Genomic DNA, 57,671 nt, shown 5'->3' on the forward strand with positions numbered 1-57,671 from the left:
ATTTCACAATAATTCATCAATCTTAATTAGATCACATTTTTACTTTAATTGGTATTAGTGCAGCCTTGCTGTATTTAATGACTTAGTTCAAAGCTAAAGCTTTCTGTTTACCACTCATCTAGCTCCGTAGTCCTGTGAATAACTAACGCTATTCTAGAGAGACATTGATTCCCGTTCTTTGTATTTCCAGGTGAAATGTGAATGAAGCTAATATAACTTGAGAGTGGGTTATTAGAGAGGATAGTGAGTGCGCAGAGGAACGAGTTCTCCGTATGACTTAAGCTCCTTAAAGAGTTCTGTCCAACCACATTAAGGCTTTCGATTACTCAAATATTAGCGGTATCAAATATCGATATGAGCTTTATGTTCCACGCATACCTTTCAGCGATAGCTTCAGTGAGGGAATTGGTGAATTTGACTTTCATTAGGTATAAAAAAGGCCACCTAAATTAGGCAGCCTAGTTTTATATTTTGATATGTTATTTTAACTCTTTCTCAGCTTGTTTTGCTTTCTCTATCATAGGAGTGATTGTTGAGCCTTGAACCAGAATAGAGAACACAACAACAGCGTAAGTCATGACAAGGATTATCTCTTTAACATCTATTGCTTTGTCTTCAATTACCCAGATACCTGAAGGGATTGAAAGTGCCATGGCTAGTGCTAAGCCACCGCGTAAACCACCCCAAGTTAGAATCTTAATAGACCACGGGTTGTAAGTTCTAAAGCGTTTAAATCCGATGTAAGACAAGAAAACACTCAAGTAGCGTGCACTCAATACTAGAGGGACTGCGAACGCCATTAAGATCCAGTCTTCTTGGTGGAATTTGAATAATAGCATCGACATACCAATTAATAGGAATAATACGCCGTTTAAGAATTCATCTATCAATTCCCAGAAATGATCTAGGTGATCTTCACTCTCTTTCGAGAATCCGATAAAGCGAGTCCAGTTACCAATCATGATACCTGATACCACCATCGCTAATGGGCCTGATACATGTAGAACTTCAGCAAACGCATAACCAGCAGTTGGGATACCGATAGTTAATAGCAACTCCATCGAGTGGTCATCGGTATTGCTGATTAGGTAATGGAATACAAGACCTAAAACAAAGCCATAGACAATGCCGCCAATCGCCTCTTGGACGAATAGCATGGTCACACTGCCGACGGTTGGAGCCTCTGTACCAAATGCGATAGTAAATAGGGTTACGAAGATCACTAAGCCAAAACCATCGTTAAATAGAGACTCTCCTTCGATTTGAGTAGAGATTCTTCTGGGCGCATCGAGCTTCTTTACGATTGCTAATACGGCGATTGGGTCGGTTGGAGATATTAGCGAGCCAAAGAGTAGGCAGTAAATCAGATCAAATTGAATACCGATGAACTGACAGAACCCGTAAAGCACAAAACCGATAAAGAAGGTTGAAAACAGCGTAGCACCTAACGCGAGTACTGTTATTTCCCATTTCTGGTCTTTTAGGTTTGGTAATTTAATCCCCAAACCGCCGGCAAAGAGTAAGAAGCCCAATATTCCCTTTAGTAGGAAATCCTCAAAGTTGATGCTGGCAACGGTTTCTGAGGCGATGTCAGCCAGTTGGAACCAATTGTTTTGTCCCGCAATGATAATCAATAGAGATAACATCATTGAGCCAGCTGTGATGGCGATGGTTGTCTGCATTTTACCAATTTTGGTATTAACGAAAGCAATAAGCATGGCTGCAGCGGACAAGAAGCATAAGGTGTAATAGACCGACATTGGGATTCCAACATGTAACAAAGTATGAATATGAATTTTCGTTGTCTCATGCTCAAATAGCAAACATTTTTTGTCATGACTCAGTAATCAATTTCCTTTTTTAGACGTCTAGACTCCTTTTTAATGTGTGATAGGATGGAGGGATAATTAAAGGAATGAGGTTGTACCGTGGGAAGTAATGTAAGGCAAAAGATTGACGCTCTGTTGAAGCAACGAATTTTACTGATTGATGGTGGCATGGGCACCATGATTCAGGATTATAAATTGGAAGAGCAAGACTATCGTGGTGAACGCTTTGCTGATTGGCACAGTGACTTGAAGGGCAACAATGACCTTTTAGTTCTTACACAGCCTAAGCTTATCAAAGATATCCATTCAGAATACTTGGAAGCTGGGGCAGACATCCTCGAAACCAATACCTTTAACGCTACAACCATCGCTATGGCCGACTATGATATGGAAAGCCTTAGTGAAGAGATTAACTTTGCTGCTGCCAAGCTTGCTCGTGAAGCAGCTGATGAATGGACCGCAAAGACCCCAGATAAGCCTCGTTTCGTAGCGGGTGTATTAGGTCCAACCAACCGAACTTGTTCTATATCCCCTGATGTAAACGATCCTGGTTACCGTAATGTTAGCTTTGACGAACTGGTTGAAGCTTATTCTGAATCGACTCGCGCGCTCATTAAGGGCGGTTCAGATTTAATTCTTATTGAAACTATCTTCGATACGTTAAACGCAAAAGCGTGTGCTTTTGCGGTTGAATCTGTTTTCGAAGAAGTAGGTACCAGTCTGCCAGTGATGATTTCCGGTACCATCACTGATGCATCAGGTCGTACCCTTTCAGGACAGACGACAGAAGCATTCTACAACGCCCTTCGTCATGTAAAACCTATCTCATTCGGATTGAACTGTGCATTGGGCCCTGATGAACTGCGTGAGTATGTCGGTGAGATGTCTCGTATCTCAGAGTGCAATGTTTCTGCTCACCCTAATGCGGGTTTGCCTAATGCATTTGGTGAGTATGACCTTTCTCCTGAGGATATGGCTGAACATGTTAAAGAGTGGGCTGAAAGTGGCTTCTTGAACCTAATTGGTGGGTGTTGTGGTACTACTCCAGAGCATATCCGTCAAATGGCTGAGGCCGTTGAAGGTGTAACGCCGCGTCAATTGCCAGACTTACCTGTTTCTTGTCGTCTTTCGGGACTAGAGCCACTGACGATAGCTAAAGAATCTTTGTTTGTGAATGTAGGTGAACGGACCAATGTTACCGGCTCTGCACGCTTTAAGCGCCTAATCAAAGAAGAGCTCTACGACGAAGCGTTGAGTGTAGCTCGAGAGCAAGTCGAGAATGGTGCTCAAATTATCGATATCAACATGGATGAAGGGATGCTAGACGCCGAGGCGTGTATGGTTAAATTCCTGAATCTATGTGCTTCAGAACCTGAAATCTCGAAAGTACCTGTTATGGTCGATTCTTCTAAGTGGGAAGTTATCGAAGCTGGCCTAAAGTGTATTCAAGGCAAAGGCATCGTCAACTCCATCTCTCTAAAAGAAGGCAAAGAGAAGTTTGTTGAGCAAGCCAAATTAGTTCGTCGTTATGGTGCTGCTGTCATCGTGATGGCGTTTGATGAAGTCGGGCAGGCTGATACTCGAGAGCGTAAAGTCGAGATCTGTACTAATGCCTACAACATTCTTGTTGATGAAGTCGGTTTCCCGCCAGAAGATATTATTTTTGACCCGAACATTTTCGCAGTGGCGACGGGTATCGATGAACATAACAACTATGCGGTTGATTTCATTGAGGCAGTTGGGGACATCAAACGCGATCTCCCGCATGCGATGATCTCTGGTGGCGTGTCGAATGTTTCATTCTCATTCCGCGGTAATAACTACGTCCGTGAGGCTATTCACGCGGTATTCCTGTATCACTGTTTTAAAAACGGTATGGATATGGGCATTGTAAACGCTGGTCAGTTGGAAATTTACGATAATGTTCCAGAAGATCTGCGTGATGCTGTTGAAGATGTCGTACTAAACCGTCGTGATGATTCGACTGAACGATTGCTGGATATGGCGACCGAATATCTAGAGCGTGCTGTCGGTAAGGTTGAAGATAAATCTGCATTAGAGTGGCGCACTTGGCCTGTAGAGAAGCGTTTGGAGCACTCTTTGGTAAAAGGTATCACCGACTTTATTGTTGAAGATACCGAAGAAGCTCGCGTTAATGCCTCTCGTCCTATTGAAGTGATTGAAGGTCCTCTAATGGACGGCATGAACGTTGTTGGTGACCTATTTGGTGAAGGTAAGATGTTCTTACCACAGGTTGTAAAGTCTGCGCGTGTGATGAAGCAGGCGGTTGCCCACTTAGAACCATTCATTAATGCATCCAAAGAAGTGGGCGCAACTAACGGTAAGATATTGTTAGCGACCGTTAAAGGTGACGTTCACGATATCGGTAAAAATATCGTTGGCGTGGTTTTACAATGTAATAACTACGAGATTATCGATCTGGGTGTGATGGTTTCTTGTGAGAAGATTCTTAAGGTAGCCAAAGAAGAGAATGTCGACATTATTGGCCTGTCTGGACTGATTACACCGTCTCTTGATGAAATGGTACATGTTGCTAAAGAGATGGAGAGACAGGGCTTCAAGCTGCCTCTTCTGATTGGCGGCGCAACCACATCTAAAGCTCACACAGCAGTTAAGATTGAGCAGAATTATTCAGAACCTGTTGTATACGTAAATAATGCCTCGCGTGCAGTGGGTGTTTGTACTTCACTACTTTCTGATGAATTGAAACCCGCTTTCGTTGAGAAGCTAGATATCGATTATGATCGCGTTCGAGATCAGCACAATCGTAAGAAGCCTCGTACCAAGCCTGTCACGCTTGAAAGAGCTCGTGCCAATAAAGTTGCTATCGATTGGGATGCGTATACGCCACCGGCACCCGCTAAGCCGGGAGTTCACATCTTCAATGATTTTGATGTGGCGACTTTGCGTCAGTATATCGACTGGACTCCATTCTTTATGACATGGTCATTGGTTGGTAAGTACCCAGCTATTTTGGACCATGAAGAAGTGGGTGAAGAGGCAAAACGTTTATTCAAAGATGCTAATGATTTACTGGATCGCGTAGAGAAAGAGAAGTTGCTTGAAGCGCGTGGCATGTGTGCCATGTTCCCAGCGAACAGTGTTGGTGATGATATTGAGGTTTATACCGATGAGTCTCGTACCGAAGTTCTAAAAGTTCTACACAATCTTCGTCAACAAACAGAGAAACCAAAAGGCTTTAACTATTGCCTGTCAGATTACATTGCGCCAAAAGAAAGCGGTAAAGCGGACTGGATTGGTGGCTTTGCGGTGACGGGTGGTATTGGTGAGCGAGAGCTGGCTGATGAATACAAAGCGAAAGGCGATGACTACAACGCAATCATGATTCAGGCGGTTGCAGACCGATTGGCTGAAGCGTTCGCTGAATACTTGCATAAAGAAGTGAGAAAGGACATTTGGGGCTACTCACCAGATGAGGATTTGTCTAACGACGATTTGATTCGAGAGAAATACCAAGGTATTCGCCCAGCTCCAGGTTACCCTGCTTGCCCTGAGCATACAGAGAAAGGCACGTTGTGGGAGTTGATGGATGTTGAAAAGGCAATCGACATGTCATTAACGACAAGCTACGCGATGTGGCCTGGTGCTTCGGTATCTGGTATGTACTTCTCACATCCTGATGCTAGATACTTTGCTATTGCACAGATTCAACAGGATCAAGTGGACAGCTATGCTGACCGCAAAGGTTGGGATATGTTAGAAGCCGAGAAGTGGTTAGGTCCAAACATTAACTAGTTTGAATCTACGACGAGCTTTGATTCGTATAGTAAAAAAGAGAAAGGGTTGCTTAGTAGCAACCCTTTTTGTATCTATGATTTAGTTAGTTATTTATCTGTTGGTGATAAACGCATTTTTATTCAAACAATTCTTGGTGCAGTTTTTGAATCGCCAACTTAGAAACAGATTCATCTAGCAAGAAACACAGGTTGTGTGGGCTTGCTCCGTAACAAATCATGCGTAGGTTGAAATCTTCAAGAGTGCCGAATACCTGCTTCGCATAGCCTTTGCTTTCACTCATGTTGTTACCAATGAGTGCAACAAGGCATAGGTCGTGTTCAATATCGACAGAACACAGCTCTTCAAGTTCAAGGCGAGCGGCTTCAGGTAACTCCGGAGCACCACCTGATGTGTCTGTTTGATCCAGAGTAAGTGACACACTGATCTCTGAGGTAGTGATAAGATCGACAGAGATCTTATGTTTAGCAAGGATCTCGAATACCTTTGCCAAAAAGCCATAGGCATGGAACATGTTAGCACTGCGTAGCGTAACCATAGTTTGGTTGCAGCGTAGGGCAAGCGCTCTAAATAGAGGAGAGCTCTCAACTTCTTGACGAATCCAAGTTCCACCGAGCTCTGGCGCTTTAGAAGAGCCGACAAATACCGGTATTTGGTGGCGTAGTGCAGGTACTAGAGTTGATGGGTGCAAGATCTTCGCACCAAAGTTTGCCATTTCCGATGCTTCACTAAAGCTGATCTCTGGGATAGGAGAGGCTTTAGGTGCAATACGAGGGTCAGTGGTGTAGATACCCGGAACATCCGTCCAGATTTCTAAGCCAATCGCCTGTACAGATTCTGCAATCAGTGCTGCTGAGTAATCACTGCCACCTCGGCCTAAAGTCGTGGTGTTGCCTTCACTATCAGCACCAATAAAACCTTGGGTAACGACAACTTGTTGTTGGCAAAGTGGAATAAGTTTCTCTTGCGCTAGAGCGGCAATATCTTCTAGTTGAGGTTCGGCTTTACCAAAATCATCATTAGTACGCATCACATCTCTGATATCAAAGCGAACAGCAGGAGTGCCTCGTTCACGAATGATCTGAGCCAAGATGTGTGTCGACATCAACTCGCCACATGCGACAAGGTGATCCGTCAGTTTAGTGCTTGTTTGGAATGATGCAGCCTCTGCAGCGCTCGCAATGTCATCAAGAATGCTGTGAACTTCTTTTTCGATGCTGATTGGGTCTGCGAGTTGGTCAAGAATTGCGTTATGAATGTCCGCTAATTGCGCCATTAGTTCCTGACGACGAGCTTTGTCTTGAACACCATTTGCCAGTTCAACCAGCAAATTAGTGACACCAGAGCATGCACTACTCACGACCAGTTTCGTGTTTGAGTTGTTTTCAATAATGGCAGCACAACGGCTCATTGCTTCAAAGTTGGCAACACTTGTTCCACCAAACTTAGCGACATTAAAAGAACCAGCTACATTAGATGCACTCACGATATATCTCCCACGACTTCCTAAAATAAAATTACGGTTGGGTAATCCAACGTCCGATGTTTTTCGAAGAGAGTTTTAGAGCAAAAAGAGAGGAATTATTAGAATAGTAACCTCAGAAGCTCTTCACCATATAGAAATGGCGACAGTTGACGGGATTCAGCCCGCTCAACCGATAATAAAGGTCCTGCATCCTTTTATTATCTCGGCACTGCTCCCCATAAATGTTTTGTATTGGAAATGCGGTTCCACAAAACATCTGCCTGGGCAGTGCTCCTCTTCTGCTAGATAGCCGTTTCATTGAACGTTTTTGTGGTAACAATGTCAATCCGTAACTTGAGATAATTGAAAAATAATTTTAACAATTATGTGACAGTGGTTTGACCTCAATACTTATGGCTAATTGCTGAGGTAATCAATTTGCTTTAGGGTGGATTGTTCACAACATTAACGTAAGGGATGTACATGTCTAATTTAACACTCACTACTGCTATCAATAGCTTTTATCCACCACACCGAACGTTAATGGGGCCTGGTCCTTCTGATATCTCACCTCAAGTGCTGCAGGCTTTGAGCCGTCCAACCATAGGTCACCTAGATCCGCTGTTTATTGAGATGATGGATGAGCTTAAACAGCTTCTTAAATACGCTTTTCAGACTGAAAACGAATTTACGATTGCCGTTTCTGCACCGGGCAGTGCGGGTATGGAGACCTGTTTTGTTAACTTGATTGAGCCTGGTGAAAAGGTGATTGTTTGTCGTAATGGTGTCTTCGGTGAGCGTATGCGAGAAAACGTGGTGCGTTGTGGTGGCGAAGCCATTCTTGTTGATGACGAGTGGGGCAAGCCCGTTTCAGTTGAAAAGGTAGAACAAGCATTGGCAGAAAATCCCGATGCTGTTGCTGTTGCATTTGTGCATGCAGAGACGTCTACTGGAGCATTATCTGATGCTCAAGCTATCTCTGCTGTCGCTCGTCAGTTTGATGCGTTAACGATTGTTGATGCGGTGACATCGTTAGGTGGTGTGCCATTGCTGGTTGATGAGTGGCAGCTCGATGCGGTTTATTCTGGCAGTCAAAAGTGTCTGTCTTGTGTGCCAGGGCTATCTCCAGTGACTTTCTCTCAGCGTGCGGTTGATAAAATGAAAGCCCGCCAAGCGCCAGTACAAAGCTGGTTCTTGGATCAAAGTTTAGTACTAGGTTATTGGAGTGGAGAAGGTAAGCGTAGCTACCACCATACTGCACCTGTGAACAGCCTTTATGCTCTACATGAGTCGCTGGTTTTGTTGAAAAATGAAGGCCTAGATAATGCGTGGTCTCGTCACCATGCGATGCACCAAGAGCTTAAAGAAGGCGTAGAAGCTCTAGGGTTAAAGTTTGTGGTTGATGAAGAGAGCCGCCTGCCGCAGCTTAACGCACTTTATTTCCCAGAAGGAATTGATGAGGCTAAGATCAGAACGCAGCTTTTAGAAGAATATAATCTTGAAATCGGTGCTGGGCTGGGCTCTTTGGCTGGTAAGGCATGGCGTATTGGCCTGATGGGCTACGGCGCTCGTAAAGAGAACGTCGCGTTGTGCCTAAAAGCGCTAAAAGATGTTTTGAAATAGCTGTAATAAACTAAAATTAGAAAGAAAAGCGCACGAGAGATCGTGCGCTTTTTTGTATCTAGCCAAGCTCCTATTTAAATGGTGCTTGCGTTGCGAATTCTTAACATTATTCTGCAGACGAAACGTTATCTTCTGCCTGTGACACTTTCTTATACTGAACCTTTGAAAAGTCTCTGTTAGGGAATAAAAAGTTCGCTTCGCTACGAATTTGCTCTGCCTTACTCTCTTCACCTAGGCCTTGATACGCCAGAATCAGATTGCTGTAGAAAGCCGGTCTTGGTTTACTCTTTATGATCTCCAGTGACCAATCGATGTAAGGCTGTATAAGGCTCGGGTCGGCTTTGTAGAGACCAATATTAAGGTAAGTGCTGTATATGTCCCAGTCGTAGCGATCTTTCCACACCACTGGGTTCGTTACCTGCTTTAGAATGTCCGGGTTTTTAGGCTTAGAAAGTTCAAACTTAGTCAGTACATAGTTGGTGTGCAGGGCGCTCAACATATAAAAACTGACTAAGATAGGTATCACTAAGCTCGAGACTCTAAACAGGGTTTTACTGATGATACTGAACGGCTGTTGATAATGTCGGGAAGAGCGTTGATCGACCCAGTAAATCAAAATAATGAATGTTATCCAGTGAATGGCCGAGTGGTAAAAAGGATACTCAAGTTGAGAGTGCAAAAGGATCGGGATGAATAACGCGAGCAGGGCTAGACGCGTTCCCTTTGCTGAACTTGCGATGCGTGACATCACCAATATTGCAGCAATCAAGATCCCGATGATTGGTACAATCCCCCCTTCAACTCCCCAAAACAGGAACTCATTGTGCGGGTGATCCATTGAAGGAAGACCTGGGTGATAGTCCGAGTTGAGTTGATGTTGGCGAGCCGTATATAGCGTGTATTCAGACTCAAATTTCCCGTAACCATAACCTGTAAATGGCTTTTCGATCATCATATCTAAAGCTTGCGGAAAGGTATAAGCGCGCGGGCTTTCTAAGTTAGCTCTTTTACTTGCGAGGCTATCTGTCGCACTGAGGTTGATCACCGTAAACGCGACGACGATACCGACGAGCACTGATGCGCACCATCCGTAGAAGCGTTTCTTGGTCGAGAACTTGTATAGATAGGGCAGAATGCAGATAAACCCAATGATAGCGGCCAACCATCCGGTACGTGATGCGATGATGATCAGCAAAGGCACAGTTAAGGTTGGAGTTAAATACAGTAGGAATGATTCGCTAATTTTGTGATTATATTTGGCTGGCTGCCTTGCTAAAAGGTAAGCGGACAGCACAAAACCAGTAGCAAGAAAGCTTGCCATTACATTCGGTTGTTGAAATATCCCATATGGTCGGTTTGCCGCTGTGTTGTAGCCAAATAGGTTACCAGGCTCTAATAAGAAATATTGCACATAGCCAAACAGTGCTTGTATAACAACAGCAAGCACAATGAACCACAACATACGTTGCTTGTGTTTATTGCTGAACTTAAATTGCTGCAACACGACGAATAATGCAAAGCCAGCCCATAATCCAAGCAAGCGTCCTGACGCTCCTTGAGGAGCTGCATTACTGTATAAAATAGGTAGCGTGAGTATGATGCAGCTAATCAACAAACCAATCGTTAATTTGGAATACTTGAGTACTCGATTGGTTGCGAGTTGGTAAAAGCCAATTGCTAGCGTGAAGCTTAGCGCTAGCCAAGTGGTAGGGTTAAAGGATAGAGCAAGCCCCGAGCCTCCAGGATTCGGCATGAAAAAATGCATGGCTAACAAGAATACAACAGCTAAAGAAGCCAGAAATGCTTTGTTGAGCGGTAGCTGAGTGACCTGATTTTCTAGCTGGGTACCGCTAGTGTGTATTGTTGCCATAAATCCCTAACCTTATAAAAACAGAGCTTGTTCCTTTTGAAACAAGCTCTGTTACTTTAACATTTTTCTGTCTGCTCGCAGGGCGCTATTTTACACCTACTTCAAATTTAACATAGGCTTAAGGAAGCGAGCAGTGTGTGAACCTTCGACTAACGCCACATCTTCAGGTGTACCTTCTGCAACAATCTCGCCACCACCTTGCCCACCTTCAGGGCCGAGATCTAGGATCCAGTCTGCTGTTTTAACGACATCTAGGTTGTGCTCAATCACGACCACTGTATTACCGTGATCACGCAATCTATGTAATACCGTCAGTAGCTGCTGGATATCGTGGAAATGAAGGCCTGTTGTTGGCTCATCGAGAATGTATAAGGTTTTTCCCGTGTCTCGTTTCGATAGCTCACGCGCCAACTTAACACGTTGTGCTTCACCACCAGATAAGGTTGTTGCTGCTTGCCCAAGGCGAATGTAGGAAAGGCCAACGTCCATGAGTGTTTGCAGTTTACGTGCAATCACTGGAACTGGATTGAAGAACTCTCGTGCATCTTCCACAGTCATCTCTAGAACTTCGTCAATGGTTTTACCCTTGTAGCGGACCTCTAGTGTCTCACGGTTATAGCGCTTGCCTTTACACACATCACAAGGCACATACACATCGGGTAAGAAGTGCATCTCTACCTTGATTACGCCATCGCCCTGACAAGCCTCACAACGACCACCTCGAACGTTAAAGCTGAATCGACCAGGCTTGTAACCACGAGAGCGTGACTCTTGTGTGCCTGCGAATAGTTCACGAATAGGGGTAAAAATCCCTGTATAAGTTGCAGGGTTTGATCTTGGTGTACGACCTATAGGGCTTTGATCTATGTCGATTACCTTATCAAAATGTTCTAACCCTTTAATCTTTTTGTGCTGTGCTGGAACTGCAGTCGTGGCACCGTTTAATTGAGTGTGGGCGACTTTAAAGAAGGTATCGTTGATAAGTGTTGATTTACCCGAACCTGATACACCCGTAATACAGCTGAACAAGCCAACAGGAATCGTCGCAGTCACATTCTTTAGGTTGTTCCCTGTTGCGCCAACGATCTCTACGACCTTTTTCTTGTCGATAGGTGTTCTCTTTTCAGGTACTGCAATTTCTTTAGCACCGCTCAGGTACTGACCTGTCAAAGAGTTCGGGTTTTCGATGATGTCTTGCATGGTACCTTCTGCCACCACGTGACCACCGTGAACACCTGCCCCCGGGCCGATATCGATAACATGGTCAGCACAACGAATTGCATCTTCGTCATGTTCCACAACAAGCACGGTATTACCTAAGTCTCTGAGGTGTATCAAGGTCTGCAGTAGACGTTCATTATCGCGCTGGTGGAGTCCAATTGATGGCTCATCCAGTACATACATAACGCCAACTAAACCGGCACCGATTTGACTCGCCAAGCGAATACGTTGCGCCTCACCACCAGACAGCGTTTCAGCACTGCGTGATAGGTTAAGGTAGTTCAAACCAACGTTGACTAAGAAATGCAGACGATCATTGATCTCTTTCATCACTTTATCTGCGATCTGCCCACGCTGACCGTCTAGCTTCAATTCTTGGAAAAATTGTAGTGCGTCAGCAATGCTAAGTTCAACGATTTCTGGCAGTGTTGTATCACCAATGAAAACATTACGAGCTTCTAATCTCAGGCGGGTGCCATCACAGCTAGAGCACGATTTGGTTGAGATGTATTTGGCAAGGTCTTCACGCACCGCGCTAGATTCAGTATCACGGTAACGACGCTCTAAGGTATTTAAAATGCCCTCGAATGGATGACGCTTAACTCGAATATCACCTCGGTCATTGATGTACTTGAATTCCACTTCAGTACGACCTGATCCTTTTAGAATAATCTCTTGAGTCTTTTTCGGTAGAGAATTAAATGGTGCATACAGGTCAAAACCATAATGTTCTGACAGCGATGTTAGCATCTGGAAATAGTAGTAGTTCTTTTGATCCCAACCTTTGATCGCTCCTTCTGCAATGCTTAGATTCTCATCTAAAATCACTCGGCTTGGATCAAAATACTGTTGAACACCAAGGCCATCACACGTACCACAAGCACCTGCCGGGTTATTAAATGAGAACAGGCGAGGCTCAAGTTCCTGCATGCTGTAACCACATTTTGGACAAGCGAAGTTAGCAGAGAATACGATTTCTTCTTGATCGGTTTCATCCATCCAACCAACAACCGCAATACCGCCAGATAGCTCCAGTGTTGTTTCAAACGATTCAGCCAAGCGTTGTTGTAGATCTGGGCGTACCTTAAATCGGTCAACCACAACTTCAATGGTGTGCTTCTTATGAAGTTCAAGTGCTGGTGGATCGGATAGATCACAGGTTTCACCATCAATTCGGGCACGGATAAAGCCTTGCGCAGCTAAGTTTTCCAGTGTTTTAACATGCTCACCTTTGCGCTCTTTGACAATCGGTGCCATCAACATCATCTTTGAGCCTTCAGGCAGTTCTAAGACCTTATCGACCATTTGACTGATGGTTTGTGCTGCTAGAGGGATGTTGTGATCTGGACAGCGAGGTTCGCCTACTCGAGCGTAAAGTAGTCTCAGGTAATCATAGACTTCGGTAATGGTACCGACGGTTGAGCGAGGGTTATGTGAAGTCGATTTTTGTTCTATTGAGATAGCTGGAGACAGGCCTTCAATATGGTCGACATCAGGCTTTTCCATAAGAGATAGAAATTGACGAGCGTAAGCAGACAGAGATTCAACATAACGACGCTGACCTTCTGCGTAGAGTGTGTCAAACGCAAGTGACGACTTACCTGAACCTGATAATCCGGTGATGACAGTCAGTTTGTCACGTGGAATGGTTAGGTTGACGTCTTTGAGGTTATGCGTACGAGCGCCTCTAATTTCTATTTTATCCATCTCAATAGACCATGTAATTTTAAGTGGCTAAAGTATTACATAGAGTGAGATTTGTGCAAAGTTTTACTGGATAAAAAAACAGTAAACAAAAAGGGCAACTCAAAGAGTCGCCCTTCCTAAAATCAGTAACGTTAGTGATAAACCAGTCGTTATGCTTCTTTCTTTGTCGAGTGTTTACCTAGCTCGATTTGCTGCTGGTCTTTCTTGTATAGGTTCTCGAAGCAGTAGTTTGTTGCTTCGATATAGCCTTCAACACTACCACAGTCAAAACGCTGGCCTTTAAATTTGTAAGCCAATACACAGCCTGCTTTTGCCTGTTTTAATAGAGCATCAGTGATCTGTATTTCGCCGCCTTTACCTGGTTCAGTCTGCTCGATTAATTCAAAGATATCTGGAGTCAGAATATAACGACCAATGATCGCGAGGTTGCTTGGCGCAGTACCTTGCTCTGGCTTCTCTACCATGTCATCAACTCGGAAAAGGTCATCTTTGATCATTTCGCCTGAGATAACACCATACTTGTGAGTTTCTTCTTCAGGAACTTCTTGTACAGCCACAATAGAACAGCGGAACTGTTTGTATAGCGCAACCATCTGAGCCAATACACCTTGTTGCTCGTTAACACAAAGGTCATCGGCAAGTACAACAGCGAACGGTTCATCACCTACGAGTTCGCGACCCGTCAAGATAGCGTGGCCAAGGCCTTTCATCTCACGCTGGCGAATGTAGGTGAAGTTTGCTGCTTCAATCGTTTCACGGATATTAACCAATAGGTCTTCTTTGTTGGTGCCGCTAATCTGGTGTTCAAGCTCGTAGTTTTTATCAAAGTGATCCATGATCGAGTGCTTACCACGTCCAGTAACGATGCACATTCCATCCATACCAGCTTCGATAGCTTCCTCTACACCGTATTCAATCAGAGGTTTGTTTACGACAGGCATCATTTCTTTAGGCATTGACTTGGTTGCAGGTAAAAAACGTGTACCGTAGCCAGCCGCCGGGAAAAGGCACTTTTTGATCATGATAAGACCCTTTATCTATAATAATTATTGATTCAACTGAGTTGTTGATATTTCTGAGGGCAACTCTAGCACAAGTTATGTCGAAAATTCAGCAACAATACCTATGGTTTACTAGAGCTACCCTCAAAATTATCGTCAGATTAAGAGGCCGATCGATTATGCAAGTAGGTTCTGGTTTGCCCAAGCAATGGCTTGAACCCTATTTTTGACCGCCAACTTACGGAATATCTGATAAAGGTGAGATTTAACCGTGAACTCACTAATAAACAAGTCATCGGCGATTTGTGTGTTTGATGACCCTGATTGAAGGCAGCGGATTACCTGGATCTCGCGAATGGTTAAATCGACATTGGTTGGTGTGGTGTTGGTATTGACCATATTACGATAATAAAACAGCAGTTGATTGGTTACCTTCCTTGGCAGCCAGTTCTCACCATCGATGACTTCTTGAAGACCACGAGCAATCTTGTCTTTTTGCTCGGTGTTGTAAAAGAGCCCTTTTAGTACACCATAAGTAAGAAGCTCAGATGTCGGAAGTTGCTGAGGGACATTGAACAAGATGATCTCATGGTTTTTCCACATAACAGTCAGGTTAGGACAAATAATCAGTAGTTGTGGTACTTCTCTGTAATCGACGAGTAAGATCCGGTTACTCTGCTTTCTATCAACTAGCATTAATTCGTCGGGCGTCATTTTGTAGAGAATAATAGATAAGTGCTTTTCTATCTCTTTTACATGTAGATAGGTGTCGTTTGGGTCGATGCACAGAAAATGCAAAGTGCGAGCGTATCGTGATTTTCTCATTGAAACGTCCTGTTTAATTGGAATTAGATTCCACGTTGTCATGCAGGCTTTCGCTTCTCTAGCGCATTAATAGTGACTTGCGTTGAATATCAATTATCAAAGTAAATGAGTGGTTTGTAAGTGGAGAAAAAAGCAACATCGCTCTGAATATCATGATTTGTTACGTTTTTATTCTTTGTAGTGAGGAGAGAATAGGAATGCGATTTATCACTGCAGAAAAGCATGCTATTCTTGTGCGCTAAAATTTTCTGAGACTATGAATTTAGACGGAGCAAATCATGGCTAGCCGTGGAGTTAACAAAGTTATATTAGTGGGTAACCTAGGTAATGACCCTGAAATTCGTTACATGCCAAATGGCGGCGCAGTAGCGAACATTACCATTGCAACGTCAGAGTCATGGCGTGATAAAGCAACTGGCGAGCAGCGTGAAAAAACAGAATGGCACCGTGTTGCTCTGTTTGGCAAGCTAGCGGAAGTTGCTGGTGAGTACCTACGTAAAGGTTCTCAAGTTTACATTGAAGGTCAACTTCAAACTCGTAAATGGCAAGATCAAAGCGGTCAAGATCGCTACACAACAGAAGTGGTTGTTCAAGGCTTCAATGGTGTAATGCAAATGCTTGGCGGCCGTGCTCAAGGTGGTGCTCCTGCTCAAGGTGGCATGGGTAACAACCAACAGCAAGGTGGTTGGGGTCAGCCACAGCAGCCACAACAACAGCAGCAACAATACAGTGCTCCAGCTCAACAGCAGCCAAAAGCACCTCAACAAGCTCCTCAGCAGGCTCAACCTCAATATAATGAGCCGCCAATGGATTTTGATGATGACATCCCATTTTAAGCCCTGTTTTTAATATATTATAAAAACAGTATTAAATTGGAAAAAGCCGCGTTCATCGCGGCTTTTTGTTACCTACAATTCTTAACGCTTTATTTACAACGTCAATTTATAGTATAAGTAGCAATACGGTATAATGTGAGTTGAAAAGGATTTCGTTATTCATGAGATATACCCCGACACTAAAATTGAGCACTCGATTGGTCGCATTTGTCACCGTGATCGTGATCAGCGCGATGTTCATTCTTTTTATTGGTGGCACACTTTCCTTTAAGCGTATTGGACAGGAATATTTAGACCATTATTTGGTTGGCATTGTCGACGTTGTAGATAAAGAGATGGAAGACCCCGACGCCGCGTATTCAATGCAGCGTTGGATGCCTAAGATGTTGCAGGCGAGCAATATTGTTGAGATGAAACTCTCGAACAAGACTGGCATCGTTTATCGTTTCAAAGATACTTCCCCACAAATTGATCCCAATCGTCTTTATGAGAAAAGCTTCATTTTAGAGCGTAATGAAGGCTACCGAATCGAATTTAAAGCGCTTCCTCCTTATATTGGCTACAACTACTCAATGGAAGCGATGTGGTCAATTACTTTGGCTGTCGCATTGGTCCTTTTCTGTCTTGCTCGTGGTGTTCGTTGGTTGAAAGAGCAGCTCATGGGTTCTGAGATTTTGGAAGAGCGAGGAAGAATGATCTTGGCCGGTCAGGTTGAAGCTCATGCAAAGGGAGATGAGCGAGAGTGGCCTTACACCGCAAGTGAAGCCTTAGATGTCTTGATCGAAGAGCTGCAAGATGCTCGTCAAGAGCGAAGTCGCTTTGATACCTTTATTCGTACTCACACCTTCCTAGATAAACTCACAGGAACGGCAAACCGAGTTTTATTCGATAATAAGCTGGAATCGGCACTGCATGAAAGTGGCGCACGAGGCGGTGTGTTACTGATACGTATCGACGAATGGGAGCAAGTTAGTGATGCAAACGACAAGCAAACCACTGACGGCTTTATTATCGAAGTCGGTGAAGTACTGTCGAATATCGTTCAGCGCTATCCCGATGTCATTTTTTCGCGCTATTACGAAGCGGACTTTGCTGTATTTATCCCTCATCAGGGCGCAAAAGATATTGCGACCTTGGCTGCTCAGTGTTTAAGGCAGTTAGATAAGCTAACTCCGCCAAAGCCTTTAGAGTCGGATAACTGGTGTCATATTGGTGTGACCATGTATACCGAAGGTGAGCGTCATAGCCAGATCATGGATGAAACGGAAACGGCACTAAAGAGTGCTCAGTTAGAGCGTATTAATAACTGGAGCCGTTACCCGAAAGAGAATAAGAATGAGCTTGATAGAGGCAGTGTTCGTTGGAGAACATTACTTGATAAAGCGCTGCTTCCTGAAAATTTAGTAATCTTTGCTCAGCGGTGTTATCTTATGCCGGAATCTGGTCAAGTTAATGAATTACATAGAGAAATATTTACTAGAATTCAGGATCCTGACAAAGGTTTATTGAAATCGTCTCGATTTATGCCTGCGGTAGAGCAAGTGGGTTATCAAGCTCAAATGGACCAATCGGTTCTAAAGGTTATGTTGAAATCGTTGAAAGAATCAACTCAACCTATCAACTATTCAGTGAATCTGAATGTTACCCCGTTTGCTAATAAACAGCACTTTAAGTGGTTTAGGAGTGAGTTGTTACAGCTCTCTGCTCAACACCGCTCTCAGCTTGCGTTTGAGTTTTCAGAAGGGCACTTGATTGCTCATCTTGATTATATGAGACCGGTGGCAAAGATGTTGCGAGGTTTAGGGTGTAAAGTTGTGGTTGGCCAAGCTGGGCGAACCATTGTTAGCACTCACTATATAAAGGATTTGAAGGTTAGTTATATTAAGCTTCATCGAAGCCTAATAAAGAAAATCGATCAAAGGCATGAGAACCAACTGTTTGTTCGCAGCTTAATTGGGGCGTGTGGTGATTCTCCAACTCAAGTTATTGCCGTTGGAGTCGAGACAAAACAAGAAAAGAATACCTTGATAGAGTTAGGCATTAACGGCTATCAAGGAAGATATTTCGACGAAGAACAACAAATTATCCCTTTGCCTAATCAAGCAGAAAAGGCCGCGAAAGCGGAATCTGTTGTCAAAGTTGGACGAAGAAATCGATGGCGTAAGAGTAGTAGTTAAGAATGAATTTTAAAGCGATTTTAGACAAAATAAAGCCAACGAATAATAAAGGTAGCTCGCAAGTTGTCTTGCTGGGCAATGACGCCATTTATATTTCATCGACAGAACAAGATCCTCAAGTAGCCAGCATTCCAGTGGTTAATGGGGACTGGGAGAGTGCGCTAAAAAAATCGCTTAGCAGTGAGGCGTTTACCAGTAATAGCGTCCAACTGATTGTCTGTACTAACTACTACCAAACCTACCAAATTAATAAACCGGACATTCCAGAGAGTGAATGGTCGGTAGCACTGCCTTTTTTACTCAAAGATCTTGTTTCAGAAAGAGTCACGGAAATTACTGCGAGTGCGGTCTCGTTACCAACGTCGAACAAGCTGCAAGTATATGTCCTGCCTAAAAAGCTGTTGGACAAGCTTTTGAATATCACTAATTCGGCTCAGGTTGAATTAATAGGTGTTGCTCCTGAAGATGAAATCTGGGGTTACAGTGCAGGCGAACTGTCTAATTTCATTCTTTTACAACGTAGCGTCAATTCACACTTTAAATTGGGTGCGTTTGTCGAAAATACCGTTTGTTTTCAAAGAACCATCCGCAGTGTTGTGCCACCTTTAACGGGTGTTGCGTCAAGTGCTCTGCAGTTAGATGGCCTCGCTTTAGAGCTTCAACGCTCGATTGATTACCTTTCTTCTCAAATTAAAGGCACCCAGCTTCACCAGCTTAAAATCTGTTGTGACGAAGAAGATGAAGCAGAGTTACAAAGTGCCTTAAACAGTACATTGAGCTCGACAGTTTCATTGTTGGTTGAAGGTGAGCGTGATAATTCAGAGAGTTTGTTGGTTAAACTCGCAGCGGAAAAAGAGACGTTTAAGGTCAATCTTTACCCAGAACACCTTAAGCCTAAAAAAGAATATTTTACGCTGACCAATGTTGTTGCGAGCTGGGGAGTAGTTTGTGTTTTGCTGCTTGGTGGTTACTTCGCAATACAGTATCAAGTTTCTAATCTCGATAAAGAACTAACAGCCCTGCAACAAGACTCGAATCAACTTAACAAGCAAGTTAACCAATTGAATAGTAAGTTAACTCAGCATAAACCGTCGCCAGAGAAAGTCGCGGCGGTTGCGCGTCTCAAACGTGAGACTGAGGCTAAAAAAGAGGCTTTGAAGGCTGTTGGGCAATACGACGAATCCCAACAAGTCGGGTATTCTGGCGTCATGAATTCCTTAGCTAAATTAGGCCGAAATGACATCTCTCTTTCGCACATCTACATGACCCACGATACTTTAGATCTTAGTGGCTTGGCTCGTAACGCAAATGTCGTTCCGAACTGGATTGGTCAGTTTAAAAGTGAGCTTAATTTAGTCGGACGCACTTTTGAAAAACTAAAAATTGGCCGTAATGATCAGGATGTGGTGACGTTTGAGCTAAGTACTCGTCGGGAGAGTAAATAATGCAGCAGTGGAACCAGCTGAGCGATAAGTTTCTTGCATTAAGTCAAAGAGAAAAATGGCTACTTTTTGTGTGTGGTTTTGTTGGCCTATCGATGTTGTTGTTCACCTTATTGGTTGAGCCTGCGTATCTCGATCTACAAGCTAAAAATGCCAAGGCGACCAGCCTGACTCAATCGAATCAAAGGCAGCAGGGTGAGTTACTTGTTCTGCAAGCTAAGTTAAACAAAGACCCAGACAAAGACATTAATCGAGAGTACAAAAAGCTGCTACTGGAGAGCCAAGATCTCTCTCTTCAGCTTTCGCAGATTGTCGATGGATTAATCACACCTTCTCAAATGTCGCAGTTACTGGAGAGCGTTCTTAACGCCGGTAATGGACTAAAGCTTGAATCGCTAGAGTCATTAAAACCAGAAGCGATTTCGAACAATAAAGAGACCAGCGAATATTCAGGCTACTTTCTTCATCCCGTAAGAATGGAGCTAACTGGAAGTTACTTTGATATCTCAGCTTACCTTCAAGCGCTTGAGTCTCTCCCTGTGAGTTACTACTGGCGCACATTTGAATACTCAGTAGAAGAATACCCCAAAGCTCGACTGGTGTTCGAGGTTTACACATTAGGTACTAGACAGGAGTTTATCGGTGGTTAGAACTCTTTTGTTATCCTTGCTATTTAGTAGTTCCTTTGTGTGGGCTGAGCAAGATCCAACGGCGCCATTAGGCTGGCTTTCACCTCAACAGAAAACGGCGCCGGCTAAGAAAGCACCAACTCGTTATCGCTTGCCTTCTTTAGAAAGCATCGTGTGTAAGGGAGATACGCCTTGCTATGCGATTATGAATGGTCAGATTCTCGGACAAGGGGAAACGATCAGAGGGTACCGAGTTAAGAACATAGATCCAGAATACGTCACTCTGCAGAGAAGCTCTAAGCAGTGGAAATTAGAGATGTTCTCTTTAGATGTTAAGAATAATTAAGGTTAGAGTGAAGACATGCGTAAACTTGTAGTAGCAATCCTAGTGTCATCTTTAGTCGGCTGTTCGATGGGGCATAGAGATCCTGTTGAGATTAAAGAGTCTTTAAACGAATCAATTAATGAAGCCAATAGCAGAGCGCTTCATGAGCTGCCTTCGTCGGTTCAAGATGACCTTATGCCTCAGCTTAATTCTGACTCTATGTCTCCGGGTATGGAAACGGTTAAGCGTTTCCGTATTCAGGCAAAAGGCGTTGAAGCGAGAACCTTTTTTGCAAGCCTAGTGAAAGGTACGGAGTATAGTGCGGCTATTCACCCAAGTGTGTCTGGAAACCTTACGCTTAATCTAACGGACGTGACGTTAGATGAGGTACTGGCTGTTGCTCAAGATATGTATGGCTACGATATTGAAAAGCGTGGCAAAGTGATTCAAGTTTACCCTGCCGGTCTTCGCACTGTAACGATCCCTGTCGATTACTTACAAGTTAAGCGTTCTGGTCGCTCACTAACGACGATCACCACAGGCACGATCTCTAACTCAGATTCGAATTCATCGAGCTCTTCAAACTCGAATTCGAACTCAAACTCGTCAAATTCATCTAACTCTTCTAATTCATCAAACTCGACATCGAATGGTGGCACAGAGATTGAAACGACCTCTGAAAGTGATTTTTGGCCGCAGCTTGAAGCGGCGGTTGCTCACTTAATTGGTTCGGGGGATGGGCAAAGCGTTGTCGTGACCCCGCAAGCGAGTGTGATTACCGTGCGTGCTTACCCTGATGAAATTCGTGAGGTTCGAGAGTTCTTAGGTATTTCTCAAAAACGCTTGCAGCGTCAAGTGATCCTAGAAGCCAAAATCATGGAAGTAACCTTGAGTGATGGTTACCAACAAGGTATTAGCTGGTCTAATTTATCTAAATCTATTGGCAGTGGTGGTGTGGTTATCGACCGTCCTGCAAGTACTTTACCTCCATTAGATGCGATCAGCTCTTTGTTAGGCGGACAAACCAATGTAACGATCTCAGATGGCAGTTTCGAAGCGGTATTGAGCTTTATGGATACTCAAGGTGACTTGAACGTTCTATCAAGCCCACGAGTCACAGCGGCAAATAACCAGAAAGCGGTTATCAAAGTGGGTACTGACGAATACTACGTAACAGATTTATCAAGTTCGGTCGGTAGTGGTGATGACGCGAATGTCGCACCTGAGGTTGAATTAACTCCATTCTTTTCTGGTATCTCTTTAGATGTGACCCCTCAGATAGATGATAAAGGTAGCGTGTTCTTACATGTTCACCCAGCGGTTATCGAAGTAGAGGAAGAAGTGAAGGAGCTCAACCTAGGTTCTACGACGGGCTTAGTGCAACTTCCTTTGGCGAAAAGCTCTATTCGTGAGTCTGACTCAGTGATTCGTGCCAAAGATGGCGATGTGGTGGTGATTGGTGGTTTGATGAAATCCAACACCAGTGATGTGACCTCTAAAGTTCCATTCCTTGGTGATATCCCAGCACTTGGTCATTTGTTCCGTAATACCAGCCAATTAACGCAAAAAACTGAGCTTGTGATTTTATTGAAACCGACCATTGTAGGCGTCAATACTTGGCAGTCTGAGTTGGAGCGTTCACGTGACCTTCTTCAACAGTGGTTCCCTGATGAAGAGTAATTGCTTACTTTCTCAATATAGAGTGGCAGTGTCTCACTAAGCTAGGTCGTCGTATGTATCAAGCTCACTTTGGTTTTGAACAACTGCCATTTACCTTAACGCCGAATACCGATTTCTTTTATGGTTTAGCGCCTCATTTCGAAGCGATTCAGACGGTAATCTCGGCGTTGGAAATGGGCGAGGGCGTGATTAAGGTGACCGGAGAGGTAGGCACTGGAAAAACCATGGTTTGCCGGATGTTGGTCAATCACCTACATGACTGTACAGCTCTGATCTACTTACCAAACCCTGTGTTATCAGGGGCAGACTTGCGCCAGGCGGTTGCTACAGAGCTTGGTTTAGCTGTCGATAATGAAGCAACCTTGGTTGATAACATTCAGCACAAGCTTATTGAATTGCACAATTCAGGTTTAAGAGTGGTGGCTATTCTTGATGAAGCTCAGGCTCTATCGGACGAAGCGCTCGAAACATTAAGGTTGTTTGGTAACCTTGAAACGGAAGATAAAAAACTGCTGCAGATTGTCTTATTAGGTCAGCCAGAATTGGATGCTCGATTAGAGGCTTACCACCTAAGGCAGTTTCGCCAAAGAATCACATTTAGTTCGACACTGAGACCGCTGACTCTCGATGAAACGGTGGCGTATATTGATAATCGAATCGCTAAATCGGGTGGCAGTCCTGAGTTATTCAGCTTGAATCAAAAAAAGGCGATCTGTCGTTCGTCGTTAGGTATCCCTAGATTGATAAACCAACTTTGCCATAAGGCTCTATTGCTTTCGTTCAGTGAAGATAAGAAAAGTATCGACAACCAACATCTGTTTTCAGCTATGCATGAAACGTACGATGTGTGTAAGCCTAAATTTAAAACGCCAATACTGTGGGGTTGGAATTAATTATGAGCGTCATTAACAACGCCTTGTCTGAATTGGCAAAGAAAAAATCAGCGACTTCGATTGAAGCGGCAGTCGTACCTAAAGTAAAAACGCGTTCCCCCCTAGTTTGGGTTGTTGCGGGTTTTACTTTGAGCTTAGCGATGGGCGGCTGGGCGATATCGCAAGGCCCTGTGATTGAGCAGTCTATTGTTGATCAGTCAATCTCAACTCGAGACCTACAGGTTCAAGTCTCTGTCGTTGATGATTCAAATGGTATTCAGGAAGTTGCTCAACCTATCTCATCGCCAACTAAGAAATTGGTGACGCTAGACTCAGCAAGCCTTTCAACAGAAAACACTACAATGGTAAAAAGCGCTAAAGCTAAGCCAGTTGTATCTGACTCGGTTGTTGCGTCTGCCCCAAAAGCGACAAAACAACAAACACCAGCTAAACCTCTAAGCGCGCCTAAAGCGACTAATACTGACATCCCCCAACCGGTTTACGTTGCTAGTGTGGCCAAAAAAGATCCTGCGTCTACCTCTAATGAGCCTATAGCCTCTGGTGGTTCAGAAAATAGCGGGATGTTGATCGAGCAGGTTGAGCTAACTCCGGAACAGCTATCTGTGAATGCACAAGGTCGAGCTCAGAAAGCGCTTGATGCAAACGATCTTACTGGTGCGTTGAAGGGCTACACTGAAGCTCTACGCTACACGCCACGAAATGAAGATGTTCGCCAGAAACTTGCGATTCTCTATTTTGGTAAAGGCGATACTCGCAAAGCCTATGAGCTTTATCAGTCTGGTATCAAGCTCAACATCAACAGTGAAAAACTGCGATTAGGGTTATCAAAACTGCTGGTTAAAGCGAATCAATCAGAAGCGGCTTTAAGTCCGTTAATACATTTGCCCCCGAACCCTACCCAAAATTACTTGGCGATGCGTGCGGCGTTGAGTCAAAAATCTCAGCAAGAAGAAGTGGCATTGGAAAGTTACCAAAAGTTGGTTGAGGTCGATTCAGATAATGCTCGCTGGTGGTTAGGCTTAGCGATTCAGCAAGAACGCCAGCTCGATTTTAAATCAGCTAAAGCGTCATACCAAGGTGCCTTAACCCGAGTCGGTATCTCATCTCAATCACAAAGCTTTGTGCGTGACCGGTTAAAAATACTCAATGCTTTAGAGGAGAGCGGCGATGCAAATTAGATTAAGAAAAAGACTTGGTGATTTGCTTGTCGAAGAAGGCATTATCACTGAGGCTCAAGTTGAACAAGCACTGGCCGCTCAGAAAAGTACTGGGCGTAAGCTCGGTGATGCGTTAATTGAGCTTGGCTTCTTGTCAGAACAACAAATGCTGAGCTTTTTGTCGCAGCAGTTAGCGATTCCTCTGATTGATTTAAGCCGAGCCGTTGTCGATGTTGAAGCGGTACAGCTTTTACCAGAAGTACATGCTCGTCGCCTTCGTGCATTGGTTATTGGACGCCAAGGTGACACTTTGCGTGTTGCAATGAGTGACCCAGCCGATCTGTTTGCCCAAGAGTCTTTGCTTGGTCAGCTCGGCGATTACGCGTTGGAATTCGTTGTTGCTCAAGAGAGGCAATTGGTTGATGGCTTCGATCGCTATTATCGAAGAACCAAAGAGATTGCCTCGTTTGCTGAGCAACTTCACGCTGAACACCAAGTTAATGATGCCTTTGATTTCGATATCGCTGAAGAAGACAGTGATGAAGTTACCGTCGTTAAGCTGATCAACTCGCTATTTGAAGATGCTATTCAAGTTGGTGCTTCGGATATTCATATCGAGCCAGATTCAAACGTATTGCGTCTTCGTCAGCGTATTGATGGTGTGCTGCATGAAACATTGCTGAATGAGGTGAATATTGCTTCGGCACTTGTACTGCGCTTGAAGCTGATGGCAAACCTCGATATCTCAGAGAAACGTCTTCCTCAAGATGGTCGCTTTAATATCCGAGCTAAAGGTCAGTCGGTTGATATTCGTATGTCGACCATGCCAGTACAGCACGGTGAATCAGTGGTTATGCGTCTTCTTAACCAATCAGCAGGCCTACGTAAACTAGAAGAGTCGGGTATACCGAGTGATCTGTTGGTTCGTTTGCGTCAACAACTGCGCCGCCCACATGGCATGATTTTGGTAACCGGCCCAACCGGTTCTGGTAAAACCACAACCTTATACGGCGCGTTAAGTGAATTAAACGAACCGGGTAAAAAGATCATTACCGCGGAAGACCCGGTGGAATACCGCCTTCCTCGTGTGAACCAAGTTCAGGTAAACCCTAAGATCAACCTCGATTTCTCGACTATATTGAGAACCTTCCTACGTCAGGATCCCGATATCATTCTTATTGGTGAGATGCGTGACCACGAAACCGTTGAGATTGGCTTGAGAGCTGCACTGACCGGTCACTTAGTATTAAGTACGCTGCATACCAATGATGCGGTAGACAGTGCGTTGCGTATGATGGATATGGGTGCTCCTGGTTACTTGGTGGCGAGTGCGGTTCGAGCAGTAGTCGCACAACGATTAGTTCGTAAAGTGTGTACCGATTGTAAGGTTGAGGATGAGTTAGATGAACCTCGCAAGCAGTGGCTGAGCGTCCGTTTCCCTAACCAAGTGGGTGTGCCGTTTATGAAAGGGCGTGGTTGCCAGAACTGTAACTTAACCGGTTACCGCGGGCGAATTGGTGTATTTGAAATGTTGGAACTAGAGCAAAACATGATGGATGCACTGAGAGCGAATGACGCGGTAGGTTTTGCTCAAACGGCGAGACAGTCTGAAAACTACAAACCGTTACTGGCTTCTGCTATGGAGCTGGCTCTGCAAGGTGTCGTGAGTCTTGATGAGATAATGCATCTTGGTGAAGGCGATGCGTCTGGTGCCACTGACCCAATTTATCTGTAGGGGTAGAATGATATGCCAACGTATCGTTATGTAGGTCGCAGCTCTGATGGTAGCCAAGTAAGTGGGCAATTAGACGCGAATAACGAAGATCTTGCTGCTGAAAGCTTGATGAGTAAAGGGATCATTCCAACCTCTATCAAATTGGGTAAAAGTGGTGGTTCAGTCTTAGATATGGATGTATCGAGTCTGTTCTCGCCGAATGTTCCGCTTGAAGTCTTGGTTCTGTTTTGTCGACAGTTATACAGCCTAACCAAAGCCGGTGTACCGCTATTACGGTCGATGAAAGGCCTAACTCAAAACTGTGAAAATAAGCAGTTGAAAGCCGCCTTAGAAGAAGTGGTTGCAGAGCTTACTAATGGTCGTGGCTTAGCAGCATCGATGCAGATGCACCCAAAGGTATTTAGTCCGTTGTTCGTCTCGATGATTGGTGTTGGTGAAAATACCGGTCGTCTAGATCAGGCATTGTTGCAATTAGCTGGATACTACGAACAGGAAGTTGAGACTCGCAAACGAATTAAGACTGCGATGCGTTACCCAACATTCGTGATCAGTTTTATCTTGATCGCAATGTTCATTCTTAACATCAAGGTGATTCCACAGTTCTCAAGCATGTTTGCGCGCTTTGGTGTCGATTTGCCGCTGCCAACTCGTATCTTGATTGGTATGTCTGAGTTCTTTGTGAATTACTGGGGCTTAATGCTTGGCGTGATCTTTGGTCTTATCTTTGCTTTTAAAGCGTGGGTTAAGACAGACAAAGGGCTCGAGAAGTGGGATCGATTACGCTTAAAAATGCCGGTCATTGGCGGAGTGGTGAATCGAGCACTGTTGTCACGCTTCTCGCGTACTTTTGCTTTGATGCTAAAAGCCGGTGTTCCACTGAACCAGTCGCTAGCGTTATCGGCGGAAGCCTTAGATAACCGTTTTCTAGAGTTGCGAGTTCAAGCGATGAAGTCGGCCATTGAAGCCGGTAGTACGGTTTCATCGACCGCGATTAACAGCGAAATTTTCACACCGCTCGTGATACAAATGATCTCCGTCGGTGAAGAGACGGGTCGTATTGATGAGCTATTACTTGAAGTGGCTGATTTTTATGACCGCGAAGTCGATTACGATCTGAAAACCTTAACCGCCAGAATTGAACCCATTTTGTTAACCATCGTTGCGGGCATGGTGCTGATTTTGGCGCTAGGTATCTTCTTGCCGATGTGGGGAATGTTGGATGCAATCAAAGGCTAGGGAATGCTAAATAACCTACAACGCTCACGTTTTGTTATTTGGACTGTGGTTATTCTTTTTCTTACTGTCGGTGTGCTTTCGGCATTCAAAACGGTAGAAGAAGAAGCGACTAACACGGCATTTATCGTCGCGAGCAAGCGGATTCTTGAACAAGCCAATTTGTTCAAACAGCAGTATTTGTTATCGGGTGTTGGGCAAGAAGAAGGCTCGGAACCCTCAAAGGTCTATAGCAGAACTGGATGGATAATGCCTATTCAAGGTACGGAGCGAGACTGTAACTATTGGCTGGATCAATTATATCCTCAAGGGAGCATTTTAGGGCTAAGCTCTCCAAGTGTTGAAGATAAAAGTGATAACATACACTTTCACTGTAGTTATCATTATCCTGATAAATATCAGATAGATGTATTACTTGAAAGCGAAAGGTTTAGTGTGAAAGCCAATATTTTGGCTTTGTGAAAATATTGACAGTTTTTTTATGGTTTTATACGAGTGCGAATGTATAATGCGCGTTAATAATTAGATGAGTAGGTAGAAAATGCTTAAGAATCAAAAGGGTTTCTCCCTTGTCGAATTAGTCATAGTGATCGTAGTCGTTGGTTTATTGGCGGTAGCCGCTCTACCTCGCTTCTTAGATGTGACAGATGAAGCCAAGAAATCAAGCATTGAAGGCGTTGCTGGCGGCTTTGCGACAGCAGTACTGTCGGCAAGAGCCCAGTGGGAAGCAGAAGCTAGGCCATCAGAGAAGATAGGTGTTGAAACATACAATACTGTAAATTATGATGGTGTTGATTTTTGGTTAACGAGATCAAAGAGCAGTAACAACGTCGAGACCGACTTTCGTGATGGCTATCCGTGGACTCTGAACAATAATTCTGGTACTGCGCCACAAGATATTTCAGATGAAACATGTTCTGAGTTGATGGAAAACTTGCTGCAAAATCCACCTAAAGTAGGTGCGGTTTCAGATGTCGCTAATGACTCAAATTACAAATATTCAGCGCAAGCGAATTCAGGTGATGCAACCTGTACTTACGTTCAATTGGAAGGTAGTACAGAGCATGAATTTGTTTACGAAATTAAAACTGGTCGTGTGACCGTAACTTTGCAGTAAGTCTGCGTAAAATTAAACATAGAGAGAGCTTAACTATGAAAAGACAAGGCGGTTTCACCCTAATCGAACTAGTGGTTGTAATTGTTATTCTAGGTATTCTTGCTGTAACTGCGGCACCACGCTTCCTAAACCTGCAAGATGATGCTCGAAATGCATCACTTCAAGGTTTGAAAGGTGCGGTTGATGGCGCAGCAGGCATTGTTTACGGTAAGTCAGCTATTGAAGGCGAAGAGTCTGTATCATCAGGGGAGGCTGTTGAAGGCATTGCTACCGCATTTGGCTACCCAACAGCAACGTCTGCAGGTATTGTTGCTGCTGTAACTGGCTTGGGTACAGACTGGACACAAGTTACTGGTACGGTTTCAGGTGCATCAGCAGATAGTATTAGTTTTGGGTTTAATGCTACAGATGTAACGTGTGTGGTAACTTATAACCAAGCAACTGGTACAACCGCAGATACAGCAGCAACAACATTTGTTACTGTTGGTGATGGTTGTAACTCAAGCAACTAAAGCTCTTGTTGCGAATTGAGGCCAGCTTTGCTGGCCTTTTTTATTCTAGGAATAAACTAATAAATCTCTAATATTCACAATAGATATATTCATTGTTTTTATTCTATCTTGTAATGTAGAGCTGCGATTGAGCTACTTAGGGTGTATATGGACATAAAGCCAAACAAAGGTTTCACTTTAGTTGAATTGATTGTGGTGATTCTTTTACTTGCTATTATTTCAGCTACAGCTATTAGCCGATTTGGTGGTCGTCAAGTTTATGAATTGTATGCCCTTCAAGAACAGACATCTTCTGTCATCCGGCAAATTCAGCTCAATAGAATGCAATCTAATATGGATATGTCTGTGTCAGGTGCTGAAAACTTACGTTTAGTGGCTGCGAATAATTGTATCGGTTCGCAATCTGCTTGTGACAACACATCTGAAACAAGAAGTGATGTTATTGCTAGTGATGATTATAGTTTCTCGTCTGTACCTACCTCTAGCTACTCTTCTCCAATCGAATTCAACCTTTTAGGTAACCCTGAAAATACTGCCTCATCTGGTGTTCAAATTACTATCTCATCTAATAATAGTTCTGACAGAGCTTGGGTTTGTATCAATTCTCAAGGTTTTGTTTATCCAAGTAATCAGGTATGCCCATGAAGTACGTAAATAGTGGCTTTACGCTTATCGAGTCGATCATTGTTATTGTACTACTTGGTTTTGCAATGCTCGCATTTTCTACTTTTCTTGCACCACAATCCGCGCTTTCAGGGCAAGTGAATTATTCCAACCGAGCTTCAGCATTAGGTCAAAGTATTATGACCGATCTTTTAGCTCGAGATTACGGCTCGGTGAGCTCCGGCACTCCAATTGAACTCGGCAGCACTTACACTAATTTTGATGTGGATTTGGTCGTTACTAACGATACGCCAACTACATCTATGCAGAAATTTACCTTAACAATTACCGCAAGCAATAATCCTCCTATCACTTTAGTCGCTTATAAAGGGGAGTATTAATGAAAGGGAAAGGGTTTACTCTTATAGAGATGATTTTAGCTATTGTCATCTCAAGTATCGTTTTGCTTGGTGTCGCAAATTTTACTGAACTCGGTATGAGAGGCTATTTTGGCTCTGTAGAGCGCTTTCGGCTACAAACCGAAGCTAGGTTTGTACTGGAAAAGCTTTCGCGTGAAGTGAGGCATGCTGTACCTAATCTGTTTCCTGCTTCTGTAAGTAGCGGTTGCGTATCATTTTATCCAATTGTTGATTCAGGTTTTTACGCTACCTCGGGGGCAGACATTAACTTTCTAGTTAGTGATACTGGAGCGACAAGTAGTTCATTACAATCTATGTCATTGGTTATAAATCCGACTAGACCACATACGGATATCAACAACCTAAATAATGTATACCCTCTTGATAGTGTGGTTCCTCCGAGCGTATCTGCTGCATACTTTTCTATTCCAAATGGAGCTAACACTCTTGTCAGTGAATCTGTAGGTAAAAGGCACTACATTTTTGACTCAAATAACCTTGTGGAGTATTGCCTTGCGAATAGTAATTTACTAACTCGTAATGGTGTCACAATAAGCGATCGAGTTATGAGTGAGAATAGCACTCTGAGTTATCAACCTGCGGATGTTCAGAGTAACGGTGTTGTTGAGTTGATTCTCGAGTTTGCAGAAAATAATGAGTCCACAGTGTTTGAACAAGATATACAGGTGATTAATGTCCCGTAAATCAACCCAAAAAGGTAGTGCGTTAGTCATTGTCATCTTTGTTATCGTGGTGCTTGGTTTCTTAGCGACAAGTTTGAGTCGAACGAGTTGGTCTGATAATGATTCAAACACTCGAGTTGTACTTGGCACACAAGCTTGGTTGCTCAGTCACTCTGTTAATGAATATGTTATGACTCAGTTTTATCCGGATCCTGATCCTCAGGCTTCTTCTGCTGTTGCTAGTGTTTGTAGAAGCAATGATCTCCAACCCGGAGGTGGGATTTTTACGGTAGCAAGCTCTATGGTTGATACGGCTTCGGTGAATTGCTCTCTTGAGCGAGTGCAGTGTTCCAATCGAGGAGAGCTTGATGGCTTTGTTTTCTATGTTCTAGAGTCTTCGGTAATTTGCGGTTCTGGTGTGAGCCAAGTGCAACGTAATCAAGAACTTTGGGTGAAGGAGGCTGAATGAAGCATCTTAGTATAACATTTGCGCTGCTATTTTTTTCTTTTCCTGCTTTCGCAGATTTTTCTTCGTCTCAATGTAGCTCACTTCATGCTGGAGATGATTTTTCCGTATGGTTTAAATTATCCCCTGCATCGGGGGGAGATACTATCTATGCGACGAAAAGAAATGGCGGTAGCCCTACGCCAATTTGGAGCAATGATAGTGGCGTTCGAAACCCTGTCATTGATGATAATGAAACATTAAATGGTGAGTTTTATGAAGTTTGGCTTGAATATGAAAGTAGCTCGAATAAGTCTGGATGGCTAACTTATAATTTATGGGAAGGAAGCTCTTGGCGACAAGTTGGCTCGCCTCAATTTGCTGACCTTTCAGGGCTTTCTGCAGCGATTGCTGTATCGGGAGATGGAGCTAGTGAGATTCAGTGCGATGATGATATAACTCAACCACCACCAAGTTATGTTTCGCAAGCGCAGTACCAGTTTGGAATCGCGCAATGTGCAGGCTCAGAATGTAAGATTCCTCTAAATAAACCCTTCACGAATACACCACTTGTGTTCGTGATGCCTACTATTGCTTCTAATAATCCTGACTTAGATGCCCCAGCATCGTTAATGGTTACTAATGTAACTAAAACGGAAGCCACTATCGAGCAGGTAAAAGCGCCTAAAAACGGTTGGGGTCCTGATTTAAATAGTCAACCAATGACAGAGGTAAGTTACCTTGCCATTGAACCCGGTGTTGCTGATTTTAATGGACATCAAGTAATTGCGGGTTACATAGAGACAGATGAAGCAAGTGCAAAGTTTGGTTCAAACGATAATGATAGAGTTCTCTACAGTGATTTTGGTGGAGGTACATTTTCTTCAAACCCAGTCGTGTTACATCAAATCCAAACTCGGAATAACAGTACGAAATGGATGACATCAGGAAAGGTAAAAAGAACTAATGAGCGATCTTATGTCGATCTATTTTTAGAGCTTAGTGCTTCTCACAACAGTAATCTCGATTATGAAGATGAAAAAATAGCTTTTTTAGCAACATTACCAACCAACTCCAATCTTGCAGTCGATGGTTACAAGGTTCAATTTTCAAGAGGGTATGATACACCCAGTCAAAACGGTGATGACCCAATGTTGGATGGCTGTGAGGATAAGTATGCTACCACCTCTCTAACGAATGTTGATGGAATCATCGCCAATAAACAAGAGCGGGCTGGTGGACACGGAGGCTGGTTGCGTCGATGTAATATCAATAACGATCAGGTTAGTTTTGTTGTCGATGAAGACTTTAGAGACCGCACGCATATACCTGAAGAGGTTGGTTACTTTGCTTTTGAAATTGACGATATTTCAATTGATATTTGTGAAATATTTCCTGCTCCAGCGAGTTCTTGGAAGAATAATTCTCAGGTAACATTCAATAATGCCCCCAACTTTCCTAATGGTGAGCCTTTGAAGTATTTCATCGGCGGATGGAGTGGTGAATCTTGCTCTCCAAGCGAAAGTAATTGCCAAGATATCAGGATGGGGTTTGACCGATTAACTGATTATTCTAATTACCAGTACACATGTCAGACTGGTACTTGTGTTACTGGGGGGGAAAAGGTTGACGCAAGTAAACTCCCCTCAATTAACTTTCCAGAGTTAAATGGTGATGTAGTATTCAGCAACTCAAGACCTGATGAAATTGATCAGACCGGAAGTTGTGAGGCTGCTTTAGTAGGGGATACATGCCACCCAGCAGGGCAAGGCGATGGCGTGATCAATATAAACGTGGATCTTAATTCACTAACTTTAGCGTATGGTGGTTCTGATTACCCAGTTGAATACCGATTCCCAGCGAATAAAAAAGTGTATATCGGAAATCTTACATCTAATAGTTCAAATGTTACTTTGGCGGTTGGAGCAAATACCTATCATTATTTCAAGACACTAAAGTTTAATAGTACGAATAATACGATTAAGGTGAGTTCTAAGTCGGCGATATTAATAAAAGATTCATTAATCTTTAATAGCCCGGCAGACGTGAACAATGATCACGTTAGTGATGATTTGATTTTCTATGGCCCTGAGGCTGATGCCACATTCAACATCGCATCAGGTGCAATAGTTAATGCGCATATTTTATTTGATTCGATCCAGTTTAATAATGGTGGAACGATCGGAGGTTCAGTTATAACCAATAGCTTAACCATACATGATGCCAATACCGTGATCTTAGGACAGAATAGTTGTTACAGCCCCCCCGCTAGTTATCAATTGGATTTAAGCCCAAATAAAGACTTCTCTTTATTGTGTGAAACTCCACAAGTGACAGTCACCGTAACTGATTCTCAAGGGAATCCAGCCACTGAGCAAGTTGAAGTTTATATTACGACACCTACCGGCATAACCGTTGATAGTGTTATTGAGGGACGCCATAACGGTGGCAACTCTTATTCGACAAATTCATCAGGGATATTAACGCTCGGTTTGGATGCTGACTCAATTGGGACTTATAAAATTGAGGCTGAATTGGCGTCAGACTCCAATCAAAGTGACTCTGGCGACTTTTTAGTATCGCTATACAAATTTGAAGCGAGCGATGTGTATGCCATTGCGGGTGAGGATGCTGAATTCACTCTTAAAGTCCTTGCATGTAAAAATGACTCAGTGACACCTGTTTCCGGCTACAGCGGCATTAAAAATCTAGATATTTCTCAGTTTACATTGCTAAAGCCATCGCTTAGTGAGGGGGCTCAAGATGGAGGGCTGCTAGTTTCTGGTGATGGCGGAACTACCTGGAGCAACTCATCAACAACATTTGATTTTACAGATGCACAAGCGAGTCCAAATGGAAAACTCAATTATGATGAGTCTGGTTCTGTTAGTTTTACGTTATCGGACCCCGACTTTGAATGTCCTACTGACTATGATTGTGAAGATAATGAAGGTGGGGATTTAGACTCACTAGAGGGTGTCGTTAACGTTTTTGTTCGTCCGTGGAAAATTGCGATTTGTGATATAAAAGAGGCGTCTGTAACAACAAATTCAAATCCAGCAACGACGACTGGAAGTCCCGGGTTCATGGCTTCGGGTGAGAACTTCTCTATCAAGTATCGACCAATTGTATTTGGTAGTGGAGACGAGTGTAATTTAGATGTAACTACTAACTATGCACTAGATTCCGGTCCTATCAATGTGTCTTTTAAATTGGTTTATCCCAACATTGTTGATGACAATTTAAATATAACACCAGCGGTGGTAGGGCCGTTTGATAACTCTTCCGAACTTGTGATTTCAAATTATTTATGGGATGAAGTCGGCTCTGTGCAATTTAAGACAAGTGCTACGTATCTGACTATGGTTCTAAATGAAGATACGGAGATAGTAGGTCGCTTTTATCCAAAATATTTCACCACGATAGGTACTCCGATTTGGGATTATCCGGGTGGTGGAGTCAGTGAGCAAAGTTTTGCTTATATGAATCAACCATTCGATGGTGTCGAATTTGAAGTCGAGGCGCTAAATGCTCTAGGTGGGGCGCTTAAAAACTATGCTTCATTTGACTCCACTTCGGTTGATTTAACAGCTGGTTTTTCATTGTTTGAAGCAAGTTTTGGAAATCGTTTTAACTCTCCAGTACCTAATAAACAGTGGGCTCTTTCAGGTGTTCGAAGCATCGGTACTTTTACCGTAGTTGGAAGTAACTCAACAAACGATTGTGATGCGGAACTATGCCTCGAAAAGTTACTAACCGCTGATAATTATGAAGATGGCCCTTATAATGGCGCAACAGGGGCTGTGACTGATATATCAATTACTCATACTGGCTCTGCAGATGATGACCCGGTTGCGTATCTGAATGAAGGAGGGAGTAGAGATCCTCAACGCCTAACTGTGCAGCCTGATATTCGCTTTGGTCGAATGGACTTAGACGATGTTGGTGGCAATTCAGGAGCAACAATTACTATTCCTCTAAGAGCGGAGTATTGGAATGGCAGCCGCTTTGTTCTTAATAAAGATGATAATGCTACAAACGTCGCAGCTTCTACGAGTGCTAGCGATGTTATTTGGTCTGAAAATGATAGCCCGACAACTACAGCAACACTCGCTGATGGTGGTCCCGTTTCTGGCGGAGAGTCTCGTAGCCTGACGGCTTCTCAAGGTGAAGGTGTAAATGTCCGTGAGCAAGTGCAGTTGTGGCAAAGTATGGATGATACTCCATGGCTCAGATACGATTGGGATAGCGATAAGATTTCGGATGAGGAAAATGGAGAGCAAGATCCATCCACCGTCATCACATTTGGTATCTACCGCGGTAACGATCGTGTGATCTACCGGGGTGAAAGTGGCTTAACAGGTCAGTAATAATATAATTTTTGCCCCTTAAGTTAGGAATCTGTAAGAAATTGCGGGTTTCAGTCCATGTTTGTACTTCAATGCCTTGCCGTAACAGCAAGGCATTGGTACATTTAGTGCAATTTTTGTCTTCTAATTCTTGCAGGATGAGCGAAGAATATGTTTAAAAAACTTCGTGGCATGTTTTCAAACGACCTATCGATTGATTTAGGTACAGCCAATACCCTTATTTATGTAAAAGGCCAAGGCATTGTTCTTGATGAGCCTTCAGTTGTAGCTATTCGCCAAGATCGTGCGGGTTCTGCAAAGAGTGTCGCTGCTGTTGGCCACGCTGCTAAGCAAATGCTTGGTCGTACGCCTGGTAACATTTCAGCGATCCGTCCGATGAAAGACGGTGTAATTGCCGACTTTTACGTAACGGAAAAAATGCTTCAGCACTTCATCAAACAAGTGCATGACAACAGTGTGCTTAAACCAAGTCCTCGTGTTTTGGTTTGTGTACCTTGTGGTTCAACGCAAGTTGAGCGTCGTGCTATCCGTGAATCAGCGCTAGGTGCTGGTGCTCGTGAGGTTTACCTAATCGATGAGCCAATGGCTGCTGCGATTGGTGCTGGCCTACGTGTCTCTGAGCCAACAGGTTCAATGGTTGTTGATATCGGTGGTGGTACTACTGAAGTTGCGGTTATCTCACTAAACGGTGTGGTTTACTCGTCTTCTGTACGTATCGGTGGTGACCGTTTTGATGAAGCGATCATCAACTACGTTCGTCGTAACTACGGCAGCTTGATCGGTGAAGCGACAGCAGAGAAGATCAAACACGAAATCGGTTCAGCTTACCCAGGCGATGAAGTCGAAGAGATCGAAGTGCGTGGTCGTAACCTTGCTGAAGGTGTGCCTCGTAGCTTTAGCCTAAACTCAAACGAAATCCTTGAAGCACTTCAAGAGCCTCTATCTGGCATCGTATCTGCAGTGATGGTTGCACTTGAACAGTGTCCACCAGAGCTGGCTTCTGATATCTCAGAAAACGGTATGGTACTAACAGGTGGTGGTGCACTGCTTAAAGACCTTGATCGTCTGCTAACTGAAGAAACAGGTATCCCTGTTGTTGTTGCAGAAGAGCCATTAACGTGTGTTGCTCTAGGTGGCGGTAAAGCTCTAGAGATGATCGACATGCACGGCGGCGATCTGTTCAGCGAAGAATAATATCTAGTGTTAGGCTCTTTTCTTATCTAGTTTTATGTAAAGAGCCTAGGACCTTGTCTATAGGATCAAATGTAGCTCTAGGACCAAATATAGAATGAAGCCAATTTTTGGTAGAGGTCCCTCTCTACAATTGCGCCTGTTTTTTGCTGTAATTTTATCAGCCAGCCTTATGCTGGCTGATAGTCGTTTAGATGCTTTCTCAAATGTTCGCTATCTATTAAACAGCATGGTTGCGCCTATTCAATATGCAGCCAACTTGCCTCGCACTATGTTCGATGGTGTTTACGACCGTTTTAGCACTCGCAAAGGGTTAATTGAATCCAACCATAATATTAAACGAGAAGTCTTGCGTCTGAAGAGCGAGCTGATTCTGCTTGAGCAATATCAAGAAGAAAACAAGCGCCTTCGTAAGCTGTTAGGCTCGCCGTTTATCCGTGATGAGAAGAAAGTCGTCACAGAAGTTATGGCGGTAGATACTTCACCATATCGTCATCAAGTCGTGATCGACAAAGGTCAGATTGATGGGGTGTATGAAGGTCAACCGGTGATCAACGAAAAAGGCATTGTCGGCCAAGTCACTTTCGTTGCTGCTCATAATAGTCGTGTGTTACTACTCACTGATGCAAACAATGCGATCCCTGTGCAGGTTATTCGTAATGACATCCGTGTGATTGCTTCGGGCAATGGCATGATTGATGAGATCCAACTAGAGCACATTCCAACCAGTACCGATATACAAGAAGAAGATCTGTTGGTGACATCGGGTCTTGGTGGTGTATATCCAGAAGGTTATCCAGTCGCCTATGTTACTGCCGTTGATTACGACCCGAAACGTGAATTCGCTGTGATTAAAGCAGAGCCTGTGGTTGAGTTCGATAAGCTCAGATACCTGCTGCTTGTATGGCCTGATGAAAACAAACAGATGCAAGCGGATCAATCGAGCATAGAACAAGCATTGTTAGAGGGCGAAGATGGCCAATAGCGTTTTGAGAAGCAAGGTAGTAATTTTCTGCTCATTTTTAATAGCACTGATTCTGCAGACGATCCCTTGGCCTGGTAGCTTAGATTTATTTAGACCATCTTGGTTACTGCTGGTTACGTGTTACTGGGTTTTGGCTCTACCACATCGTGTTAATGTGGGTAGTGCTTTGATTCTAGGCTTATTGTGGGATCTTTTGATCGGCTCTACTTTAGGCATTCGAGGCATGATGATGGCAATAGTGATGTACATTATTGCGATGAACTTCCTCGTCATTCGTAACATGGCGCTATGGCAGCAAGCGATGATCATTGCCGCGTTAACGGTCTTGTTTGAGGTGTTGATCTTCTTTGGTGAATATTTGATCCAAGATGTTGTTTTCAATCCGTTATCGTTATGGAGCGCATTGATAAACTGTATACTTTGGCCTTGGATGTTTTTATTAATGAGACGCGTGCGTCGTCATTGGCATGTGAGGTAGCGTGACGATGGAAAAGAAACATTTAGTTTTGGCATCCGGTTCTCCGCGCCGCAAAGAATTACTATCTCAACTCGGTTATGAGTTTTCTGTCCTCGTAACCGATGTTGAAGAGTGTAAACACGCTCAAGAGACCGCCGAAGAATATGTTAAGCGACTATCTTTAGATAAAGCTTTAGCTGCGTTGTCTTTATTGAAAGATAACCCTTCTGAAAGGCAGCATGTCGTTCTTAGTTCTGATACTGTAGATCATGGCTCTGATATAGTCGTTCTTGGTTCTGACACAGTCGTCGTAAGCCAAGGGCAAGTGCTTGAGAAGCCGACTGATTTTGCTGACTCTAAGCGCATGCTTACTCAGTTAGCGAATGAACGTCACCAAGTGATGACGGCGGTTTCTGTGGTTTCAGAAGAAAAACAAAGAACAGAAATCATTATTACCGACGTATGGTTTAAACCCCTCAGTGAAAAAGAAATAGAACAATACTGGCAAACAGGGGAGCCATGCGATAAAGCCGGTAGCTATGGGATCCAAGGTTTGGGCGGACGCTTTGTCACCCGAATCGAAGGTAGTTATTACGCCGTTGTCGGCTTACCTTTATTTGAAACGGACCAGCTACTGCAAGAATTCTTATAATTACTAATCTGAGGTGCACCATGAGTGCTGAATTGTTGCTGAACGTGACCCCGAGTGAAACTCGTGTGGCCATGATTGAAGGGGGGGCTCTTCAAGAGATCCATGTCGAACGAGATGCTCGACGCGGTATCGTAGGAAATATCTATAAAGGACGTGTAAGCCGTGTTCTTCCGGGAATGCAGGCGGCTTTTGTGGATATAGGCCTTGAGAAAGCAGCTTTTTTACACGCCTCTGATATTGTCCCACACACTGAATGTGTCGCTGAAAACGAAAAGAAGCAATTTCAGGTTCGTGATATTTCGGAGCTTGTTCGTCAAGGGCAAGACATTGTGGTGCAAGTGGTCAAAGACCCTCTAGGCACTAAAGGTGCCCGCTTAACCACTGATATCACTCTGCCGTCTCGCTATTTGGTATTTATGCCGGGCGCAAGTCATGTTGGTGTATCTCAACGTATCGACAGCGAGTCTGAACGTAACCGTCTTAAAAAAGTCGTGTCTCGTTACTGTGACGAACACGGTGGCTTCATCATCCGCACAGCTGCAGAAGGTGCAGACTCAAATGAGTTGGCACAAGATGCCGCATTCTTGAAGCGATTATGGCTAAAAGTATTAGAGCGTCGTGGTAAGCACAAGGCGCGTACTCGTTTGTATGGTGAGCTTTGCTTAAGCCAGCGTATCTTGCGTGACTTCGTCGGTACTGAACTGAGCAAGATTCAGGTCGATTCTCGCCTAGAATATGAAAACCTAAAAGAGTTTACCTCTGAATATGTGCCTGAGCTGACAGACAAGCTTGAGCTGTATGAAGGTGATAAGCCTATCTTTGATATGTACGATACCGAGAACGAAATTCAGCGTTCATTGGATCGTAAAGTCGAATTAAAGTCTGGTGGATATCTGATTATCGACCAAACTGAAGCGATGACCACGGTTGATATCAACACTGGCGCGTTTGTTGGTCGTCGTAATCTAGAAGAGACGATTTTCAACACCAATGTAGAAGCGACTCAAGCGATTGCTCGTCAGCTGCGTCTACGTAACTTAGGTGGCATCATCATTATCGACTTTATTGATATGTTGTCTGAGGAACATCGTAAGCGAGTACTAACTTCTTTAGAGGCTGCGCTCGACAAAGACCGTGTGAAAACCAATATTAATGGCTTCACGCAGCTTGGTTTGGTTGAGATGACTCGTAAACGTACTCGTGAAAGTATTGAGCATATCCTGTGTTCGAGCTGTCCTGCTTGTGAAGGCCGCGGCAGTGTGAAGACAGTTGAAACCGTTTGTTATGAAATTCTTCGAGAGATCACGCGAGTGAATCGTGCGTATGACGCCGATAAATTTGTGGTCTATGCGGCAGCAGCCGTGGCCGAGGCGTTAGAGGGCGAGGAATCTCATGCGCTGGCGGAGCTTGAAGTCTTTATTGGTAAGCAAGTTAAAATCCAGGCTGAGCCTCTGTACATACAAGAGCAGTTTGATGTTGTTATGATGTAATGGAAATTTTGTGAGCTCAAGCGTTACTCTGATTCTACGTGCATGTTTATGGTTAGTGGTTACTCTCTTAGTAACGCTAGCCATTGCCGTTACTACACTGCGTGTAGCCTTGCCCAATTTAAACAAGTATCAATCTGAAATTGAGCTTTGGGTAAACCAACACTCCGGTTTTGATTTTTCGATTCAAGACGTGGGCGGTTTTTGGCGTAACACTCACCCCTCTATTGCTCTGCAAGGCGTTAAAGCCAGCCTTCCCAATGCGGAAGATGTGAGCTTTTCTGTCGAGCGTGTTGAAGTCGAGTTTGACTTGATTCAATCGGTCGTACAGATGCGCCCGGTTGTGGCCGACTTGGTCATGAATCAAATGTATCTTGATATCCGCTCAATTGATCTGTTTGCTGGGCAAAATGGCAAAGATGAGCCTAAAGATTCTGGCTCTTCCCAGCGAGCGATGCAAGAGCTCGATAATTTACTGCTAAAAACACTAGTCGATGTAACTGCAAAAGATTCTTCTATTCTTTATCACTCTGTTTCGGGTGAAGAACGTCAGCTCGATATAGAAACCTTAAAATGGCAAAACTCAGACAAACATCACCTTGCTGAAGGTGTGGTGAGTATCAAAGATGCCAATCTAAACTCTCTGTCAGTGAGTGCTAACTTTATTGATGGTGGGTCACTGACTGATGTGACTGGTGAGTTTTATGTCAGTGCCGACAGCATCTCGGTTAAGCCATGGCTTACGCATTATATGCAGGCGGAATCCGGCATAGAAACGGGCACTGTGAGCTTGAATAGCTGGCTTACGCTACGCAATAGCAAACCGGTAAGCGCTTATGTAGAGGTTTTACCATCAGAACTGACGTGGAACGAAGATGGCGAGCATGACCTCATGCTTGAGTCCGGTGTCTTTAAGTTGTCTCCGACGGATGATGGTTGGCAAGTAAATGGTCACTCACTAAACCTTAGAACGGATGACACACCTTGGCCGGAACTCGACGTAGCGTTCAAGTGGAATCAAGGTCCATGGCAACTCAACGTTTCCGAGTTGGATATTGCGACCATTACTCCGCTGATTAAGCTGCTGCCTGACTCTGAACAATCAACCAAAATGATCAACGTATTGGCGCCGGGCGGCTCTGTTTCTGATATCCGTGTTTCCATGGGTTCGGAAATTGACAGTTTACGTTATTCAGCCAGCTTTTCTGATCTTGCTATCGAGCAGTGGGAATTAGTCCCAGGCTTTAGCCAAGTGTCCGGCAGTGTGTTTGGTTCGGCTTCGGAAGCGAAAGCTAGCCTGCATGTTATTGACGATGTGTTTCCTTATGGTGACGTCTTCCAAGCGCCTTTGAATATCAAACAAGGTCAGGTTGATATTGTTTGGCAGCAAGATGAAAACGGCTGGAAGCTTTGGTCGGACAAAATCACAGCGGCAACGCCAGATTTACAAGTACTAGGCGCATTCCGCTTAGATTTCCCAAAGGATGCGAGCCCGTTTTTATCCTTCTACGGCGAAGCGGACGCTTACAATGTCGGTGAAACATGGCGCTACTTACCAACGCTGGCTCTTGGGCAAGACCTAACAGACTACCTTTCAACTGCGATTCAAGCAGGTAAAGCGGATACTGTAAAACTGTTGTGGCATGGTGATTTGTCTCAATACCCATACACTAACCACGATGGTATTTTCCAAGTTTGGGTGGGTTTAGAAGATGCGAAATTCAGCTTTGATACCGCATGGCCATTGATTACTGACCTTCAGCTTGATCTGTTGTTTGAAAATGATGCGATGCATCTGGATTCTCGCTCAGCTCAACTGATGGATGTGACAGCCGACCGAATCACTGGACGCATTCCTTATTTAGGGGAAGGCGGCCATATTGAGATTGAAGCTAAAGCGACGGCGTCAGGCAATGCAGTGCGCGATTACATGACGTCTTCGCCACTGGTGGGTTCAGTAGGCGCAGCGTTAACCGCACTTCAAGTGAGTGGTGATGTCTCTTCTGAGTTCCAGCTGAATATTCCGTTTGATTCTGAAAAAGAAGCAAGAGCGTGGGGTTATGCAGACTTAAGTGGTAACCATGTTGAGATTGAAGCGCCACCAATGGTGCTTGAGAACACCACGGGTCGAATTGAATTTGATAATGACGTAGTGACGGCAAATGGCCTCGCTGCGGATCTGCTTAACCAAGGTATCTCGCTTGATTTTAAGGGCCTTAATGATGGTCCTGGCTATGCAGTTGATATTGATGTGTTAGGTGATTGGGACGTTAAGCCTCTAGAACCTTACATCGGTGAGCAATGGTTAAGCCGCTTGTCAGGTCATGCGCAATGGCAAAGCCAGATTGATATCCAGCTTAATGATATCGGCTTTACCTACCAACTAGACTTACAGTCAGACCTAAAATACTTGGCGAGTGATTACCCGTACCCTTTGGAGAAAAAATCACTAGAAAGTGGCTCTGCAAGGCTACAGGCATCGGGTAACCAAGAGACGATTACCGCGCGCCTGCAATTGCCAAACACCAAGTACCAAGCTGAGATTGATATCACAGGCGACGTGCCTGAGTTAACGGCGACCAACTTAGTGCTAGGTCGCGGTGGCTATAAAATTAGCCCGGTGGTGGGCCATCACGCACTGATTCGTACTGACAAATTCAATGCCGATGATTGGTTATCGGTTGTGATGGAACCAGTAAAGCCTTCAACGGCTGTGCTTAGCCAAATGAACACGCCAACCATACCTGCGCCAAGCCGTATTACCTTTGAGAGTAAAGAGCTGATCTTGGGGGGTATCTCTTGGAATGACGTCGATTTTAGTGCTCGCAAGAACAAACAAGCGTGGCAAATGGAAGTGTCTAGCCAAGAGCTAGAAGGTGATATTAACTACCTGCCACCTTACGATTTGACGGTTTCACTGGATCGTCTGCATCTGTTTGTTCCTGAGTGGAGTGATAAGAACAACCAAGATCAGCAACTGCTGCAACGCAAAGAACAAGCTGCGCCATTGATCTCCAAATTGGATAGAAAGATCCACGATGCGATGCCAAACCTGACCCTGACGCTGAACGACTTTTGGCTGCAAGGCTACAAGGTTGGTAAGGTCGATGTTGAAATGACTCGGAACGAAGACCGTATCGAGTGGAACAAAATCCAGGTTCGAAGCGGCGGCAACAAAGCGGATGTGAGTGGCTGGTGGGAACTGCAAGGTGACAAGAGTCATTCATCGTTAACCGTTGATGTTGAAGGTGAAAACAACAGCGAGCTCATGGAGCGCTTCGGTATTACTTCCGGGATTCAAAAAGCGCCATTCGCGTTGGAAGGTCAACTAAATTGGGATGGTTCGCCTTGGGGGATCAAAATGGATACCCTTGATGGCAACGTTAAAACCAAGTTTGGTAAAGGCATTATCTCGGATGTGAGCGGCGCTGCTCGATTGCTTGGTCTGTTTAGCCTAGATTCGATCATCCGTAAGATGCAGCTCGATTTCTCGGACGTGTTTGATAAAGGTATGGCCTTCAACAGCATTACCGGAACGGGCGAGATTCAAAATGGTATCTTCCTGACCAATGATCTGAATATGGATGCGGTCGCCGGTGAGATGAAAATCAAAGGTATCGCTAACCTCAACACGCGTCAGGTTGATGCTGAGGTGAACTTTACCCCAGATATTACCTCGGGTATTCCCGTATTAACGGCCTTTGCGGTAACCCCTCAAACGGCGCTGTACGTATTGGCGGTGACCACGGTTATTTCGCCAGTGGTTGAAGTCTTTACCCAAGTTAATTACTCGGTGAAAGGGCCATTGGATTCACCAACGGTGAGCGAGCTTTCTCGTAGCTCCGGTGAGTTCCAGCTGCCAGAGAAGCTGAGAAAATTAGCCGAATAGGCCTTAAATTAGCCGAAAAGACCTTAGTATCCTAATCAGCGAATATACGGTGAAATGCTGATTTCTGAATCATAATGAATGGAGGAGCGATACACATGGATTGTGTTGGGTTGATTCAAATGACATCTGGCCCTAGCCCTGAATTGAACTTTGAGTACCTTGCTCAAGAGGTAGCAAAGTGCAAAGAGTTAGGGGCTAAGTGGGTTGTGTGCCCTGAAAACGCGTTAGTCTTTGGCAGTAAAGCCGACTATCACCAGTATGCTGAGCCTTTAAATGATGGCCCACTGCAAAAGAAAATCTCTGAGCTAGCAAAGCTTCATAGAATTTGGATCGTTATTGGTAGCATGCCGATAAGCACAACTAACGGCGTGACGACCACAACCTTGGTGATTGATGATTTTGGTTGCCTCGTTGCTCATTACGACAAGCTACACATGTTTGATGTGGATGTCGCTGATGCACATAAGTGCTACCGAGAGTCGGATATTTTCACTCCGGGCAACCAAGTTGTGACAGCGGAAACGCCTTTTGGTCGCTTAGGTTTGAGTATTTGTTATGATGTGCGCTTTCCACACTTGTATTCAGAGTTACGTAAGCAAGGGGCACAAATCATTGTGGTGCCTGCAGCGTTTACAGCGGTAACAGGTCAAGCGCACTGGGAAGCACTATTAAGATGCCGCGCGATTGAAACACAGTCGTGGATTGTCGCGGTAGGTCAAGGCGGAAAACACCCTTGCCAAAGAGAAACATGGGGACACTCAATGGTGGTTGATCCATGGGGACGAGTGGTCGCACAGTTAGACCAAGATCCTAAAAGTATGGTGGTTGAGATAGACACATCCAGTTGCGAGTCCATTAGGCAAAATATGCCCATCGCGCAACACTCTCGATTTACCAATCAATTTTAATTACAAACAAGAGCCATCTATGAGCATTAATCAAATTGAAGAAGCGCTACTGAACCCGACAGGGCTTACGGAGCAAAATATCGCAGATACATTGGCGAGCATTGCTACCCGCCAAATTGATTATGCTGATATCTACTTTCAGTCAAGCTGGCACGAATCTTTAGTGCTAGAAGACAGCATTATTAAAGACGGCTCTTTCAATATCGATTGCGGTGTTGGCGTTCGTGCAGTATCTGGTGAAAAAACCGGTTTTGCTTACTCTGACCAAATCCAACTGGATGGTCTTAAGCAGAGCGCAATTGCGGCTCGTGGTATTGCTAAACAAGGTCAAAACGGCAAGGTTCAAGCGTTCAAACGCAACTCTAACCAAGCTTACTATGATGCAGTTAACCCGCTAGCGAGCTGGGAAAAACAGCAGAAAACAGAATTACTAAAATCATTAGATGCTTACATTCGCACTAAAGAACCGATGGTGACTGAAGTATCGGTGAGCCTAAGTGGTGTGCATGAGCAGATGCTGGTTGCTGCGACTGATGGCACTTACGCTGGTGATATTCGTCCGCTGGTTCGCTTGTCTATTAGCGTGCTTGCACAGAAGGGTGATCGTCGTGAGCGTGGTAGCGCTGGTGGTGGTGGCCGTTTTGGTTACGACTTCTTCTTAAGTGATGACAAAGGAACTCAAGTTGCTTACCAATTTGCGGATGAAGCGATTCGCCAAGCATTAGTTAACCTTGAAGCAGTTGCTGCACCTGCTGGTGCAATGCCTGTGGTTCTTGGTTCTGGTTGGCCGGGCGTTCTGCTGCATGAAGCGGTAGGCCACGGTTTAGAAGGCGACTTCAACCGTAAAGAGTCGTCAGTATTCTCTGGCAAAGTTGGTGAGCAAGTAACTTCAAGCCTATGTACGATTGTCGATGACGGTACATTAACTGATCTACGTGGTTCATTGAACGTTGATGACGAAGGTGTTAACGGTCAGTACAACACGCTAATCGAAAACGGCATCCTAAAAGGTTACATGCAAGATAAGCTGAACGCTCGTCTAATGGGTGTAGCACCAACAGGTAATGGTCGTCGTGAGTCTTACGCGCATCTTCCAATGCCACGTATGACGAATACATACATGCTACCGGGCGAACACACGCCGGAAGAGATCATCGTAACGGTTGAGAAAGGTATCTACGCACCGAACTTCGGTGGCGGTCAGGTCGATATCACATCAGGTAAGTTTGTATTCTCAGCGTCTGAAGCGTACATGATTGAAAACGGTAAGATCACTCACCCAGTGAAAGGCGCGACGCTAATCGGTTCTGGCATCGAAGCAATGCAGCAAGTGTCCATGGTGGGTAACGACCTAAGCATCGACCGTGGTGTGGGTGTGTGTGGTAAGGCTGGTCAAAGTGTGCCAGTGGGTGTTGGTCAACCAACATTGAAGCTAGACTCGCTAACCGTTGGTGGTACTGAGTAATTCAGACTAACCTCTGCCGACTTACTTCAAAATATTAAATTGAAAAGCGCCTCCAATGTGAGGCGCTTTTTGTTTTTAGATTATTGATTCAGTGAGCGTATAGAGTCACTACATGTTCTCTTCCGCAAACTCAGCCAGTCGGCTACGCACCACACCATTGAGGTGGATGTTGGCACTGCCTTCGAAGTTTTTAAAACGCTCAACCATGTAGGTTAAGCCTGAAGTCACAGGGGTTAGGTAGGAAGAATCTATCTGCGCGAGGTTTCCTGAGCAGACGATCTTAGTACCTTCACCACAACGGGTGATGATGGTTTTGATTTGTGAAGCGGTGAGGTTCTGACACTCATCCAAAAGCACAAATGCATTCTGAATCGAGCGGCCACGCATGAAGTTGATGGATTTGAACTGGATATTGGCTTTGTCACAGATGTACTTCATCGAGCCTTCTGTGCAGTGGTCATTCTTGTGCAGCGCTTCCAGTGTATCGGTCACTGCGGCTAACCAAGGCAACATCTTCTCTTCCTCTGTACCTGGAAGGAAACCTATCGACTCACCAATATCAGGGGTGTTTCGGGTTACGATGATCTTATCGAACTGTTTGCGTTCAATGGTTTGTTCAAGTGCAGCAGCCATGGCTAACAGCGTCTTACCACTACCTGCGGCGCCAGTGAGAATCACAAGATCGATATCAGGGTCGAGCAGCGCATCAATCGCCATGCCTTGATAAACGTTCTTTGGTGTGATGTCCCATGCCCTGCGATTCATCAGCCTTTCGCGGCTGAGGTCTCTCAGGGTTATGCGTTCCGGCTCAATCTCCTCCACTCGAGCGGCAAAATCACTCTCTTCATCAATCACATATTGGTTGAGGAAGGTTGGCTCGAACGGCGCTCTTGCTAAGGTGTGCAGCGTCTTTCCGCCTAGGCTTCTGCTCTCGACATTATCGATACCATCCCAAAATGAGCCTTCCAGTTGTTGGAAGCCTTTGGTGAGGTATTGGATATCATCAATCAGTTGGTCGGTTTGATAATCTTCAACAAAACGGACACCAGCGCCTTTTGCTCGCAAACGCATATTGATGTCTTTGGTGATGAGAACCACTTCGCGTGGTGCGCGTTTATTTTGAAGATAAAGGACAGCGTTGAGGATTCGGTTATCGCCCGCCTTGTCATCGGCAAAGGCTTTGATGCTTTCTTGAAGTTCGTAGTCAGCGAGTATTGAAATACTGCCAGATGCGTTTATGTCTTTAGAAAAAGGTATGCCTTCCGATATTTGATCTGGTGTGGCTTCCCTGAACAGGTCTTCGAGCGTTCGAATCGCAATTCTCGCGTCTCGAGCAACGTCTCTTTTACTGTCTTTGATTCTGTCGAGTTCTTCTAGCACTGTCATGGGGATAACGACATCGTGCTCTTGGAAAGAAAATATAGCGAAGGGTTCGTGAAGTAGAATATTGGTGTCTAAAACAAATAGCTTCCGGTTGGTCTCGCCCATAGCATCTCCTTGCCGACATGCGGCTTGCCTTGCATTCATTGAACGTAGATAAAGCTCATATAAAGATTAGTATCTGATTCTGGTGATAGTCAACTACTCACCTAAACTTCATCTAGAGGAACAGCGCCATATCGTTACGAGTGAATATGGCGTATTCGTTTGAGAGCAGCAATCTGCTACCTATAGATTAACCATGAATTTTTGACAGTTTGATTGCACTGGCGAAAACAGAAAAAAAGCATGAAATCATCTCCTTTAGGCGTGACCTAAATCACAGCATCGAGTAAGATTAGCGACCTTTTTCTGCACCATTTTCTCGAGATATTTATTATTGAGAGCGCACTTAAAAAGTGGCTGCAAACTAGACATTTTTGGCTATATTTTTAGTTCAGGAGCGATAACGTTCTTGTTTGAAACTGCAGTTAAGAAGACCAAATTCCAACTATAAGATTGAGGTAGTCGATTCATGACATTTGCTTTGGGGCAACGCTGGATAAGCGATACGGAGAGCGATTTAGGTTTAGGTACCGTTGTAGCAATGGATGCTCGCACAGTGACACTAATGTTTGCAGCGTCAGAAGAAAACCGTGTTTATGCACGTACTGATGCTCCCGTAACCCGAGTAACGTTTAATGTAGGCGATGTCATCGAATGCCAAGAAGGTTGGTCTCTGTCTGTCGAGGAAGTTATCGAAGACAAAGGTCTGCTGACTTACTTAGGTACTCGCGAAGATACCCAAGAAACAGAAGTCACTCTGCGTGAAATCTTCTTAAGCAACCAGATCCGCTTTAACAAGCCACAAGATAAGCTATACGCAGGTCAAATCGACCGTATGGATAACTTTGTGTTGCGTTACCGTGCGCTAAGCAACCAGTACCAACAACACAAGAGCCCTATGCGTGGCTTGTGTGGTATGCGTGCTGGCTTGATCCCTCACCAGTTATACATCGCTCATGAAGTGGGTCGTCGTCACGCTCCGCGCGTTTTACTGGCTGATGAAGTTGGCCTAGGTAAAACCATCGAAGCGGGCATGATCATCCACCAGCAGGTGCTGTCTGGCCGTGCTGAGCGCATTCTGATTGTGGTTCCTGAAACTCTACAACACCAATGGTTAGTAGAGATGATGCGCCGTTTCAATCTGCATTTTTCTATCTTCGATGAAGAGCGTTGTATTGAAGCGTTTGCCGAATCGGACAACCCGTTTGATACCCAGCAGTACGTTCTGTGTTCTTTGGACTTCCTACGTAAGAGCCGTAAGCGCTACGAGCAAGCACTTGAAGGCGAGTGGGATTTGTTGGTTGTCGATGAAGCGCACCACCTTGAGTGGAGCCAAGACAAACCAAGCCGTGAATACCAAGTGGTTGAAGGCTTAGCGGAAAATACGTCTGGTGTGCTACTACTAACAGCAACGCCTGAACAGCTTGGTCGTGAGAGTCACTTTGCGCGTCTACGTCTGCTTGATCCTGATCGCTTCTATGATTACGAAGCATTCGTTGAAGAGGAAGACCAATACGCACCGGTTGCTGATGCAGTAACGGCATTATTCTCCGGCGTGAAGCTTGAAAACAGCGCGAAGAACCAGATTACTGAACTGCTTTCTGAGCAAGATGTAGAGCCTCTATTCCGCGTTATCGAAGGTGATAGCAGCGAAGAAGAGCAAGCGTTAGCTCGCCAAGAATTGATTGATAACCTTATGGATCGCCATGGTACAGGCCGTGTTCTTTTCAGAAATACACGTGCTGCAATCAAAGGCTTCCCTAAGCGTAATGTAAACCTACTGCCGATGGAGATTCCAACGCAGTACACAACCTCAATGCGTGTATCTGGCATGATCGGTGGCAAGATGGCTCCCGAAGCTCGTGCAATGAAGATGTTGTACCCAGAAGAGATCTTCCAAGAGTTTGAAGGTGAAGATTCAAGCTGGTGGCAGTTTGACTCACGCGTTAACTGGTTGATTGAAAAGATCCAAGACAAGCGCAGCGAGAAGATCCTAGTGATCGCCTCTCGTGCAAGTACGGCTCTTCAATTAGAGCAAGCACTGCGTGAGCGTGAAGGTGTACGTGCAACCGTATTCCACGAAGGCATGTCGATTCTAGAGCGTGATAAAGCTGCGGCTTACTTTGCTCAAGAAGAGGGCGGCGCTCAGGTTCTTATCTGTAGTGAAATCGGCTCTGAAGGTCGTAACTTCCAGTTCGCTAACCAATTAGTGATGTTTGATCTACCGTTCAACCCAGATTTGCTTGAGCAACGTATTGGTCGCTTGGATCGTATTGGTCAGCTACGTGATATCGACATTCATGTTCCTTACCTAAAAGGTACATCACAGGCGATTCTTGCGCGTTGGTTCGATGAAGGTCTGAATGCATTTGCGGAAACTTGTCCAACGGGTCGCACGGTTTACGATAAGTACTCAGATGTTCTTATCGAGATGCTGGCTTCTGGTAACACAGAGCAACTTGATGAAGTGATTGAAGAGTCTGCCAAGCTAAACCAAAGCCTGAAATCAGATCTAGAAAAAGGCCGTGATCGCCTATTAGAGATGCATTCAAATGGCGGCGACAAAGCGCATGAAATTGCAGAGAAGATTGCCTCGACTGACGGCGACACTAACCTAGTGACGTTTGCATTGAGCCTGTTCGACACGATTGGTTTAAACCAAGACGACAAGGGTGAGAATGCTCTGGTTGTGACGCCATCTGAGCACATGATGGTACCAAGCTACCCAGGCTTACCATACGAAGGAGCAACCATCACGTTTGATCGTGATACTGCGCTTTCTCGTGAAGACATGAACTTCATTAGCTGGGAACACCCAATGATTCAGGGCGGTATCGATCTGCTACTGAGTGAAGGTGTTGGTGCATCAGCGGTATCGCTACTGAAAAACAAAGCGCTGCCAGTGGGTACTATCCTGCTTGAGTTGGTTTACCTTGTGGATGCGCAAGCGCCGAAACGCAGCGGTATCAGCCAGTTCTTGCCTAAGACGCCAATCCGTTTGATGATGGATGGCCGTGGTAATGATTTATCAGCTCAGGTTGAGTTCGACAGCTTTAACCGTCAATTAAGCCCTGTAAACCGTCACCTAGCGAGCAAGCTAGTTAACTCGGTACAAGGTGAAATTCACAAGCTAATCGAAGCGGGTGAGACGCACGTACTTCCTAAAGTGGAAGAAGTGCGTGAACAAGCTCAACGAGATATGCAGACTAACCTGAACGGTGAATTAGAGCGTCTACAAGCGCTTAAAGCCGTGAACCCTAACATTCGTGATGAAGAGCTAGAAGTCATTGAAGCTCAAATCAATGAATTGACAGGTTACATCAGCAAAGCTCAGGTTCAGCTAGATTCATTACGCTTAATTGTGGTTTCTCACAACTAGTTTGAATTAGCGAGATGCTTCAACGAAATAAGGCCTTCATCATGAAGGCCTTATTTTTATCTAGCGTTTGAAAGCTGTATTGGTTGTTGAAAGATGTATTGGCTGAAGAATTACATCAACCACTTCCACCAAACAAATACGGCTAAGAAACCAAACAGGTAAACAAGACCCGCGACAGACAGCCATTTTAGCTTGCTGCCAATGGCTAGTGCTTCTGGAAGCTTAGCCTTATTCACTAGGATGAAGTTAAGCAGCGCGAAGAATGGCGTAGTCGCAAAGGCAAGTACCATCGCAAAATCAAGCATTGGCATCAGTGCAGCGCTAAAGAACATCACAATCGCCAATGCCGCGAGAGAGACAATGATTATCCAGCCTTGAAGCATTCTTGGGCTGCTTTCTTTTTTAAGCAGTAGACGCTGTGATTCAGCAAGCACGCGAGAGTAGCCATCGATAACGGTAATCGTGCTACCAAAGATACAGAAGAAAGCGATAAGAGCGATTAGCGGACGAGACCATTCACCAATTGTCGAAGCGTAGATGCCGACCAATTGATGAGTGAAGCCAACGCCAGAGCGAGACAGTTCAACACCTGAACCGTGAAGTACTAGCGCGCCTAACGCAACAAATACTAAAGCAAGCAGTGCAGTACCAATGTAGCCGACATTGAAATCGAACAGTGCTGATTGTGCGGTCACTTCTTGTTTTTCTTTTTGGCTTTTTAGCCACATAGAGGTGATGCTTGAAATCTCGATCGGCGCAGGCATCCAACCCATGGTGACCACGATAAAACCAATCGCAGCCAATGACCAAGGCGACGGCGGAACAAAAGCAGCATCAGGTTCGACAGGCGAGCCAATAGCAATCGCAACCGCAGCTAAGGTTGTGATGGTCAAGATCGCCATGATCGCTTTAGATAGTGTATCTAGAGCGCGATAATGGCCAGCAAACAGAATGATCAAACAGGTTGCCAAAACGATCATGCACAAGGTGCTGGTGGCTAAATCGAAAGGTATAAAGTAACTGAGTAGGCTTGCACTGAATAATAGCAGGGCAGCGGTATTCACGACCGCAGATATGGCACTCAAGATCGAAAAGATCACAAGGTATGGGCGGCCTAGGTTAGAGTAACCTTCCACCAAGCTTTGGCCCGTTCCTAGCGTGTATTGGATGCCGGCTCTGAAGAATGGGTATTTAAATACGTTAACGAGGATAATAAGCGCAGCAAGCTGCCAACCATAAATCGCACCCGCCTTGGTTGAGGCGACTAAGTGAGAACCACCTACAGCCGCTGCAGCCATCATAATGCCTGGGCCAAGAGACTTAATTAAACTTGATAGGGGAGCTGAGGTTGGTGTTTTTGTGTTGGTGGTTTTAACCGTACTGTCCATCGTTTTTCCTTTGATGCTGACTTCTTATTATCCGTTACCCTATCAATACCATGTTTTGTAAAGTCGTCAACTTTTATGTACGAAAATATTGAAAATTGTATTTATTTATAAACGAATCAACCGTGAATTATTTATCCACTAGCAATTAAGAGGCTCCAATGGCGTTAGAACAGTACACACCACCGCGTGAACCGTGGATTGATATTGTTTATCAAGATGATGATATTCTTGTGGTGAACAAGCCGGCGGGTTTGCTTTCTGTTCCGGGTAGGTTGCCAGAACATTACGACAGTATGTGGAGTCGCTTGGTTGTCGAATTTCCAGAGATTCAAGTCGTACACCGATTAGACATGTCGACATCGGGCTTGATGCTGCTCGCTAAACACAAGCAAGCTGAACGTCATTTGAAGAAGCAATTTCAATATCGCCTAACACATAAGCTCTATTACGCGCGAGTATGGGGTTCAGTAGAAGAAGCAGAAGGTTTGATTGACCTCCCTCTTATTTGCGATTGGCCAAATCGGCCGAAGCAGAAAGTGTGTTTCGAGGATGGTAAGCCATCTCAGACTCGCTATGTGGTGGAACAAGAAGAGGCTCAAACGACCTTATTGAAATTACTGCCAATTACCGGGCGTTCCCATCAGTTGCGAGTGCACTGTATGGAGATGGGGAATCCGATTGTGGGTGATGAGTTTTATGCAACGCCAGATGCTTTTAACTATAGCGATAGGTTGGCTCTGCACGCGTGTGAACTCAGTTTTTATCACCCGGCCAATGATCAGTTGTTCAAAGCCTTTGTTCCGTGTGAGTTTTATCCTCAAGCATCGCCACAAATCGAGCAGCACTTTGAAATTGCGCCAGAGCTTCCAGACTACAGTAAGCTAAAAGCTTAGAATGGTCTCATCAATACCAATTCAAGGACGTACAATGCCGAAGTTGAAAGTGGTCTTTCTCGACAGAGCCACCATCCCATCTCAAATCCATTTAAAACCTCTCAGCTTTGAACATGAGTGGGTAGAGTATGACTTTACTGCTCCAGAACTCGTTGCTGAGCGAGTTGTCGGAGCAGATGTTATTATCACCAATAAGGTTGTGCTCAATGCTGATAATTTAGCTCAAGCACAACAACTCAAGTTGATCGCTGTGTCAGCGACAGGCGTCAATAATGTCGATGTCGACTATTGCAAGAGTAACAATATCGCAGTGGCTAATGTGCAAGGCTATGCGACTCAGTCGGTACCTGAACATGTGATTGGTATGCTGTTTACGCTAAAACGAAATCTGGTTGGCTACCATCAAGACATTGAAGCCGGCGAGTGGCAAAAGGATAAGCAGTTCTGTTTCTTTACTCATCCTATTCAAGATGTGGCTGGTCGTGCATTGGGTTTAATTGGTAGTGGCAGTTTAGGGCAAGCGACTGCGATATTGGCTAAAGCGATAGGTATGAAGGTGATTTTTGCTGAGCGAAAAGGGGCGGAGTTTTGTCGAGAGGGGTATCTACCTTTTGATACAGTGTTGCAGCAAGCGGATGCGCTCAGCCTACATTGTCCGTTGACCGAAGCGACTCGAAACCTGATTTCAGAGCGAGAGCTAGCAATGATGAAACCAAGTGCGGTGTTAATTAATGCTGGCCGTGGTGGACTTGTCGATGAGCAAGCCCTAGTTGAGGCTTTGAAAAGTAATGAAATCGCAGGTGCGGGTATGGATGTGTTCACACAAGAGCCTGCAGACAATTCGAACCCACTATTGGCCAACAGTCACCTACCTAACTTACTGCTGACACCACATGTGGCATGGGGCAGTGACAGTTCAATTCAAAAGCTGTCTGATATCTTAATCGACAATATTGATGGGTTTGTTGCGGGTAATCCGCAGAACTTAGTGAGTTGATTGAAGAATTAAATTGCGTGAACGAAAAACAAAAAAGGTTGGCTTTTAGGCCAGCCTTTTTAGATCGTTGTGTCGATTAAGTGATTTAGCCTTGCGGCTTAACTACCAATACATTGATTGGTGAGTTCTGTACCACTTTGCTTGCAACAGAACCAAGCACAACTTTGTCGATTTTCGAACGCTTATGGCTAGGCATCACGATAAGGTCAGCGCCCAGTTTTTCTGCGTAATCTAGAATCGTTGTGTAAGTCTTGCCTTCGGCAACGTGAACTTTATACACCACTTCATCGTCAATGTGCTTGTCAGCAAACTCTTTGAGCTGATTTTTCACATCAAGCTTCATTTGGTTCGCTGCATCTTTCGGGAAGTAAGACGCAACCATCGACATGTGAATGCCCGGTAGTACGTTCAGAATGTGGACTTCAGCATTGCTGTGTTTCGCGTGCCATACCGCTAGCTCGACTGCTTTATCAGAAAAGCCTTTGTCGTTAAGATCAACGGGAACAAGGATTTGTCTATACATGTATTCGTCTCTTTTTGAGCAGCGCTTAGTACATACCAAACGCTGTAATTATCTTTTCCATGTAGTAAAAAAGCCAAATAGAGTAGAGCGCTACTTGGCTCTATCCATTACGCGCTAATCTCATCCTTACGAGCACGCCTTCTTTGGTTCATCGCTAAACCAATCAAAATCAGTAGGGCAGGTAAGAATACCCACTCTTTCATTGGTCGTTCTGCGTCTTGGATAACTGATTTAATTTCCCAATCAAAGTCAATGCCAGCGGCTTCTGCAGGGCTACCAAACTCAACCATATCAACAATCATCTTGTCGTCAGCTTGTGTCAGCATTAGGCCCATTGAAGCAATGCGGTCTTCACTTGTTGTCGCAGAATCTTCAAACGGAAGGCGAACTGTTTTCTCAGAATAGTTACCTTCTAAGTTTTCGCCACCTACTCTCAATTCAAGTGATTGTCCCACAGATAGGTTTTCTGTGATTTGAGCGATCTCAACTCCAGGTGAAAGAACTTTCTCTGGATAAATCATGTCCCACCAGAAACCTGGGCGGAAGAAAGAGAAGGTCAGAACGATAAGCAGTATAGTTTCCCACCACTTGTTCTTGGTGAACCACCAACCTTGAGTTGCTGCGGCAAAGATAAGTACCGCAGTCACAGAAGAGAAAATCGTTAGTGCTAAGTGCCACCAAGAATCAATACCCATCAACAGTAGTTGGGTATTGAAGATGAACATGAATGGCAAGATAGCGGTCCGGATATCGTAGGTAAAACCTTGAATACCTGTACGAATTGGGTCGGATTTTGCAATCGCGGCGGCCGCAAAGGCTGCCAGACCTACCGGAGGTGTGTCATCTGCAAGAATACCGAAGTAGAACACGAATAAGTGAACCGCAATCAATGGAATGATCAAGCCGTGCGCTGCGCCTAAGGTCACAATTACCGGCGCCATCAATGTTGAAACAACGATGTAGTTCGCCGTTGTTGGCAAGCCCATACCTAAGATTAAGCTGATTACTGCAGTGAATAGCAACATAAGAATGATGCTACCGCCTGAGATGAACTCAACGAAATCCGTCATTACAAGGCCGATACCCGTTAAAGTCACCACGCCTACAACTGTACCTGCAGCCGCTGTCGCGACACCGATACCAATCATGTTACGTGCGCCCGAAACCAAGCTCTCTGCGAGATCAACGAAGCCAGCTTTAGTTTGCTCTGCAAGATCGTCTGATTTGTTCATCAGAGTCATTAAAGGACGCTGAGTGATCAGAATGAAGATCATGAACACGGTCGCCCAGAATGCCGACAGGCCTGGAGAAAAACGCTCGACAGTCAGACACCAAACAAGCACCACGATAGGCAGTAGGAAGTGCAAACCAGATTTAATCGTTGGACCTGGATCCGGAACTTCTTTGAGATCCGCATCGATTTCCATGCCGCCTTCAGATGCGTATTTTGCTGATACACGAACCAGAGCGACATAAGCGACTAATAGAGCCACCGTTACGATTGGTGTTGCAGCATCGCCAAAGACATCTTTCGTCCAACCGACACCGTAGTAAACCGCGGCACTGATAACACACAGGCCTAAAATGGTACCCGTGAAAGAAAGTAAGCTTTGTACGATAGTTGGTGTATGGCGACGAGGTAGGCCGGTCATACCTGCTTTACATGCTTCTAGGTGAACAATGTAAATCAGAGCGATGTAAGAGATCAGAGCGGGCAGTAGCGCGGCTTTGATAACTTCTACATACGAAATACCCACATACTCAACCATCAAGAAGGCTGCTGCACCCATGATCGGTGGTGTTAATTGACCATTGGTTGAAGCCGCGACTTCTACTGCGCCTGCTTTTGTGCCCGGGAAACCAACGCGCTTCATTAGCGGGATAGTAAATGTACCCGTGGTTACCACGTTTGCAATAGATGAACCTGATACCAGACCAGATAAACCAGAGGCTACAACGGCTGCTTTTGCTGGACCGCCTTTCATGTGACCAAGCAGTGAGAATGCCACTTTGATAAAGTAAGCACCAGCGCCAGCACGTTCTAGCATTGCACCAAACAGTACAAACAAGAATACAAATGACGTTGATACGCCAAGTGCCACACCGAATACACCTTCAGTTGTTAGCCACAGATGCGACATTGCCTTGTTCAGGCTCGCACCTTTGTGGGCAATAACGTCCGGCATGTGAGGGCCGCCAAAGGTATAAAGTAGGAATACTGCTGCCACAACCATAAGAGGTGGACCCAAAGCGCGTCGTGTTGCTTCAAGCAGTAAAACCATACCGAATACAGCCGCAACAATATCGAATGTTGTTGGTGCGCCCGAGCGCTCAGCGAGTTCAGTATAGAAAATATAGATATAAGAAGCTGAAAAGCTACCTACAAGCGCTAGTATCC

The 57,671-nt window shown here is 44.6% G+C and carries 41 protein-coding genes and 1 riboswitch (1 of these 42 running past the window's edge); of the genes, 31 read left to right on the plus strand and 10 right to left on the minus strand.

Annotated features, from left to right (window positions below):
• Positions 1-479: 479 nt before the first annotated feature.
• Positions 480-1,760, minus strand: coding sequence for a sodium:proton antiporter (locus AB6E85_RS17045; protein ID WP_050634980.1), 1,281 nt, complete (start codon positions 1,758-1,760; stop codon positions 480-482).
• Between the two features lie 168 nt (positions 1,761-1,928).
• On the opposite strand from AB6E85_RS17045, the gene metH reads away from it, so the two are divergent.
• Complete coding sequence (gene metH / locus AB6E85_RS17050) at positions 1,929-5,606, plus strand: methionine synthase (protein WP_372143328.1); 3,678 nt, start codon at positions 1,929-1,931, stop codon at positions 5,604-5,606.
• Between the two features lie 118 nt (positions 5,607-5,724).
• Here metH and lysC read toward each other — a convergent pair whose 3' ends face one another.
• On the minus strand, positions 5,725-7,092 hold the full coding sequence (lysC, locus tag AB6E85_RS17055; RefSeq protein WP_059021628.1) for a lysine-sensitive aspartokinase 3: 1,368 nt from the start codon (positions 7,090-7,092) through the stop codon (positions 5,725-5,727).
• 108 nt (positions 7,093-7,200) lie between these two features.
• Positions 7,201-7,378, minus strand: a riboswitch (Lysine riboswitch).
• Between the two features lie 176 nt (positions 7,379-7,554).
• Between lysC and AB6E85_RS17060 the strand changes: the two genes are divergently transcribed.
• The gene (locus AB6E85_RS17060) at positions 7,555-8,694 is read left to right on the plus strand and encodes an alanine--glyoxylate aminotransferase family protein (RefSeq protein WP_372143329.1); all 1,140 of its coding nucleotides are present in this window, start codon (positions 7,555-7,557) and stop codon (positions 8,692-8,694) included.
• 106 nt (positions 8,695-8,800) lie between these two features.
• Here AB6E85_RS17060 and AB6E85_RS17065 read toward each other — a convergent pair whose 3' ends face one another.
• From AB6E85_RS17065 to AB6E85_RS17080, 4 genes are all read right to left on the minus strand, one after another.
• Positions 8,801-10,564, minus strand: coding sequence for a PglL family O-oligosaccharyltransferase (locus AB6E85_RS17065; protein ID WP_372143330.1), 1,764 nt, complete (start codon positions 10,562-10,564; stop codon positions 8,801-8,803).
• Positions 10,565-10,660: 96 nt separating this feature from the next.
• Complete coding sequence (uvrA, locus tag AB6E85_RS17070) at positions 10,661-13,492, minus strand: excinuclease ABC subunit UvrA (protein WP_372143331.1); 2,832 nt, start codon at positions 13,490-13,492, stop codon at positions 10,661-10,663.
• Between the two features lie 149 nt (positions 13,493-13,641).
• Positions 13,642-14,514 carry a UTP--glucose-1-phosphate uridylyltransferase GalU gene (gene galU / locus AB6E85_RS17075; RefSeq protein ID WP_017061340.1) on the minus strand — a complete coding sequence of 291 codons (873 nt, stop codon included), beginning with the start codon at positions 14,512-14,514 and terminating at the stop codon, positions 13,642-13,644.
• 156 nt (positions 14,515-14,670) lie between these two features.
• On the minus strand, positions 14,671-15,318 hold the full coding sequence (locus AB6E85_RS17080) for a LuxR C-terminal-related transcriptional regulator (protein ID WP_029405754.1): 648 nt from the start codon (positions 15,316-15,318) through the stop codon (positions 14,671-14,673).
• Between the two features lie 278 nt (positions 15,319-15,596).
• Between AB6E85_RS17080 and AB6E85_RS17085 the strand changes: the two genes are divergently transcribed.
• From AB6E85_RS17085 to tldD, 26 genes are all read left to right on the plus strand, one after another.
• Positions 15,597-16,154 (plus strand): single-stranded DNA-binding protein, encoded by a 558-nt coding sequence (locus AB6E85_RS17085; protein ID WP_017061342.1) that lies wholly within the window; start codon positions 15,597-15,599, stop codon positions 16,152-16,154.
• 161 nt (positions 16,155-16,315) lie between these two features.
• Positions 16,316-18,331 carry an RNase E specificity factor CsrD gene (gene csrD, locus AB6E85_RS17090; protein WP_372143332.1) on the plus strand — a complete coding sequence of 672 codons (2,016 nt, stop codon included), beginning with the start codon at positions 16,316-16,318 and terminating at the stop codon, positions 18,329-18,331.
• Between the two features lie 2 nt (positions 18,332-18,333).
• Entirely contained in the window at positions 18,334-19,776 is a 1,443-nt protein-coding gene (locus tag AB6E85_RS17095; protein ID WP_372143333.1) for an MSHA biogenesis protein MshI, read from the plus strand.
• Positions 19,776-20,423, plus strand: a complete 648-nt coding sequence (gene pilO, locus AB6E85_RS17100; RefSeq protein WP_059021618.1) for a type 4a pilus biogenesis protein PilO — start codon at positions 19,776-19,778, stop codon at positions 20,421-20,423. Before AB6E85_RS17095 ends, pilO begins: the two co-directional genes overlap by 1 nt.
• A complete protein-coding gene (locus AB6E85_RS17105) occupies positions 20,416-20,748 on the plus strand; it encodes a hypothetical protein (RefSeq protein WP_017061346.1) in 333 nt (110 codons plus the stop codon). The genes pilO and AB6E85_RS17105 overlap by 8 nt, the downstream gene beginning before the upstream one ends.
• A 15-nt stretch (positions 20,749-20,763) precedes the next feature.
• Positions 20,764-22,407, plus strand: a complete 1,644-nt coding sequence (mshL, locus tag AB6E85_RS17110; protein WP_048614823.1) for a pilus (MSHA type) biogenesis protein MshL — start codon at positions 20,764-20,766, stop codon at positions 22,405-22,407.
• A gap of 53 nt (positions 22,408-22,460) precedes the next feature.
• On the plus strand, positions 22,461-23,300 hold the full coding sequence (locus AB6E85_RS17115; RefSeq protein ID WP_050622248.1) for an ExeA family protein: 840 nt from the start codon (positions 22,461-22,463) through the stop codon (positions 23,298-23,300).
• 2 nt (positions 23,301-23,302) lie between these two features.
• Positions 23,303-24,478 (plus strand): tetratricopeptide repeat protein, encoded by a 1,176-nt coding sequence (locus tag AB6E85_RS17120; protein WP_372143334.1) that lies wholly within the window; start codon positions 23,303-23,305, stop codon positions 24,476-24,478.
• Complete coding sequence (locus AB6E85_RS17125) at positions 24,468-26,192, plus strand: GspE/PulE family protein (protein WP_048614829.1); 1,725 nt, start codon at positions 24,468-24,470, stop codon at positions 26,190-26,192. Before AB6E85_RS17120 ends, AB6E85_RS17125 begins: the two co-directional genes overlap by 11 nt.
• 12 nt (positions 26,193-26,204) lie before the next feature.
• The gene (locus AB6E85_RS17130; RefSeq protein WP_048609623.1) at positions 26,205-27,428 is read left to right on the plus strand and encodes a type II secretion system F family protein; all 1,224 of its coding nucleotides are present in this window, start codon (positions 26,205-26,207) and stop codon (positions 27,426-27,428) included.
• Positions 27,429-27,431: 3 nt separating this feature from the next.
• Positions 27,432-27,887, plus strand: a complete 456-nt coding sequence (locus AB6E85_RS17135) for an MSHA biogenesis protein MshF (RefSeq protein ID WP_372143335.1) — start codon at positions 27,432-27,434, stop codon at positions 27,885-27,887.
• Positions 27,888-27,966: 79 nt separating this feature from the next.
• Positions 27,967-28,542, plus strand: coding sequence for a prepilin-type N-terminal cleavage/methylation domain-containing protein (locus AB6E85_RS17140; RefSeq protein ID WP_372143336.1), 576 nt, complete (start codon positions 27,967-27,969; stop codon positions 28,540-28,542).
• Positions 28,543-28,577: 35 nt separating this feature from the next.
• A complete protein-coding gene (locus tag AB6E85_RS17145; protein ID WP_059021602.1) occupies positions 28,578-29,054 on the plus strand; it encodes a prepilin-type N-terminal cleavage/methylation domain-containing protein in 477 nt (158 codons plus the stop codon).
• Between the two features lie 147 nt (positions 29,055-29,201).
• A complete protein-coding gene (locus AB6E85_RS17150; protein ID WP_372143337.1) occupies positions 29,202-29,699 on the plus strand; it encodes a Tfp pilus assembly protein FimT/FimU in 498 nt (165 codons plus the stop codon).
• Positions 29,696-30,058 carry a prepilin-type N-terminal cleavage/methylation domain-containing protein gene (locus AB6E85_RS17155; RefSeq protein WP_017062961.1) on the plus strand — a complete coding sequence of 121 codons (363 nt, stop codon included), beginning with the start codon at positions 29,696-29,698 and terminating at the stop codon, positions 30,056-30,058. The genes AB6E85_RS17150 and AB6E85_RS17155 overlap by 4 nt, the downstream gene beginning before the upstream one ends.
• Entirely contained in the window at positions 30,058-30,780 is a 723-nt protein-coding gene (locus AB6E85_RS17160; protein ID WP_017062960.1) for a PilW family protein, read from the plus strand. The genes AB6E85_RS17155 and AB6E85_RS17160 overlap by 1 nt, the downstream gene beginning before the upstream one ends.
• Positions 30,770-31,228, plus strand: coding sequence for a hypothetical protein (locus tag AB6E85_RS17165; RefSeq protein ID WP_059021596.1), 459 nt, complete (start codon positions 30,770-30,772; stop codon positions 31,226-31,228). The genes AB6E85_RS17160 and AB6E85_RS17165 overlap by 11 nt, the downstream gene beginning before the upstream one ends.
• Positions 31,225-35,574: a DUF6701 domain-containing protein gene (locus AB6E85_RS17170; RefSeq protein ID WP_372143338.1), complete on the plus strand. Its 4,350-nt coding sequence runs from the start codon at positions 31,225-31,227 to the stop codon at positions 35,572-35,574. The genes AB6E85_RS17165 and AB6E85_RS17170 overlap by 4 nt, the downstream gene beginning before the upstream one ends.
• A gap of 150 nt (positions 35,575-35,724) precedes the next feature.
• Positions 35,725-36,768: a rod shape-determining protein gene (locus AB6E85_RS17175; RefSeq protein WP_017062957.1), complete on the plus strand. Its 1,044-nt coding sequence runs from the start codon at positions 35,725-35,727 to the stop codon at positions 36,766-36,768.
• A 94-nt stretch (positions 36,769-36,862) separates the two neighbouring features.
• Positions 36,863-37,750 carry a rod shape-determining protein MreC gene (gene mreC, locus AB6E85_RS17180; RefSeq protein WP_004735927.1) on the plus strand — a complete coding sequence of 296 codons (888 nt, stop codon included), beginning with the start codon at positions 36,863-36,865 and terminating at the stop codon, positions 37,748-37,750.
• The gene (gene mreD / locus AB6E85_RS17185) at positions 37,740-38,228 is read left to right on the plus strand and encodes a rod shape-determining protein MreD (protein WP_017061361.1); all 489 of its coding nucleotides are present in this window, start codon (positions 37,740-37,742) and stop codon (positions 38,226-38,228) included. Before mreC ends, mreD begins: the two co-directional genes overlap by 11 nt.
• Before the next feature lie 7 nt (positions 38,229-38,235).
• On the plus strand, positions 38,236-38,859 hold the full coding sequence (locus tag AB6E85_RS17190) for a nucleoside triphosphate pyrophosphatase (RefSeq protein ID WP_048614844.1): 624 nt from the start codon (positions 38,236-38,238) through the stop codon (positions 38,857-38,859).
• A gap of 20 nt (positions 38,860-38,879) precedes the next feature.
• A complete protein-coding gene (rng, locus tag AB6E85_RS17195) occupies positions 38,880-40,349 on the plus strand; it encodes a ribonuclease G (RefSeq protein WP_050634998.1) in 1,470 nt (489 codons plus the stop codon).
• A gap of 10 nt (positions 40,350-40,359) precedes the next feature.
• Complete coding sequence (locus tag AB6E85_RS17200) at positions 40,360-44,235, plus strand: YhdP family protein (RefSeq protein WP_372143340.1); 3,876 nt, start codon at positions 40,360-40,362, stop codon at positions 44,233-44,235.
• A gap of 95 nt (positions 44,236-44,330) precedes the next feature.
• Entirely contained in the window at positions 44,331-45,143 is an 813-nt protein-coding gene (locus AB6E85_RS17205; RefSeq protein WP_372143341.1) for a carbon-nitrogen hydrolase family protein, read from the plus strand.
• Between the two features lie 19 nt (positions 45,144-45,162).
• Positions 45,163-46,608: a metalloprotease TldD gene (tldD, locus tag AB6E85_RS17210; protein WP_372143342.1), complete on the plus strand. Its 1,446-nt coding sequence runs from the start codon at positions 45,163-45,165 to the stop codon at positions 46,606-46,608.
• A 108-nt stretch (positions 46,609-46,716) separates the two neighbouring features.
• Here tldD and AB6E85_RS17215 read toward each other — a convergent pair whose 3' ends face one another.
• Positions 46,717-48,096 carry a PhoH family protein gene (locus AB6E85_RS17215; protein WP_372143344.1) on the minus strand — a complete coding sequence of 460 codons (1,380 nt, stop codon included), beginning with the start codon at positions 48,094-48,096 and terminating at the stop codon, positions 46,717-46,719.
• Between the two features lie 466 nt (positions 48,097-48,562).
• On the opposite strand from AB6E85_RS17215, the gene rapA reads away from it, so the two are divergent.
• Positions 48,563-51,472, plus strand: coding sequence for an RNA polymerase-associated protein RapA (gene rapA / locus AB6E85_RS17220; RefSeq protein ID WP_017062952.1), 2,910 nt, complete (start codon positions 48,563-48,565; stop codon positions 51,470-51,472).
• Between the two features lie 110 nt (positions 51,473-51,582).
• Here the strand turns inward: rapA and AB6E85_RS17225 are convergent, their stop codons facing one another.
• Positions 51,583-52,860, minus strand: a complete 1,278-nt coding sequence (locus AB6E85_RS17225; RefSeq protein WP_372143345.1) for an NRAMP family divalent metal transporter — start codon at positions 52,858-52,860, stop codon at positions 51,583-51,585.
• A 158-nt stretch (positions 52,861-53,018) separates the two neighbouring features.
• Here AB6E85_RS17225 and rluA point away from each other — a divergent pair, with 158 nt between their 5' ends.
• Together rluA and AB6E85_RS17235 are read left to right on the plus strand one after the other, a co-directional pair.
• Entirely contained in the window at positions 53,019-53,753 is a 735-nt protein-coding gene (gene rluA / locus AB6E85_RS17230) for a bifunctional tRNA pseudouridine(32) synthase/23S rRNA pseudouridine(746) synthase RluA (RefSeq protein WP_372143347.1), read from the plus strand.
• Positions 53,754-53,787: 34 nt separating this feature from the next.
• Positions 53,788-54,750 carry a D-2-hydroxyacid dehydrogenase gene (locus AB6E85_RS17235; protein WP_248338761.1) on the plus strand — a complete coding sequence of 321 codons (963 nt, stop codon included), beginning with the start codon at positions 53,788-53,790 and terminating at the stop codon, positions 54,748-54,750.
• An 85-nt stretch (positions 54,751-54,835) separates the two neighbouring features.
• Here AB6E85_RS17235 and AB6E85_RS17240 read toward each other — a convergent pair whose 3' ends face one another.
• Positions 54,836-55,273, minus strand: a complete 438-nt coding sequence (locus AB6E85_RS17240; protein ID WP_048609641.1) for a universal stress protein — start codon at positions 55,271-55,273, stop codon at positions 54,836-54,838.
• 107 nt (positions 55,274-55,380) lie between these two features.
• A protein-coding gene (locus tag AB6E85_RS17245; protein WP_048609642.1) for a TRAP transporter permease crosses the window boundary here: on the minus strand, positions 55,381-57,671 show its 3' portion. It continues 289 nt past the right edge of the window; only the last 2,291 of its 2,580 coding nucleotides appear in the window; its start codon lies off the right edge, out of view; it ends in the stop codon at positions 55,381-55,383.

The sequence above is a fragment of the Vibrio sp. 10N.247.311.51 genome (genome assembly GCF_041467855.1).
Taxonomy (GTDB): Bacteria; Pseudomonadota; Gammaproteobacteria; order Enterobacterales; family Vibrionaceae; genus Vibrio; species Vibrio coralliirubri.

What these genes read in the sequence shown, in the direction of transcription:
- AB6E85_RS17205 (WP_372143341.1), top strand. Translation starts at nt 44,331, where the DNA reads ATGGATTGTGTTGGGTTGATTCAAATGACATCTGGCCCTAGCCCTGAA.
- AB6E85_RS17150 (WP_372143337.1), top strand. Translation starts at nt 29,202, where the DNA reads ATGGACATAAAGCCAAACAAAGGTTTCACTTTAGTTGAATTGATTGTG.
- pilO (WP_059021618.1), top strand. Translation starts at nt 19,776, where the DNA reads ATGCAGCAGTGGAACCAGCTGAGCGATAAGTTTCTTGCATTAAGTCAA.
- AB6E85_RS17235 (WP_248338761.1), top strand. Translation starts at nt 53,788, where the DNA reads ATGCCGAAGTTGAAAGTGGTCTTTCTCGACAGAGCCACCATCCCATCT.
- AB6E85_RS17095 (WP_372143333.1), top strand. Translation starts at nt 18,334, where the DNA reads ATGAATTTTAAAGCGATTTTAGACAAAATAAAGCCAACGAATAATAAA.
- AB6E85_RS17115 (WP_050622248.1), top strand. Translation starts at nt 22,461, where the DNA reads ATGTATCAAGCTCACTTTGGTTTTGAACAACTGCCATTTACCTTAACG.
- AB6E85_RS17135 (WP_372143335.1), top strand. Translation starts at nt 27,432, where the DNA reads ATGCTAAATAACCTACAACGCTCACGTTTTGTTATTTGGACTGTGGTT.
- AB6E85_RS17080 (WP_029405754.1), bottom strand. Translation starts at nt 15,318, where the DNA reads ATGAGAAAATCACGATACGCTCGCACTTTGCATTTTCTGTGCATCGAC.
- mshL (WP_048614823.1), top strand. Translation starts at nt 20,764, where the DNA reads ATGCGTAAACTTGTAGTAGCAATCCTAGTGTCATCTTTAGTCGGCTGT.
- AB6E85_RS17215 (WP_372143344.1), bottom strand. Translation starts at nt 48,096, where the DNA reads ATGGGCGAGACCAACCGGAAGCTATTTGTTTTAGACACCAATATTCTA.
- rapA (WP_017062952.1), top strand. Translation starts at nt 48,563, where the DNA reads ATGACATTTGCTTTGGGGCAACGCTGGATAAGCGATACGGAGAGCGAT.
- AB6E85_RS17155 (WP_017062961.1), top strand. Translation starts at nt 29,696, where the DNA reads ATGAAGTACGTAAATAGTGGCTTTACGCTTATCGAGTCGATCATTGTT.
- AB6E85_RS17130 (WP_048609623.1), top strand. Translation starts at nt 26,205, where the DNA reads ATGCCAACGTATCGTTATGTAGGTCGCAGCTCTGATGGTAGCCAAGTA.
- csrD (WP_372143332.1), top strand. Translation starts at nt 16,316, where the DNA reads ATGAGATATACCCCGACACTAAAATTGAGCACTCGATTGGTCGCATTT.
- AB6E85_RS17165 (WP_059021596.1), top strand. Translation starts at nt 30,770, where the DNA reads ATGTCCCGTAAATCAACCCAAAAAGGTAGTGCGTTAGTCATTGTCATC.
- rng (WP_050634998.1), top strand. Translation starts at nt 38,880, where the DNA reads ATGAGTGCTGAATTGTTGCTGAACGTGACCCCGAGTGAAACTCGTGTG.
- uvrA (WP_372143331.1), bottom strand. Translation starts at nt 13,492, where the DNA reads ATGGATAAAATAGAAATTAGAGGCGCTCGTACGCATAACCTCAAAGAC.
- AB6E85_RS17085 (WP_017061342.1), top strand. Translation starts at nt 15,597, where the DNA reads ATGGCTAGCCGTGGAGTTAACAAAGTTATATTAGTGGGTAACCTAGGT.
- AB6E85_RS17160 (WP_017062960.1), top strand. Translation starts at nt 30,058, where the DNA reads ATGAAAGGGAAAGGGTTTACTCTTATAGAGATGATTTTAGCTATTGTC.
- rluA (WP_372143347.1), top strand. Translation starts at nt 53,019, where the DNA reads ATGGCGTTAGAACAGTACACACCACCGCGTGAACCGTGGATTGATATT.
- AB6E85_RS17065 (WP_372143330.1), bottom strand. Translation starts at nt 10,564, where the DNA reads ATGGCAACAATACACACTAGCGGTACCCAGCTAGAAAATCAGGTCACT.
- AB6E85_RS17145 (WP_059021602.1), top strand. Translation starts at nt 28,578, where the DNA reads ATGAAAAGACAAGGCGGTTTCACCCTAATCGAACTAGTGGTTGTAATT.
- AB6E85_RS17170 (WP_372143338.1), top strand. Translation starts at nt 31,225, where the DNA reads ATGAAGCATCTTAGTATAACATTTGCGCTGCTATTTTTTTCTTTTCCT.
- mreD (WP_017061361.1), top strand. Translation starts at nt 37,740, where the DNA reads ATGGCCAATAGCGTTTTGAGAAGCAAGGTAGTAATTTTCTGCTCATTT.
- AB6E85_RS17225 (WP_372143345.1), bottom strand. Translation starts at nt 52,860, where the DNA reads ATGGACAGTACGGTTAAAACCACCAACACAAAAACACCAACCTCAGCT.
- AB6E85_RS17060 (WP_372143329.1), top strand. Translation starts at nt 7,555, where the DNA reads ATGTCTAATTTAACACTCACTACTGCTATCAATAGCTTTTATCCACCA.
- mreC (WP_004735927.1), top strand. Translation starts at nt 36,863, where the DNA reads ATGAAGCCAATTTTTGGTAGAGGTCCCTCTCTACAATTGCGCCTGTTT.
- galU (WP_017061340.1), bottom strand. Translation starts at nt 14,514, where the DNA reads ATGATCAAAAAGTGCCTTTTCCCGGCGGCTGGCTACGGTACACGTTTT.
- AB6E85_RS17125 (WP_048614829.1), top strand. Translation starts at nt 24,468, where the DNA reads ATGCAAATTAGATTAAGAAAAAGACTTGGTGATTTGCTTGTCGAAGAA.
- tldD (WP_372143342.1), top strand. Translation starts at nt 45,163, where the DNA reads ATGAGCATTAATCAAATTGAAGAAGCGCTACTGAACCCGACAGGGCTT.
- AB6E85_RS17120 (WP_372143334.1), top strand. Translation starts at nt 23,303, where the DNA reads ATGAGCGTCATTAACAACGCCTTGTCTGAATTGGCAAAGAAAAAATCA.
- AB6E85_RS17045 (WP_050634980.1), bottom strand. Translation starts at nt 1,760, where the DNA reads ATGTCGGTCTATTACACCTTATGCTTCTTGTCCGCTGCAGCCATGCTT.
- AB6E85_RS17190 (WP_048614844.1), top strand. Translation starts at nt 38,236, where the DNA reads ATGGAAAAGAAACATTTAGTTTTGGCATCCGGTTCTCCGCGCCGCAAA.
- AB6E85_RS17240 (WP_048609641.1), bottom strand. Translation starts at nt 55,273, where the DNA reads ATGTATAGACAAATCCTTGTTCCCGTTGATCTTAACGACAAAGGCTTT.
- AB6E85_RS17175 (WP_017062957.1), top strand. Translation starts at nt 35,725, where the DNA reads ATGTTTAAAAAACTTCGTGGCATGTTTTCAAACGACCTATCGATTGAT.
- AB6E85_RS17140 (WP_372143336.1), top strand. Translation starts at nt 27,967, where the DNA reads ATGCTTAAGAATCAAAAGGGTTTCTCCCTTGTCGAATTAGTCATAGTG.